This is a genomic window from Cohnella boryungensis (genome assembly GCF_042651945.1).
Classification (GTDB): Bacteria; Bacillota; Bacilli; order Paenibacillales; family Paenibacillaceae; genus Cohnella; species Cohnella boryungensis.
Window position 1 is genome coordinate 1 of the sequence record NZ_JBHSED010000065.1, and the last position, 57,671, is coordinate 57,671.

Below are 57,671 nucleotides of genomic sequence, written 5' to 3' on the forward strand. Positions count from 1 at the left end.
ATCAATTTATTACAGAAGTTGTGCATTCATTAGAGGCATTATTAAAGGAACATGGAATTATTGGATACAGGAAGCAATGGTGCGCTCAGGATTTTCCTATCAGTAGTTATTTGCAATTAAAGTACTATCTCCTGCATAAGAGCAGTTTCCCGGTGGAAATTAATAACCCTGATGAGTGGATTGAAAAAATTGAATCAAAACTAAATGAAGAATTGGAATTAATTAATAAAATCATATTGTAAATTTATCAAGGAGTCAGTTACGTCATCTAACATGATGTTCACGCATCTGGACTTCGCCCTTCGGTTAAGCGAAATTCCCGCAACGCAAGTTCATAAGAACAGGAGAACAACAATGATCATTTTTCAGAACAATGAAATTTGTCTGAGAAGTCTTGAAGAACAAGATGCTGATTTACTTGTTAAGTGGCTCTCGGATCCCACAGTCCTACAGTATTATGAAGGACGGGATCGAGCGCATGACAAAAAATTAGTTCAAAAGCACTTTTACGAGAATAGAGATGAAACTACACAATGCATTATTCGATATCAATCACATGATATTGGCTATTTGCAGTTTTATTTGATAGATGAAGAAGAGATTGAGAAGTATGGTTACGTCGGTTTCTACGGAAAGATCTTTGGAATGGATCAATTTATCGGGGAGTCATCATTTTGGAACCAGGGAATCGGAACTCAATTAATTAATGAAACAGTTAGATATTTGATCGATAAGAAAGAAGCGAAAAAGATTGTAATGGATCCGCAGGCATGGAATACAAGAGCTCTTAAGGTATATGAGAAGTGTGGGTTTACTAAGAAGAAGTATTTGGAGAAGCACGAATTTCATGAAGGACAATATAGAGACTGTTGGCTAATTGAATATGAAAAGCATTGATGTGGGATATTCGATGAAGGCGGGAACTTCGCTTAACACCATATTCACGCATCGGGCATACGTATTCGGTCTGGCAAGATTCAAAGACGGTATCGATGAGACATTTCAGTTTCAGGGAAGCGGAGCAGCCGGGCACATCAATCTCCCTAAAGTAGAAGTTATCTCAGGGAGATTGACTTCGTGAACAAGAATGTTAGTGAAAGACTCGAATTGCAAAGGAGAAAATATGCAAAATAATATTGTCTCAATATCGTTGTTCATTTTATTGCTAGGGGTCTTTTTTTTAGTTTATTCTTTTGAAATTGGGGGCACATTTTTTATTTTGATGATTATTGGAATTCCAATATTTATTACAGGACTGTTTATTGGGGCTGTACATGATATTTTGATAAGATATATAAGGAAAGCAAATTATTTAAAGTACATATTCTCAAATATATACTATATAGTAGCGGGTGGATTATCTGCATATATCTTGATATTAAGTTTGACTAATTATATTTTAAATTCAGTAAGAGTCATCGGCACAATTACTGTAATTGCAATTATTATATGCAACATCAGATATTTATTAAATAATCTGACTCATATGAAGTTCGAAAGTGTTTAATTGAAAGCAGATCAGGACATCGAGTCCATCACCAACACCATATTCACGAATTGGGGCGCTGCCCCTCGGCCCCAACCGAAGTTGAAGAGGATTTGAAAGGGGCAAACGTATTGTGGGGGAATTTCGGGAATCGTGAATACAAGACCGTTATACGCAACCCCAGAACCCAAAAAGACCGTTAGTTTGGAAGCTGCTCCAATGTCGCTGAGGAGAAAGATTTTAAGTACAATACTGTTAATATCATTCGTAATAATCGGTACTTATTTAATCTTGAACCAATTAATAGTTCTAGATAGAACGAGCCAGACATTAGGGGATTATGACTATGGTTTAACTTCAGCAGATGTAGAAGTACTAGTGGAAGGAACGGGTAAACAAAACAAAATCGAAAAGTGCTAAGCACACTATTCGTTCCTGAGAGAAGCATTTATGGTATGGAGACAAGTTATAAACGGCCCAAGAAGGGCGAGCAAAGAATAATCCATTTCAAATTTAATATCGAGACAAAACAGTATTGGATAATGCCTGAAGAGCTAGTGAAGAAATGATGAATCGAATGAGAACACATGAACGTTATGGGAAATTGACGAATACAAAAGTTGGTGAACTCTTCATGGATGGTGACAGAGAAGTAAAACTAGCAAGACTACTAGAACAGCATAGGCGAAAGAATAAAAATGATTATAGTGTTTTGTTTAATGAATGTATAACGTCTCTAGGCGCAGGGACAATGATTGTTAGTCAGGAGAAGTCAGATCTTATTTATAAAGAATTACAGGAGCATTTTGAATTCACTTTTTATGGCAGGATAAATCCGGAGGGACACATATTTGAAGAACTCATTTTAAGTAACTTAGATCGGAGTATAGCCAAGGATGAGATGTGCTATATCCTATGGAGTCATGGGAATGACCCTGTTATTCAAGTGAATATTTATCAAGTAATTAAGAAAATAGATGATGTATTGGCTGTCTCACCAGATGTATGGCTCTATAAAATAAATGAATATGTAATTGAGATCTTTCACAACGGAGTTATTAGAAAAATCTATAAAAACAAATCGGAGAGCCGTTAGTAACTCAAAGGAGTCCTCAACATCCCATAACACCACATTTACGCATCGGAGCATTCGCCTCTTGGTCCGGACAGGGGCTGGAGATGATTCGACTGGAGTATCTCAGAGAAGGTAGTGGATTCAGCCGGACGTATCCAGCTCTCTAACCGCATTACGGCCGCCCTCGGGGTTGGGCGTCGTGAATACTGGAACGTTATGAGTAATTGGCGAATGACATATTAAGTAGGTGATGCAGTGATGATAGACAAAACGAAAGCACACAGATATATGTACTATTTCTTAAAGAATACGGTGACATTGTTCGAGCTGGAGCAATGGATATATGAGCATGGGGAACTGGAAGATATTCTGGGTAAGACTGAGTATTTGGAGTTTATATCCAGGAACTACAAGTATAGATATGCTCACGAGGATACTGAAAAACAAATAAGACAACTAATTGATATTGGTGTATTTGAACAAGAAAGAATAGTAAATCTATTAATTTCATTGACCGACACTTTGGAAGATCAATTAGATGTTATGGAAACTTTGTATGATGAGTACTGTAATGGATATACGTTTTTGAGATATATAGCTCTCACGTACATTACTACGTCAGATGAATATAAACAAAGCCTAAAGAAGAATATTGTGAAGTTAAAAGACTACAAAGAGCCAATACAACAAGAAGCAAACCGACTTATTAATTTCTTCAAGGGAGATGAATTGAGGATTATTATCGAACATGAGTATATTGATCAAAGGAAAGAAGAAGATAGAATTGAAATTCATAGTATTAATGAAATGTTCAAATCACAAAGAGATTCTTAAATTCTCAAGAAGTCACCGACATCTCATAACACCATATTAACGCATCGGGACTTCGCTCCTCGGTCCTGACTGGAGTCGAAAAGGAATCGACTGGAGCATTTTCAGTTTACAGGGAAGTGGGAGCAGCCGTACACATCGATCTTCTTAAGATAGGAGCTATCGAAGGGAGATTGACGTCGTGAATATAAGATCATTATCAGAAATCTGTTCTTAAGGATGATAAAGAATGGAAATGATAATTATTGTGGTCATAGTAGCTACATATATTACATTGTCTCAAATTAGTTACTTTCAGAACTACAAAAACCACTTAAATAGAATTACAGTTTTTGCTATAGTGATTTGGTTTTTAGCCCTAATAGTATTAGGAATAATCTCAGGTAGGGCTAACACCAATTTTCAAAACTTGAAAGAGGATTACCCTATTTATTTGATTGTTTTTATAACTGCTGTCACAATCCAATTGTTGTTTTCTAGAATTTCAAAAGATAAAAATGAAAATAAAGATAATAAATTGAAATGAACTGAGTCAATGAAAAAAGAAATAAAGGAACGAAATTTAGAAAAGAAGACCAATATAAGAAGAATTATTCAGGAGGACAAAGACTTCTAATGAGATCATATGTAAAGCTTGCAAACAAAATTTGGTCCGTAGCATATTCAAACTATCCCTATAAAGTTTTATGGCACGATGGCTGCCAGGGATATTTTGAAATATGGAAAGAGCTTGAAACCAACAATTTTACATATAATGTGACGAATGTTCATTACAATTTTTATCCATAGAGCAGTTGCAAAAAACATGACTCATATGTGAACCGCTTGGACTATCAGTTTATCCTACAATGAAAGAGATCAAAAAGATCGGATGGGAAAAACACATTATTAAAGAATAATGGTAGTAACTTAGAGAAGATCGCAATTCAAATAACACCATATTCGCGCGGGCCATTCGGCCTTAATCTGCCGGAGTGTTTTCAAAGAACCTAAGTTAGTCAGATACAACCATTCCCCCAAGATAGGAGTTATCTAAGGGTATCTGAGAAAGTCAAAGTCGAGGAGAGGCCGAGATAGATGATTTTTAGAAGAACAAATTCAATTTATATAATATTAGTTCTTTCAATATTCAATTTAGTCTTCGGCTCCCATTACCTTGATCAAGATTTATTCGAATTAATTGTTGGGATATTACTCATGTTTTTTTTCTACTTGGTAACGACATTTATTAAAGTTGAAAATGGATTAATAAAGAGACATTCAATCTTCATAATAAAGAAAACAATAATAATTAAAGAACTTGGTCTTATAGAGGCTGTAAGAATCAGAAAAGCTGGAGTCATTTATATTAGAATAGGGAATTCAGTTCAAGAAGAATACTACATTTTGCATGGCAAGAACAACATAAAAATAAAAATTGATTCAAAGTACAGACGCAGAGGATACACCCTAGGACAATTTCTCATTAAAGAATACAAAATCCCACATAGAGAAACTGAAAAAATTAAATATTCGGGAGTACGTCCGTAAGTATCTCAAATAAAGGGATTCCTTCATCGGACATCATATTCACACATCGGGCCATTTAGCCCTCGGTCCGGAAACATCCAACTCCCTAATTGCGTTGCGGCCGCCTGTTGGAGCTTAAGAGAATTGAACGTCAGGAATACAATAACGATATCTGAAAGAACTGTAAACCGAAAGAAGCGATTCGATGACGAGGAAACAAATAAACTTTCTCCATATTTTTTCAATAAATAAAAGAAAAGAAAGATATATTCTAAAACTAATTAATAGAATGTCAACTGTCGATAATGCTATGAGCTCGGAAGAGTCAATTAGTTTCATGGCACATAGAGAAGCAGAATTATTAAATGATAAAGAAATGATACCTATATTAGCATATTGATCTCATATATGAAATGAACAACGGCAAATTAATCGAAAATGCTATGAATCATCAATGCCCTAACTGGAATGAAGATCTGCTAAAGGAAATTCAAGAACATTTTTTGACTGAAATAAATAACGGAGGAGTTGCTCTCGGAGCATTTCATGGGGATAGACTTGTTGGATTTGGAGTACTCGCCCATAAGTTTAGAGGCAGGGATAAAGATCAGCTGCAGATTGATCTGCTGTATGTAACGAGCGATTACAGGGGAAGAGGAATTGGCACTCAAATCATGAATGAATTAAGTAATGAGGCTCGTCATAAGGGGGCAAAGTTTCTATATATTTCATCAACAGAAACAAGATCTGCGGTTTCCTTTTATAAACAAAATGGAAGTCAACTTGCAGATGAAATAGATGAAGAACTCTTCAATAAAGAACCCAAAGACATCCATATGATAAAAAAACTATAATTCGCTAGCGAATCGATGAAGCAAGGTGTTGTCATATAACTCAATACTCACGCTTCGGGCCATTCGGCTCTGCAGGGAGGTTCGGATGAAGAAATCTATTATTGCAAGCTTATTGTTGTTTTTTCTCATGCCATGCCAACTTACATTTGCTGATTGGGCTTAACGATTCGTTGTCTATTCAGGAGATATTTTTGAAATAACGGATGAACCAGTTGATTCAAAGGAAATTGAGAGTAGGATAGGAGAAGTCACTCGATATTCAGATAGAGAAGGAACCTATTCTGGGAACTTTTCAAATACTTTTCCGAAAGGAACAACCTATTACTCAATACTTAATGGAGATTCGAAAAAAGTAATTGCAATACAGATTAAGGAAAACACATATATAAAGGCAATAAATAAAGGCAAGTATGATAATGATTACTTAGAAAGTCGAAATCGATTGATATTTATATTAGCAGGATGTTTTATTGCGTTAGTAGTATCATTGATATTAATAAAGAATCGAAAGAAAAATCGTGTGTAAGTGAAAACTGCAAGTCTAATACCACACTCACGCATCGGGGCGTTGTCCCAATAAGGAGAAAAAATGAAATCCATAAATCACTTACGAACAACTCCTGCGTGCCGCTATGCTGACAATGATCCGGCTAAAGATGGGAATAAAAATACAGAGTTCTCTGATTGTATAATTGATGATAAATCACTTTACCAATCGCTTAAGAAGTATGATTTAGTTCCATCCCTCGGCTGGGGGAGTGAAGAGTACCAGAGACAACTGATTAGTTATTTTTTACTCACACAAACGCATCCATATCTATACTTCAGATTCCCAATTCTTGTTTATCCATGGTGCGGAGATGAGGAGTGTGGATTTATTTCGGTTTTTATTGAGCGAGAAGATAAGCTTGTTATCTGGAAAGATTTCAGGCTAGAACCTGATAATAAACCAATTAATATCGGACCTTTCTATTTTGAATGGGAAGAATATGAAAGTGCAATCAAAAATACATTTGGAACAGCAGGATTTCAATAACGTTGTGTATGGTATCCCGAAAACGTAGGGATTTCTCGATCCGGCTGAGGGGTTTCGGTGATGTTAAAGCAGCCGGACCCGGACCTATCCATTCTCCTAAGATAAGAGCTATCTAAGGGGAATGAACGCCGTGGACTTATAAACGTTATCTGAAATTGATCGAAAGGCTGAAATCTATGAAATATCACACATCTATGAAATATCACACATATATGCCTGTAATAAGTTTTTTTGGAATATTTTTATTTGCAGTAACTTTAATTATTAATATGTGTGTCAGGTTCCGTATAACATCAGATGCGGGATTAGGTATCCTACTTTCTCTAGCAAATGCACTGTTATTAGTATTTTCATTAGCATGGAGCTTATTTGGGGTATATGAATTTGCAAGACTACTAAGGTTGAGTAAAAAATTGAAATCTAGGTTCTCTTTTTGCGAAATTGATAAAGAAGAATACATGAGTGCAGCAAAAAGAATTAGGTTTTGTTTTTTTATCAACATTAGTTATTTAATAATTACACTAATTCAGTTTGTATACGTAATTTATAATTGGGAAAAACAGATTGAAATATGATCCGAAAGATAATTCGAAGAAGTGGTCAACATCAATTAACTCCATCAGGGAGTTGCTCCTCGGTCCGGACCAAAGTTGAAGAGAAATCGACTGAGTAACTCAGAGTAAAGGGAAGCAGAGTCAGCCGGTCACATCCAACTCCCTAACCGCATCGCGGCCACCCTTCGGGCTTTAAGGAGTTAGACATCTTGAAATAGTAAGAACGTTATGCGAAACCCTTACGATTGAAAAGAAACGTTACGGAAGTGGTTATATGGATGCCAAAATTGTCACTTGCAATAGTGTCGGTGCATATGGACATGCGCTCACAAGGGGCGGAAAATATAAAATCGTTGACCAAGATCACGCTAAGATTAGAATTAAAGGCGATCATGGAAGACTTCTTTGGATAAACAAAGGACATTTCGATCCAGGAGAAAGGCAACAACTAATAATGCAGAGTTGGGGTTTTGACGATAAAGTTGACACAAATAATTTCATTGAAATAACAATTAGTTTTAACGATGGCAGTAAACGATGGTGTAATCTCACGACACCTGAAAAGCTAACTGAGTACTTTAAGAATTCAGTAATAGATCCTCCTGGGATGAGTTCAAGACACTTAATTATCATGAAAACCTTAAAATATGAAGAGGTCGAGAAAACACTAAAATATTTGGATTCCCAAGGGGAACTAGAAGATGCAACCCTACCACTGATTTAAATGTCGTTTTGAAGAAGACGAAGTGGAATCAGCCGGTCACATCCAACTCCCTAACCGCTTGCGGCCGGTTACTTCTTGACCGAAAGTGAGTTGGACGTCGTGAATACTGGATTTATAATATGGAAGAAGCCGAGAATGAAATTACATGCGATAGTATTTTGATTAAATTAACGAATGAACAAGTATTATTTTTCGATCCAACTTTTATTTCTGGAATAAATATTGGGGGTATAGAACAATATGAGTTTTGGAGAATCCAAAAGAGAAGGAGGAGATACACATAGAAATCTAGATTTGTATGGTGGTTCTGGGTAGCTTCAAATTTAATAGGTGATTAAATAAATCAAGAACAGTCTCTGCTACTATTGGATTTCCCTCCGTTCAGCAAGCCCTACGTAAAGCGAGACCTTCGTCTAGCAGTCTGGGCAACATTTTGAAGACGAAGGGAGGAAGATCCTGTACTTGCAGTTCCAATATGACGAGATGCTATATGAGTTTTTCAAGCCGTTGCGAGCGCGAGGGTCTTCGAATTCATTAATAAAGATACATTCGTACTTGAGAGAGCGGAAAAAACGGTCTTGGCATCTTGTAGCCCGACAGAATGTAGTCTATTTCTTTTCTCTTATAATGGCATCCTCAAGCACATAGGCGTAGAACGAGATTGCTTTAGAGGTAAGCACTCCTCCGGACCCGTAACTTCGATCCACAAATCCAAGATTGGCAAAAACCTCGTATTCTACATTCTTTTTGATGTTTACTGACTTAAAGAAATCCATGTGCGGTCTGTACCTCGGTGCAGGGTCATAAAATATTTTGCTTTGATCCGTAAAGCTGGTGGCTTTGAACGTAAAATAGATTCGGATATAGGTTTCTCCATCAATGAACATAATCGAAGGTTCTGCCTTGACAATTCCGCCGGTCACCTTCACCTTGTTTTTTTTCGCTGATGTAATATAAGCCCCAAGATTGTCATTTAATTGGTTGTTTATGTATTCCAGATTTTGCGGGTTCACGGTTTCCTTGATGTTGCCCATCCAGGAATTATCCAGTTTGTTGTAATCTACATTAATGATTTGGGAAATGTACTTTTCCGCATCATCCACCCAATTTACTAAGTGGTCCGTATTATAAACGATTATGCTTTTGTCTGCATAGGAACGCAAGTTCGTAAACTTGGCCGGGTTAATATTGGTATTGTAAGGTTTAAAATCATGATTTAAGTTATACATCTCATTGGGCCATTGTTCGAGTATATATGGGAATTGCCTGTGATTTTTCGGCAGATTAGTGGTCCGGATGGCTCTACCCCAAGAGTCCTTCCGGGCTGATTTTACCTTCTCCGCATTTTTCAATGCTTTCCGGTCTACCGGGAGCTTCTCTCCCTGCTTTGCACGCAAAATACGGTCGATGGCCAGAGCCGCTTGAGCCTGTGTTATTTTTACAGCGGGCTCCAGTTGACCGTCTTCCGTACCGCCGAGGAGACCTAATCTTACGGCATCATACATGTCGTCATTAAGCTTCTCGCCGCTCTGGAGCGCGCGAACGGCAATATGGGCAAGCTCATGCTTACGAAGAGGCTCTTCCCAACCGCGATAGGGAAAAGCCTTCGGCTCAAACCATCCTTGTTCTTCTGCTGCCTGGACGTATGGAAAGCTGTCGGTTCCTTGTTCTACCTGCAAGCCCAGAGCCTCTGTGAGCATTTGAAAGAAAAGATCGCGCGTCACAGGGTCATCCGGGTTAAGCAATCTATTGTCTTTGAAAGGCAGCGATGTAACGGATGCTTCTTCTGCCTCTCGGGAGATTGATGTAACGTTCGCGACATTCGTCGCATGCTCGGCATAAGTCGCTTGTCCGAGTGCGGAAATCATCAGCATTGATGCCATTGCAAGGGAAAGCTTTTTCTTGAATCCTGTTTGCTCCATATCTTCTTCTCTCCATATCCCCGGCTTCTTTCCAAGATGATAGTTAAATAGTACCATATATCTGTAGATTATTACATAAAACGCTAGTGATCTTATCATGAACCGTTGCATAGGAGCGGTTCCATGGTTTCTTGTAGAATAGATTGGGTTTTAGTGGAAGGGGAAATAGATTTCGGATGAAGGAGAGGGGCGTCAATATGTATCGTTCATATGGGGAGCTTTGTACGGAGGTTTATGATCTCAGTAAGCCGCTGGGCTTCTCTTTTGGTGATGTGGAGTTTTACCTGAAGCGTCTTTCAAGCCTTAAGGGGAAGGTTCTTGAGGTCGGATGCGGGTCGGGTAGAGTATTAATTCCCTTATATCAAGCGGGAATTAATATCGATGGATTGGATAACTCGGAAGCGATGCTTGAATCGTGTAGAAGAAGATGCGATGCATTAGAGCTTAATATCGATCTTTATCTTGATGAGATGAATAGCTTTTCTATTCCCTGCAAGTATGAAGCGATTATTATTCCGGGCGGTTCCTTTCAGTTAGTGGAAGGACGCAATCAAGCCATCTCAGCTTTGAAGCATCTTTATTCTTATTTGATACCTGGCGGCACACTGATGATTGACTTATTCGTTCCGACGGATTTGAATGCAAATGATTGTACGACCAAAACATGGAAAACTCCGAGCAATGAAGTGATTGTTCTGGAGGACAAGCGAATTGAACTTAATCTACTAGAGCAGAAAACAGTATCCTTATTGAAATATGAGAAGTGGAAAGATGGAGTATCCATACAAACAGAGCTACAAAGACTCTCAATAAGCTGGTATAGGGATTACGAATTTGAATTAATTCTTGAAGAGTTAGGTTATGAGGTGATCAGGAAGTCGGCTGATTACAAGTTAAATAAAGTACCTGATAGAGCAGGGCAAATGATTACCTATGAAGCCAATAGAGGCGGCGTATAGCCGATGAATTCGGATATCGTCTAACCCGTAGTTGGGGGGCTGTGAAGATGATTACTTATCAAACAATGTCTCCGGATCAAGTAAGTAAGCTGCAAGAAATTGATCGATCGGAGCATATTGATCTCATCTATGAGATGAACAACGGCGAATTAATCGAAAGAGGTATGAATCATCAATGTCCAAACTGGAATGAAGAGCTGTTAAGGGAAATTCAAGAACGCTTTTTGTTTGAAATCGATCACGGAGGAACGGCACTTGGAGCATTCGATGGAGATAGACTTGTTGGATTCGGAGTGCTCGCCCATAAGTTTAGAGGCAGGGATAAAGATCAGCTTCAGATCGATCTGATGTATGTAACGAGCGATTACAGGAGACGAGGAATTGGCACTCAAATCATGAAGACACTAAGTAATGAGGCCTTCAAGCGGGGGGCAAGGTTCCTGTACATTTCATCGACAGAAACCAGATCTGCTGTTTCTTTCTATACACACAATGGAAGTCGTATTGCAGAAGAAATCGATAAAGAGCTATTCGACAAAGAACCCAAAGACATCCATATGATAAAAAAACTATAATTTTCTAGTCGATGAAGTAAGGTGCGTCATATCACGCCATATTTACGCATCGGGGCGCTGCACCCTCGGTCCGCCAGAAGAATTTCGAAGAAGTGCGCAAGCGCAGCCGATATGATCGAACTTATAGACGGATCGATCTTTGGAATCCTTATGCCTCTTGGCGTCGTGAATACAAGAATATTATCTGAAAGATGCTGATTTTATAACTTCAAATTTAATAGGTGATTCAATGTATCAAGTACAGTCTATTTGTCTATTTTTATTTATGTTTATCCTGTTGCTAGGAATAGGACTAGCTTTGAATTTCAATAAAAATAGAAAGGCATTTTTTATTATTTGTAGTTCTACAGTGTTAATTAGTTTTATATTAGCATTAGTTGTAACCCTAAATATCAAAGTGACCAAAAAAGATATTATTAAAAAAACAATAAATGCAAGGCATGGAACAATAATCTCAATAATACAAGCAGATGAAAAACAACAAACACCATTTGGTGAAGAAATAAAAGAATATAATACGGTATATCAAATTCAATATCGAATTGAAGGAAAGTATTATACTGCTTGGTTTCGTTCGGTTGATTTAGCTACAAATATGGAAGAGAGCCTTAATGGAAAAGGTCAGTTTTATAAAGAAAAATGGATATTTAATGAATAAAAGATAACCTGCAGGAGGATCAATGAAGCAAACGATTCTAGATTATCTAAATGATAATTTTCCAGATTTATGGAGCGATATTAATATAAGATTTGAACTAGGAGAACCACATCCTAATGGATCAGACGAACGGATAGAGCAAGTAAACAAAAGAGCTACAACTATTTTTGAAGAAGTACTCCTAAAAGCAAATGATTCTATATTTCTTTACATTAAGGACTGGAATCCTAAAGAAGACATCATGTTTGGTAATACAACTCCAGACTATATCTATAAATTACTGGAAGGTAAGCCGTTTGAAGAAGAGATATTGTATGACCTTGATGAGGACGAAGATGATGAAGGAAATAAGATACAAGTAAGACGAGAATATCTTGTTAGAATACTCTCGGGATATGTAACAACTTTTCCATACAAAAAGATACTTGAAGGAATTTCTCATTATGAACAAGGCAGAGAACCATCTATAGGCCAAAGTATTTATTTCATTAATAAAGAAAAGCAAATCATATTCCATATGTATGATGATCGAGGGTGCATAATTTACGCTAAATCAAAGGAATATTTAAGAAAGCCATATACTGAATATAATGACTGGATAGTAGACTACTGGAGAGAATATTTTGATAGATTATTTGAGGATGTGTGATCCAATGTATAACACTATATTCACACATCAGGACGCAGCACCTCGGTCCGGAACTGAACTTAAGAAGATTCGACCTGAGAAATTCCAGATTGCCGGGGAGCGGAATCAGCCGGAAACATCCAACTCCCTAACCGCGTTGCGGCGAGGGAGTTAGACGTCGTAAAGACGAAATTTCTGAGAGAAATACATATTACAATCAAACACAGATATTTCGACTCTTTCTTCATCTGAGAAGGAGTTTTTTTCTGAATACAGAATTCGTAAATCGTAGGAGATTAAGATTTATGAATTAAATAATAACATTTTCCTAGAGGATGCGTACCCCCCGGGACGGAGCATTTGGTAATAAACGCGTGGAAAAATTCTTATTAGAGAAGGTGCGATTTGGAAGGGTTTTTACATTTTTTTTATTTCTAGTTATCGCAGGATTAGGCGCCATTCATTATAGGCTAAAGGCAAAGAATGATGAAAGAATTATAAATCGATTGGATTTAATCATTAAAGAACTAAGTATTCTCAATAGCAAGGAAAGTGATAAAAAACATTAGCCGGTGTATATCAATAAGCCTGGAACTTCGTCATATTCACGCATCGGGAGGCGTTGCTCCCCGGTCAGGACCGGATCTGAAAGATGATTCGTCTTGAACAGATTGTAGGGAAGAGAATCAGGGACACACCTCTCCCCCTAAGATAAGAGCTATCAAAGGGGGAGAGGTGTTATGAATACAAGATCGTTACGGAAAAACATGCAGACTGCATATTAAAGGAGAAGAACGATGGACATCAAAGAAATTCAAATAATTGTTTCAATTCTATCTGCAATCACCACACTGATTCTATCCATTTTTGGATATTTGATTAATAAGTGGAATAAAAAGAAGACGCAACTGGATGTAATAAAAGAATATTACAAAGAAGGCGACAGCAAAGAGTTAGTTCAAAGTAGAAAGAATCTACTGAATTTAATCGACAAAAGAGATGCAATTCTAAATAATGGCTTTGATGAAGATGCGGCTTTCGTGTGCAATTTTTTTAATAAATGGGGCATGATGGTTAGGTATGGGAATTTACCATTTTACATATTTAAAGGGGCATCAGGGCAAGGTGCCATAAAAATATATAACGTTCTTACGGGATTTATTGAAAAAAGAAGAAACAATAATTCTTTGTATGCAAATGATTTTGAGTATCTTTATAAAAAAATAATCAAATTTGATCAAAAAAGCACTAGGAGAAAATGGTATTTCCTATGGCTGAAAAAATAAGATTTTAATATCATAATAGAGCTGGTAGCCTTACTAAGGAGGCATCTTCATCCGCAATTACCATATTCACGCATCGAGGATTAGCCGGAAACATCCAACTGGCTAACCGCGTCGCGGTGGACCTTTCGGACATAAAGGGAATTGGACGTCGTGAATATAATAACGTTATCTGAAGGTACAGGAAAAACAATAGCTAATCTGGGAGGCCATTATGGACTTTGCTTGTCCTTGTTGCGGTTATAAGACATTAACGGAAGCACCTCCAGGCACATATGACATTTGCGAAATATGTTTCTGGGAAGATGACGGAGTTCAATATCGTGACCCCGATTATTACGGTGGAGCAAATACAGTTTCATTAAGAGAAGCACAAACAAATTTTAATAAGTTAGGTGCATGCGATGAAAGATGTATTAAGTTCGTAAGAAAGCCAACGGGCTCTGACATATACGAAGGCCCAAAAGATATATCAAAAATTCAACGATTCCCTATAAATGAATTAATAAATATATTCTTAGCTACGGGAACCCCTATAGAGACTGTGTTAGATATTTATAAGGGAGTAGTTCACATAAAAGATTCTAATTTTATTTTTAATTCTCATCAATTAGATGACTATATAAGTAGTGATGAATCCATAGAATTTTCCATGTTAATTAACCGAGATAATCCAAACATTAACTTCGGAAATGCTGATGTATATAAGTTGTCGAAGAAAGAAGTTGAAAATAGAATTCGGGAAATAAAATTAAAATTCAAAAAAGCAGTATTACATAAGCATCATTCTTAGTTTTTCAAAGAGGTCTGTACTTACAGGGCGTTACCTCTCGGTCCGGGCAGGAGTTGAAGGAGGATACGACTGGAGTGAACTCAGATACAGGGGGAGCAGATTTCGGCCGGATACAACGACTTCCTAAGATAGGAGCTATCTAAGAATGATCGATATCGTGATTTTGGTTTTATGAGGTATTACATTACATGAATTAAAGGCTAAGGAGAGTTGTAATGGAAAATAATAAGTATCCAGAGAATTACTTTGAACATTACATTGTTAGTTTTCCAGGTATAGGTCATGCACCAAATGAAGCTGGATTTGAAAAACTAGCAAAGTTATACATTGATATTGAAGGAATTGATGAATTTTTCAATCTAATAAAAGAGATACAGATAGTAAAGGAAAATAACGATTGGTCATACTTTGAAAGTATAGCTGAAGATTTTGATATAGAAGGACTAGATGCTGGTAAATTGAAAGAATTGGCCAATATCGCTATAAATGTATTTAACAATATCTCCGAAAGCCAGAATTTTTCGAAAGAGACCCTGTGAATCAAATAGCAGATAATCGCCACAGCAGGGCGAAGGCGCTGATTGTTTAACCGGCGGCTTCGGCGTAGAATAAGGCATAGCAAGGAGGCGAATGCAATGAACGAGGAGACGGCAAGACCGGTCGGAAAATCCAGATCGGTCATGACGGAGCTGGTATTTCCGACCGATACGAATCACCATGGCACGATGTTCGGGGGAACGTTGATGAAGGCCATCGACAAGATTTCCGCCATCTCCGCCATGCGGCATTGTAACAAGCCCGTCGTTACGGCGTCTACGGACAGCCTCGACTTCTTGTCGCCGATTCGGATGGGAGAAGCCGTCGAGCTGGAGGCGTTCGTTACATGGACGCATCGCAGCTCCATGGAGGTATACGTCATTGTTCGGGCGGAAAATCTGTTTACCGGAGAGAGGCGGATTACGTGCACGGCGTTCTCCACCTTCGTCGCGGTAGACGAGGAGGGCAAGCCGGTTCGGGTGCCGCCCGTCGTGCCCGGCAACGATGCCGAGCGCAAGCTGCACGACAGTGCGCCGGAGCGTCATCAATTGCGCTTGAAACGGCGCAGCCAGCGATACGCATCGACAGAATAACGAGTCGAATGTTACAATTAGCAACAAAAGAATGGCTTCGAGGTGTGTTGGAATTGCGTAACTATTTGGATTTATTACAGGATGTCAAGGATCATGGCGTGGCAAAGGGAGATCGTACGGGCACCGGAACGCTGTCCGTATTCGGCAGGCAGCTGCGGTTCGACTTGTCGGAGGGCTTTCCGCTCGTTACGACCAAGAGAATTCACCTGAAATCGGTCATTCATGAGCTGTTATGGTTTCTAAGAGGGGATACGAATATCCGCTATCTGAAAGAAAACGGAGTCAGCATCTGGGACGAGTGGGCAGACGAGAACGGCGATCTCGGTCCCGTATACGGCTCTCAGTGGCGTGCTTGGGAGACGGCCGACGGCCGGACGATCGATCAGATCCAGCAGGTTATCGACGGGCTCAGAAGCAATCCCGACTCGCGCAGACACCTGGTCAGCGCCTGGAATGTGGCGGTCATCGAGGAGATGAAGCTGCCGCCGTGCCATTTTGTATTTCAATTTTACGTGGCCGACGGCAAGCTTTCCTGCATGTTGACGATGCGCTCCGTCGATACTTTCCTGGGTTTGCCGTTTAATATTGCTTCCTACGCCTTGCTCACGCATATGGTCGCTCAGCAATGCGATCTGGAGCCAGGGGAGTTTATCTGGTCGGGTGGAGACGTGCATATCTACTCCAATCATCTGGAGCAGGTCGAGCTGCAGCTCTCGCGCGAACCGCTGCCGCTGCCGACCCTGAACATTTTGCGTAAGCCCGCTTCCATTTTCGACTATAAATTCGAGGATTTCGAGTTTGTCGGATACGAGCATCATCCCGGCATCAAGGCTCCCGTTGCGATTTAACCCGATTCTGACATAAGGAATGATGTGCAATGACCGTTACGTTGATTGCCGCCGTAGCCTCCAACGGGGTTATTGGCAAGAACAACGACTTGCCCTGGAAATTGCCGGCCGACATGAAATATTTTAAACAACATACGCTTGGCAAGCCCGTCCTAATGGGACGCAAAACGTTCGAATCGCTTGGGCGGCCGCTGAAGGACAGAGTGAATGTCGTGCTGTCGCGTTCGCTGGCGAAGGCTCCGGAGGGCTGCGAGCTTGTCCGGTCCGTTCCGGAGGCGTTGGAGCGCTACGGGACCGGCGAGCTGATGGTCATCGGGGGCTCGGACGTCTACGCGCAGCTGCTGGACTTCGCCGATTGCCTGCGGCTGACGGAGATCGGACCGGCGTTCGAAGGTGATGCTTATTTTCCAGAAATCAACCGTGAGAGCTGGCATCTTGTTTCCCGCGATGAAGGTCTATTGGACGAGAAGAACACAATTCCTCATGCCTATTGCGTCTATAGAAGGCAGATCGTCGAATAGTACAAACAATATTACGGTTAATCCATTCTGAGATCGGGATACTTTTGTTAGGATGATCTATCATCGACAACATTTGTTGCAAAGGCATGATGGATGAAGATACCGACAGATGGAGGAAAAAAAGATGTCGACACCTACGGGATTCATGGAATATAAACGCGAACTGCCGGGCGATCGCGATCCGATGGAACGTATCAAGGATTGGAATGAATTCCACCGCACGTTCTCCGAGGAACAGCTGCGCACGCAAGGCTCGCGCTGTATGGATTGCGGCACGCCCTATTGTCATACCGGAATCGAGCTGTCGGGCGGACCTTCGGGCTGTCCCGTCAACAATCTCATCCCCGAATGGAATAGCCTTGTCTATCGCGGGCTTTGGAGAGAGGCTTACGAGCGTCTGGCCAAGACGAACAACTTCCCGGAATTTACCGGACGGGTCTGCCCGGCGCCGTGCGAAGGCTCCTGTACGGTCGGACTGATCGGCGATCCGGTCACGATCAAAACGATCGAGCAGGCGATCATCGACCGGGCGTTCGAGGAGGGCTGGGTCGTGGCTCAGCCGCCGAAGTCGCGTACGGGCAAAAAGGTCGCTGTAGTCGGATCGGGCCCCGCCGGACTGGCGGCCGCCGCACAGCTGAACAAGGCAGGCCACAGCGTAACCGTATATGAGCGGGCGGATCGTGCAGGCGGCTTGCTCACCTACGGCATTCCGACGATGAAGCTGGAGAAAGATATCGTGCAGCGCCGCGTGGAGCTTCTAGAGGAAGAGGGAGTCAAGTTCGTTCTCAACACGGAGATCGGCAAGGATATCGCTTCTCAGGAGCTTTACGAGCAATTCGATGCCGTCGTGCTATGCGGCGGAGCGACGAAGGCTCGGCCGATCGGCAATATGGAAGGTCACGAGCTGAAGGGCATTCATCAAGCTATGGATTTCTTGAACAGCTCGATTAGAAGCTATCTGGATTATGACATGAAGGATGGCACTTACATTTCGGGCAAAGACCGCAACGTAATCGTGATCGGCGGCGGAGATACCGGAACCGACTGCGTTGCGACCGCGCTTCGCCACGGCTGCGCGAGCGTCACGCAATTCGGCACCCATGCGAAAGCGCCCCTTGAGCGCGATGCGATCAACAATCCTTGGCCGGAATACCCGAACGTCTATACGCTCGATTATGCCCACGAGGAAGCGAAGGCTCTGTACGGCGAGGATCCGCGCGCCTTCTCCGTATTGACGAAGAAATTCGTCGGAGACGAAAATGGGAATGTCACAGAGCTGCACACGGTGCAAATTCGTCGTTACGTGGACGAGCAGGGACGCAAGATTTACGAGGAAATTCCCGGTACGGAGAAAATTTGGCCCGCCGATCTCGTTCTTGTCGCCGTCGGCTTCGAAGGTCCTGAAAGCACCGTGATCGACCAACTGGGACTGGAGACTGATCGCCGTTCCAACGTCAAGGCGCGTTATGGCCAATACAAGACCAACGTGGACAAAGTATTCGCGGCGGGCGATATGAGACGCGGCCAAAGCCTCATTGTCTGGGCGATTAACGAAGGACGCGAAGCCGCTCGCGAAGTCGACAAATATTTGATGGGAAGCTCGTTGCTCCCTTAATCGATTTGCTTTATTGTAAAGAGGTCGTTTCCGAAGTCGTCGGGGCGACCTCTTTGGCGCGAAACGGAGGAATATTCTAATGATTCGATATGGAGACGAACAGTGGGCGGAGCTGGAATTCAAGAGCTTCCGCTATGAGGCGCAGCGGAGAGACGGGCAGTGGATCGATGTCGCGCTGGTGCCGGTAATGGCGGATCGCACGCCGCTTCCGGCGGATTTGGTTGATTTTTCGATTGTGGCGGTCTGTACGCATCAAGGCCATCCGATTCAATTGATCACGCAGGATGAAGGAGTCGATTGCGAATATCAGCTGACGGAATTCGAGAAAGAGCAGATTAACGCCTTCGTGCGTTCGGAGGAAGTCCGGCTAGCGGTTCGGACTGCGGCGGACCGGGTCGAACAATAACGCGGAGCAGAGAAACCTCGCGAATGCCGTCGGCGGCTGGGGCCGGGGACAGGCTTCCCCCAAATCTTTCCTGTATGTTACACTGGTAAGGCATGCATACGGAGAGAGGGAGGCAGACTATGGAAAGCGCGGCATTGCTATCGCCGACGGACGTTATTACGATCCGCAGATACGTGCACACGAAATATGCGCCGCTACCGGACGGCCGCAGGGCCGAGATTGTGGCGGATGCCATTCGTCGCGCGCTCCAGCAGAAGCTGCCTAACGTCCCGGAGCAGATGCAGAAGGAACTCGTCGACCGTCTGATTGCCCGTTGTCTTCTTGGAGAAAATCGGGATGTGAGAACGGACGACGTGCTGGATATGTTCGTTGAAATCGATCTTGACCCTTCGATGCCGGAAGAGCAGCTGATGAAGGCGATGCTGCAATGGGCGAACGAGAAGTCGCCGGGGCGGTGGAGCCGGGAGCAGCTTGCGACTCGTCTGGAGCGCGGAAGGGGAGAGCTCCGGACGCTTTCCGAAGCGGCGGATACCGTCGATGCCGGAGCGTCTCCAGCGGGGCCCTGGAGTGCTGGCGTACTCCGGCGGCTGCGCAGTCTGGCGAAGCCGCTGCCCGTTCTAGCGTTGCTGGCGGCCCTCCTGACGAGCGTTCTCGCGGGGGTATGGGCATTCAGCCGCTCCGGTAGCCAGGACGAACTGAAGGACTTTCAACCGATGGTTATCGCGCCAATGCCGGAGCCTGTGCCGGATGTCGGGATGCCCGCATGGCTACAATATACGGAGATCGACGTTTCCGCTCTGAAGGCCTATCTGAACAGCCGTAATTCGATGCTCGCGGATGAGCCTTATTTCGGCGCTATTCTGCAGACGGCGAAGCAATACGATATCCATCCGTTGTTTCTGTTCGCGATTACCGGACAGGAGCAGGGGTTTGTGCCGAAATCGCGAAAAGAGGCCAAACGCATCGCGAACAATCCGTTTAACGTCGGTCATAGCTGGATGGAATACAATACCGATATTCACGATTCGGTCGGAATTGCTTCGCGGCTGCTGGTGAAGCTTGCGGCCAGTCGGCCGGAAGGCCACGATCCGTTCCGGTGGTTTAATAAAACCTATGCCGAGGATCCGAAATGGTCGGAGGGCGTACGCAAAATATTCGAAAAGCTGACGCTGCTGCCCGGACTTCCCGAATAGACAACAAGGACTCCCCGAAATTCCGGGGAGTCCTCTTCATAAGAAACCGCTGTTTCGTCATGAGCGAAACAGCGGTTTCTTGTTATCCGTATGTGCGGCTCAGCCCGACTCCTTCATCAGGCTCTCCTTCAGATAGTTGTGGATCGCCGGCGGAACATCGGGCAGCTCTGTCAGCGTGAGCAGGGCCCCGCTCGGCTGAGCGTCGATTGGAATGACGTTGTACGTCCATTCCGTCTCCCGCTTCAGATAGACGGCGTTAATGCCGCAGTGAAGAGCGGGAAGCACATCGGTTCGGATGGAATTGCCGATCATCCAGGTGTTGGCGCGGTCGAAGCGGCCTTCGAACAAAATATTTTCCAGCGCATCGGTGTTCTTATGCTGCCGAACGTAAATCCGATCGTCGAAATAACGCTCAAGGTTCATGCTCTCGATTTTGCGGCGTTGAATGATCGGATCGCCGCCCGTATAGAGGTGCAGCTCGTGGCCTTGCCGGACAAGCGACTCCAGCGTCTCGTCCATAAGGGGATAGGGCTCGACCTCAAGGTCGTAGACGCTCAGTCCTAGCTTCCATAGGTCGTCTACTTCCAGCTGCGACAAGGTGCGTCCGGTATATTCCTGAAAAAAGCGATAGGTGTCGACGAAGGATTGCGGGAAGTGCTCGCTCTTGAAGCCCAATACCTGGACGCCGGCAATGTCGATCTCGGTCTGCTTGGCGGTAATCGTCTCGCGTTCGATTCCGGTCGGCCCGAACCACTCCAGCATCTGATCGGCGAAGCGGTCCAAAATATGATGAAAGTACTTATTGCAATAAATCAAAGTATCGTCAAGATCGAACAGAATCGTTTGGCTCATTCGTAGCTGACTCCTTACTCTAATGCTTAGTTCGGCCTCCATCAGCCTATCCTGTGTTTATGTTCTTTATCGGAGGCGGTGTCGGTTCTATATTCATTATGGCGATTGAAAACGGGTTTGTAAATGACGGCAAATACCAAAACTACAAATAGGCCCCTCGGGGACCGAAGGGCGGAGGTGAGAACAAATGGCCAAGAACGGGGAGCTTCATCCTGCGCATTCCAGAACGCCTCAACAGCGCAAAGAGCGCGAGGAGGAAATCCAGCTGCGGAAAATGCGGCGATATCCGCCGAGCCTTAACGGCATAAATAAAAATCTGCCCTGAGTGCGCCCGTCTCACGCGTATTTCATAATCTTCTCTGCGAGGTCGCGCTTGATCAGCCGAATGCGCTGGCGGACATAGAAGTCGTAGCTGCCCCCGGTTAACTCGCGGGGGCTCATGGTGTTGCCGGAGTCGTTATCGACAATGATCAGCTGGCCGTTGTCGTAAAACTTGAAGGTTAAGTCCCGAGACGGTCTGGAGCCTCTCTGAGGCTCCAGGTAACGGAGATGCTCGCAATTCACCATCCATTATCCCACCTTAGAAATGTGATTTTGAGAACACATGTTCTTGTGTTTAGTATAGCAAACATTTGTTCGTATGGCAAGGGATGGCATAATGGCTTACACTAGGTTTATATTGGATTGAAGGGATAGGACAGCCATGATCGTAGTTTCAGGTTTAACTCGGAAAATTCCCGACGGGAAAACGATATTGGATCACGTAAACGTACGGCTTGAGCCCGGCACCTTCATTGCGGTCGTGGGCTCAAGCGGAAGCGGCAAATCGGCATTGTTGAAGGCGCTTGCGCTCAGGGAAGTCTGGACGGAAGGCGAGTACCGGGTAGACGGCAAGGATTTGATGGAAGCCGGCTTTCTTGCGAAGATGCGCTATCGCAGGCAGATTGCGTACCTGGAGCAGAAGCCGATATTGTACGAACGCAAATCGGCATTGAAAAACGTGCTGATCGGCGCATCCGAACAGACGCCTCTGTGGCGTCGCGTTACGGGTATGGTTCGCAGCGACGATCATATGGGCGCTATGGACATGCTGGAAAGCGTCGGGCTGATGGAACGGGCCCAGCAGGTCGTCGAGAAGATGAGCGGCGGCGAGCGCCAACGGATCGCGATCGCGCGCTCCCTTGTCCACGGTGCGCGTCTTGTGCTGGCGGACGAGCCCGTATCCGGTCTGGATCCGCATACGGCCGAGGAGATGATGGCCACCTTGAAGAAGCTGTGCCATGAGAAAGGCACGACGATCGTCGCAGCGCTGCATAGGGTAGAGCTCGCGGAGAAGTTTGCCGATGAGATATGGGGCATGCAAGAAGGACGCTTGATCATAAACATTCGAGGCAGGCGGCTGACGGCGTCGGAGAAGCTCCGATTGACCTAGCTGCCGCGCTTCAAATCCTTCATGGCCTTGACGGCCGAGTCCGAACGGCTTGCGTATTCGTTCGTTCCTTCAAGGAGCAACGGAGCGCAGGCCGTTTTTTTTCTACGGCTGACCAATTAACGCGCTTCTTTGGACGTGTCCTTCTCAACCTGTTTTTCAATATCTCGGATGCCGCGTAACGATTTTGATTGGTCACCGAAGCCCGTAGCAACGTAAGATAATGCTCGTATAACCTCATGGAATTTCGCTCAGACGTTGCCGCGCCGCGCTCATTCAATTCCTTTGTAAGCTCCCCGACGAGCGCCAGTACGTCAAAACCATATTATGTTACTATAGCGATCGGAGTCTGAACAGAATAGCGTTTTCCAGAATGGCGCAACGACTCTCCCGGATAGACAGGCATTCTTAGGGAGAGTAGAATGGAGACGTTGCGTGAATCCGCTTATATTTCCAATTCATGAAGGGGAAGGGGCTGCGGACACCTCGTTCAACGCAAGGAGGCCGATGGGATGATATTCAAATATTGGCGCAGAGTTCGACTTTTGCACAAATTAATCGTGATCGTCATCCTTTTTCTGATCTTTCCGGTTCTGGTCTTCGGCTATTATTTGTTTTCCACGAGTTTGCCCCTTGCTCAAAAGGAAAGCCGAGAGATGCTGGAAAAGGTCGCATACCAGCTGAACGAGAATATCGAATACCGGGTGATCGGCTACCAGAACATTCTGATGCAGATCGCGCTTGATCCTAGAATCACGACAGCCCTGATCCAGCCGTATCAGTCTCTCCAGGAAGAAATCGTGGCGATCCAGCAGATCAACTCGGTCGTCAACCGGATCGGGGCGTATTTTCCGATGAGGAGAATCCAATTCTACAAAAACAATTCCAACCTGCATGAGGACGGCGGAACGATCCTAAATCTGGATAAGGCGGAGTCGGAGATCTGGTATCCGGAGATGGAGAAAGGCGATCGGCAGTTTTACTGGCACTTCCAGAAGCGGGGGGAGAGCGGCCAGCCTACTCTGCATTTGAGCATATGGCTTGTGGATTATTTGACCAACGAAAAATTCGGCATTATTCATATGGAAGTGACGAACCGGGCGCTGTTCGATCAGTTGTCCAATCCGTTGGAGTTCAAAAAAGGCTGGATTGCGGTCGCCGATGCGCAGGGGAACCTCTTGACCGATTTTATGGATCGGCAGGCGGGCGATACGATTGGGCAAGTCCAGGAATGGAATCGGGTCTATAAAGAGCCGCGAGGCTGGTATCCGACGAAGGTCAACGGAAAGCAGAGCATGGTCGTATACGAAACGAACCGACTCGGGTGGAAGATTATGACGGTCGTCAGCCAGGAGGAGCTGTGGCAGAAGCTGCGATCGATTCAAAATGCGGCGCTGGCCGTCAGCATCGTGTTCGTGTTATTGACGTTCTCCGTGCTTACCAGCTTCGGCCTTAAAGTGTCCAACCGTCTTAATTCGCTGATCCGAAGAATGAAAAGGGTGCGGGACGGCGACATGGGACTTACCGTCAAAGTCTACGGCAACGATGAATTGGCCGACGTCGAAGAAGAGTTTAACAACATGTCCAGCCGATTGGAGAGGTCGCTTCAGGACATCTCCGAGGCCAGGAGCGCGGCCGAGATCGAGAAGCTGAAGCTGCTGCAGGCGCAGATTAATCCTCACTTTCTGTACAACACGCTGGCGCTTGTTAAAAGCATGGCCATGGACGTCGGCTCTTCCGAAATTAGCGGTACGGTAGATGCCTTGGCCAAGTTCTATCGCCTGGCGCTTAACCGGGGAATCGATCTTCTGCCGTTGCGGGACGAGCTGGAGCACGTTCGCGCCTACTTGGATATTCACGAGTCGAGATTTCCGGGCAGATTAACGACTCATTTCGATGTCGAGGAGGAGGCCCTGTCCTGCGAAATCGTCAAAATTACGCTGCAGCCCCTCGTCGAGAACGCATGCTTGCACGCGTTCGTTCATACCGGAGGCCGGGGCAAGCTGACCATCGAGGCCAGATTGCGCGATCAAATGCTTTACATTACAATCACGGATAACGGTTGCGGGATGACGCCGGAAAAATTGCAGGAGCTGCTGATGAACGCCAACGAAGCGGAGCAGCGCGCGGGCTTCGGGATCTACAACGTGAGCGAACGGTTGAAGAGGCGCTATGGCAAATCGTTCGAGCTCGGCATCCGCAGCGCCCCCGGCGCAGGCACTTCGATTCAATTGCGAATTCCTCAGCAGGGCATCCTTAAAGCTTCGCCGGGCGATTCCCATGGAGGTAGCGGACATGGACTTTAAAGTGTTTGTAGTAGACGACGAGGAGCGCCAACGGAACGCGATCATCAGACATATCGATTGGGAACGGTATCACATGCGCGTCACCGGACAAGCGGAGGATGCGGGTTCCGCGATCGAGCTGGCCAGGCAGGACGTTCCCGACCTGCTCGTCACGGATATACGAATGCACGGAGTCAGCGGGCTCGAGCTGTCCGCCAGAATGAGAGAGCTGAACCCCCGGCTGCGCGTCATCGTAGTTACCGGCTACGAAGAGTTCGAGTACGCCAAGTCGGCGCTCGACATCGGCGTCGATGCGTTCCTGGTCAAACCGATCAGGTTTGAAGAATTGTCGGCGATTCTGGAGCGGATCTGCCAATCGGAGCAGCAAGAATTGTCGAAGATGAGAGAGGATATGCGGATCAAGGAGCAGCTCGACGCCTTCAAGCCGATCGCGCGCGAACAGTTGCTTCAAGAAGCGATGCACGGGCTGATTATCGGGGAAGAGGCGATCAGGACACGGGCCGATGCGCTCGGGATGTTCGCGCGGAAGGGCCTGCGGCGAGTGTTCGTCATCGTGATCGACCCGGATACGGACGCGTCCGGCTCGAGAGAGGAGCAGGTTTCCCAAGTCGGACAAACGTTCGGGGAGACGGCTTCGCTCCAGTGCGGTCCCTTGCTGGAGGAGCGGATGACGACGCAGCGCGGCAATATTGTACTCCTTCTGCAGCAGCAGGAGGGGTCCGATTTCGAGCGCGAGACGGATCTCCTTCTGGACCGCCTCGGCCGCGAGGCCGTCCGGATCGAGGGCTGTAAAATCAGCCTGGGAGCCGGCCCGGTCGTCGATGCGTTGAGCCAATTGAGCAAGAGCTTCCTGCTGGCGCAAAGAGCGGTGAATCGGAGGCTTCTCGGCAACGACGAGCGAACCTTCAACTGGCGGGATCTTCAAGAGACAGGGCCGAGCCCCGACAAGAGCGCGGAAGAGCTGATCGGAGATTTCCTCGAAGTGTTCGCAGCGGGAGACAGCCAGAGCAGCCTGAGCTTGCTGGGGGAGATCGTGCGCAGAATTGCCGGCAACCCTCAGATCGACGAGACCCAGCTCAGAAGCTTGTGCCTCCAACTGATCAGCGGAGCCAACCGCATCGCGGCGGAGATCGGCGACGTCGGTCGCCGGATCGGTCCGGAGAAGAAGCTGTGGGAGCAGATTCTGGCCTGCAAGGAAGAGCCGGAGCTTCTGCAGGAGACGGTGCGCATCATCACCGGCTTGTGCGATTTCATTGCGGACAAGAAAAAAAGCCCGTCTCAGATCGTCGTCCAGAATGCGCTGGATTATATGCATAAGCATTATTCGGAGAACCTGTCCCTGCGCTCGGTAGCCGAATCGGTCTTCCTGAGTCCCAATTACTTGGGGGCGCTGTTCCGGTCCGAGCTGGGCGTGTCCTTCACCGATCAGCTCATTCAAATCCGGGTGAACCAAGCCAAGGAATTGCTGCGCCAGCCGCAGCTGAAGCTGTATGAGGTGGCGGAGAACGTCGGCTACCAGAACGTCGGCTATTTTACGAATCTGTTCAAGCGTATAACGGGATGGAGTCCCAAGGAGTACAGAACGTACCTGGGAATCTCTCAGCAAGATTAATCTATCGGAGCGGCGGGCGCAGCAGGCCCGCCGCTTCTTTTCTTTTTGGACAGTCGGATCGAATAAAGCGTCATAGCGCAATTTATCGTGCATTGCGATTATTGTAAGCGCTTCTATCGTTGCCTATAATGAAATTCACGCGCGGAACAAACACAGTATGATGACCGGTCGACAGGGCTTATTCAGCTGAAGAAAGGGGAATCTCCGCCAAGTGACTTCACTCTATGCTATCGCAAGGAAAGGCGTGCTGCCGCTCTACGCCTTTGTTTTGCCGGGTATTGCGCTTATCGTGCTATTCAACTACATTCCGATGCTTGGGCTGCAGATCGCTTTCAAGGACTACAGCTTTCGCGACGGGATCTGGGGAAGCTCCTGGATAGGCTGGCAAAACTTCGAAGAGTTCGCGGCCAGCACGGATTTCTGGAGAGCGACGGGAAATACCCTCTTGTTAACGCTGCTCCGGCTGCTCTTCGTATTCCCGACGACGATCCTGGTTGCGTTGCTCATCAATGAAGTCAGAGCGATGCGGTTCAAGCGCTTCGTTCAGTCGTTCAGTTATTTGCCGCATTTTATTTCATGGATCGTCGTTATCGGCTTTCTCGACGCGTTCCTGTCGATTGACGGCGGCGGGGCCAACTCGCTGCTAAGAACCTTCGGCATCGAACCGATCGCCTTTATGGGATCGGAAGGGTGGTTTCGTCCGATCTTCGTTCTAAGCAGCATGTGGAAGGAAATCGGATGGGGGACGATTTTATATTTGGCGGCGATCGCCGGCATTAATCCGGTGCTTTATGAAGCCGCTGTCATGGACGGAGCCGGCCGCTTCGCCCAGATGCGCTATATTACGCTTCCGAGCCTGGTTCCCATCATTTCGATTGTTCTCATTCTAACGGTTCCGAGTTTGTTGAGCGTAGGGATCGATCAGATTTATGCGATGATCAATCCGGCCAATATCGGCGTAGCCGAAGTCATCGACACCTATGTGCTGAGAATGGGGATCGGGCAAGCCCAATATTCCCAAACGACGGCCATCGGGCTTGTGATGAGCGTGATCGCAACCATTCTGCTTTTGCTCAGCAACGCGATATCCAAACGTATCGGGGGCGAAGGGATATGGTAGGAAAGCGGGTGAGTGAATGGGACGGCTAACGCTGGCGGATCGTACTTTTAACGGATTGAACGGATTGTTACTAAGCTTCTTCGCCTTTCTGTGCGCCTACCCGTTGTGGTACATTCTGATTCTTTCGTTGAACGAAGGAAGAGACGCGAGCCTGGGCGGGATTTACTGGCTGCCGAGAGCGTTTACGCTAGATAACTTTCGGGTCATCCTGTCCGACGATACGATTATTAACGCATTATGGATCACAGTTGCGCGTACGGCAATCGGGACGATCGGCTCGCTGCTGGTCACGTCGATGGTCGCCTACGCCTTGTCCAGGAAGGAATTGCCCGGACGGAAGCCCCTGCTTCTTTTGTTCTTGTTCATTATGCTTTTCAACGGCGGCTTGATCCCTTTTTATCTGCAGCTCATGAATTTGGGCTTGATCAACAGCTTTTGGGTTTACGTCGTTCCGGGGATGTTCAGTATTTGGAATATGTTCGTCATGAAGACATCCTTTCAGAACAACATTCCCGAAAGCGTGGTAGAATCGGCTAAACTGGACGGGGCAGGCTATACTCGCATTTATTTTCATATCGTGCTTCCGTTCTCCGTACCCTTATTCGCGGCTCTCGGTTTATTTACCGCCGTCGGGCAGTGGAACGATTGGTTTACGGGAGCCTTCTTCGTGAACGATCTGTCCCTGCAACCGCTTCCTACTTATTTGCAGCGGATTATGAGCACCATTGAAGCGAGCAATATGATCAGCGCCAGCCAATTGGCCAATGCGAATTCAACCAGCATGTACAATCCGGACGCGATCACCTCCAAGTCTGTCCGTATGGCTACGACCGTCATTACGATATTGCCGATCCTATTCGTCTACCCTTTCGTACAGCGATATTTCGTCAAGGGCGTGCTGATCGGCTCGGTCAAGGAGTAGCGCAGGCAGGCTCGTGTAACCACAGGAGTGCCGGAAAAAGGGACTCCGAAGCGTTCCGCATTTTATCCAACGATCACATAAGGGGGAAATTCAGTATGGGAATCAAATGGAAGAAGAGCGCGATAACGATATTGTCATTGGTTTTGACGGCATCACTGGTAGCGGCCTGCAGCGGAAAAGACGGTGCATCTCCTGCAGCAAGCGAGGGCGGGAAGGAGAACGCGGAGGCTCGGCAGACGAAATATTCGTTGTACGCGCCGGCTTTAACGACGCCTGTCAATCTGGATGGGAAGATCACACAGGAGGTCATGAAGAGATCGGGGATTACTTGGGACAAAGTGGAGATCGGCAATGGGGGGGACCTGACTCAGCAAATCAACCTGAAGCTGGTGGCCAGAGATTTTCCGGATGCGATTATTCTACCCTCCGACAGCCTGATTTGGTCGAGACTGATTGACGAAGACAAGCTGCTTCCATTGGACGAATACTTCAAGAATGAAGCCGAATATCCGAATCTGGCCAAGATCGACGACCGGATTATCGATAACTGGCGAGCGGCGGACGGTCATATTTACTTCGTGCCGTCGGCGTACGAGCAGGTGGTGGACGAGCCTTCCGCTTGGCAGGGCAATGCCCAAGGGCTGTGGGTTCAGAATACGCTGCTGGAGAAAGTCGGCATGACCTTTGAAGACTTGCAGACGCTCGAAGGCTTTGAGAGCTATCTGAACGCGATCAAAGGGATGAAAGACGAACAAGGACGTGACGTCATTCCGTTGTCGCTCGGCGGCGAGAATTTTGCGGGCCTTGAGGTGGTCATGTCGATGTTCGGCATCGGCAGCTCCGGCAACGGCTGGAATGAGCAGGACGATGGCACGGTCATTCAGGATTACAAGCTTCCCGGATTCAAACAGGCGTTCCAATGGCTGAATCGCATGAGCTTGAACGGCCTTCTGGATAAGGAAACGGCCTTCCAGAAGAAGGATCTGTTCCTGGAGAAAGTGAATAATGTGCGGTTTGGCGCCATGCTCTCCGGAGGATGGGACAATCCGAACCTGACGCTGCTTAGAAACAACAAGATTCCGGAAGCGATCTCGTACAAGGAGCTTGAAGCCCAGGGCTTCCCGGCCGGATGGTTATTCCCGACGAAGCTTCCGGCCCTGCTCGGGGTCAAACCGGCTCAATATGCCAACTTTAACCCGTTCGGCAACAACGGAGCGGGAATCAGCGCGAACGCGAAGGATCCGGATCGGCTGATGAAAGGGATCGATTGGATGCATACGGGGGAAGCCTTCATCCTGATGGAGTATGGAATGGAAGAGATGGGCGCTTATCGGATGGAGAACGGCGCCGTCGTCGTCAACGAAGAAGTGTTCAGAGGCCCTCAATTCTGGGGAGGGGACGCAGGCGGCATGGCCAACGTCACGGAGCACGGATTCTGGTGGTGGAAAAATCTTGCAAGCGTCGGCAACACGCACATCAAGACGATGGAATCGCCATGGCCCGCATATAATGCGATGCTCTACCAGGCAGAGGAACTGAACCACGAGCAAGGAACGTTCGGTCTGATCCCGAAGGCCAGCCGGATTAAGCCGATTATCGGAGGCAAGGTAGAGAAGTATACGCCGGTGCAAGCCGATATCCGTTTGCAGTACTATGCGAAGATGCTTGTGGCCAAAAACGAGCAGGACTTCGAAACGGCGTACAGCCAGTTCATGAACGAGATGAAGGTTCGCGGCCACGACGATGAGAGCAACGAGGAGTTCAACGAGCAATTCAAGGCCTACAGCGATACGCCGGCGGGCAAGATCGAGATTTCGGTCAAACGCACTTTGCCTCGCAATGTATACAACGATAAGCCGATGATCGTCGGGGAATAACAGAAGTGGAGCGTGAAATCTTGAATTCAACGTCAACGGTCGCACCGAATCATGTCAATATCATTAATTTTATTCGCGGCGTAGAACCGAGAGAGCCGATCGACCTGCTCGAGCCGGTGAAGGAGCAGCTGGCGCTGGTTCAGAAGCATGGCTTGCGGGCGACGTGGTTGCTGCAATACGACGCGTTGATTCAACCGGCCTTTACCGATCTGCTTCATCGGGAAGCGAATGCTTCCCAGGAGATCGGCGTATGGTTTGAAGTCGTTCAGCCTTTGGCGGAGAAGGCCGGCATTCCGTGGAGAGGCCGATTCGCCTGGGATTGGCACGCCCATATCGCCTTCTCCGTCGGCTACGCGCCGCAGGAGAGAGAACGGATGGCGGATGTGCTGATGGAGGACTTCCGGCAAGCGTTCGGTCATTATCCGCAATCGGTCGGCTCCTGGTTCCTGGACGCGCATTTGCTCGGCTATTTGTGGGACAACTATCGGATTGTCGCTTCCTGCAACTGCAAGGATCAATGGGGAACGGACGGCTATACGCTTTGGGGAGGCTACTATAATCAAGCCTACTACCCCAGTCGGAGGAACGGGTTCATGCCCGCGCAGACGGCGGAAGGGCAAATCCCGGTTCCCGTGTTCCGCATGCTGGGCAGCGATCCGATCTACCAATACGACGCCAAGCTCGGCGGAAACGGACAGAGCGTCATTACGCTGGAGCCGGTCTATTCGGGCGAAGAAGGCGGAGGCGGCATCCCGGAGTGGGTCAGATGGTTTTTCGACGTCAATTTCCGCTCCGAGCAAGTGTCCTTCGGCTACGCGCAGGTCGGACAAGAAAACTCGTTCGGTTGGGCGCTAATGAAGGATGGCTTAATCGATCAGGTGGAACTGCTCGCCGCCAAGCAGGCGGAGGGGGCGCTGACCGTCCAGACGTTGGCGGAGTCGGGCAGATGGTTCAGGCGGCAGTATCCGGTAACTCCGGCCGCTTCCATCTGCGCACTCTCGGATTGGCGGAACGAAGGGCGTCAATCCGTATGGTACAACAACCGGTTTTACCGAATGAATCTGCTGAATAACGGCGGCGAGCTCTCGATTCGAGACATTCATCTATTCGACGAGAACTATGAAGAGAGGTACTTGCAGGACGTATGTCCGGACCGGAACAGCCATTACGATACGCTGCCCGTCGTGGACAGCGCCCGTTGGAGCGACGAGCGCGTATCCGCGGGCATTCGTCCGGTCGCGTTCGATAAGGAAGGAAGAGAGCTGCCGATCGCGGTGAGAGCTATCGACACGGACGAATCGACGGACGGCGAGCTCGCCCTTCGCATCCATCTGGAAGACGAGCGTACGCTTCATATTCGCTGCTCGGAGCAGGGCGTGGGCTTTGCCGCCGACTGGCCGGACTGGGGACTCCGTCTCCTCTGGGGCGATACTCCCGAGCTGCCGGAGGTGAAGCTGGAGCAGGCAGGCATCGCGTACGCGTTCAACGGCCATCCGTACCGGATCGGAACGGAGGGGGCGTGGCCGCCGATTCTCTTGACCGGAGGGGCGCGAGGCGCCGGCAACGGGATCGAGCTTCGCGCTGCGGGCAGTGAACTGAAGTTGAGATTGAGCTGATAATAAGCGGGACACGAGACACCGGAACGTGCGAACGAGCCGGCTGTCTCGTTGTTCGCTTTGGTCATCCATGTCCGTCGCACGGACTGAAGGGAGTGTTAACGTGAGCTTGTTCGAAGGCATGAAACGAGAGTTCTCCGATCCTTCTCCGGAATACAGGCCGCAGCCGTTCTGGTTCCTGAATCACGATTACAAAAAGGATGAGCTGGCGTGGCAGCTCGAGGAGATGAAACGGCAGGGCGTCGGCGGAGTCGTGCTCCATTCGAGGCATGGCAAGAGCGCGGAGTATATGTCGCGAGAATACTTGGATATGCTGGCCTTCTGCGCGGAGGAGTGCAAGAAGCGGGACATGGTCGTATGGCTGTACGATGAAGACAATTGGCCGAGCGGCACCTTCGGCGGTAAGCTGACGAGGCGGCATCCGGAGTATCGGATGCGCTATCTGCGTCTGGAGGAGAGGCGGCACGAGGGCGCAGAGAAGGTACGGCTCGATTTTCGGGACGAGGAAAATAACGAGCTGATCGCGATTCTCGCTTACCGCGTGCTGCGGGAGGAAGGCGAGCGGGTCGTTCTGGCGAAGGAGCCCTATGAGATCACGCACTTGCGGTCGCAGGACTGGACGCCGCCTCAGTCCGGAAAGTATGTGATCTTGGCTTGCTGGGAGTGCGAGATTGCCGAGAAGGTCACCTTCGGAGCGGGATACTATCTGGATACGATGAATCCCGAGGCGGTGCATGCCTTCGTTAACGTCGGTTACGAGCCGTTTCTTGAACTGCGGGAGCATTTCGGCCGCACGATCCAGGGCGTCTTCACCGACGAGCCGGGCTTGATGATTCATGACGGCTTCTTCGGCACGGAAGCCATCCGGACTTCCGTCCGAACGTTGAACGATAACCTGCCGGGATACGTTCTGGGCTGGACGCGGAATATGCTCTCCAGGTTCGAAGCGGAAGAAGGCTATTCGCTTCGTCCGTTGTTAGGCGCTCTTCTCTACGAGCTTGACGAGGTCAGCCATACCGTGCGGGAGCATTACTACGGCGCATTGACGCGATGGTACGTCGACGCTTATCACGGCACGCTGAGCCGATGGTGCGAGACGCGGGGGCTGGCCTACATCGGCCATACGTTGGAGGAGCCGCTTTGGGGACAGGCGCGCTCTCAAGGGAACCAGACGAGGGTGCTGCAGCAATTCCACTATCCGGGCGTGGATTACTTAACGAAGGGGATAGGGACGAAAGAAAATCCTTACCGCATCCTGTCCGTGAAATGCGCTTCTTCCGTAGCTCGTCTGGAGGGCAAGCGGCGAGTGGTGTGCGAGGCGTTCGGAGCGAGCGACCACGGGTATTCGATGCGGGATAGACGGATGGACGCCAATTTTATGGCATTCCTGGGCGTCAATTTATTCATTCCCCATGCCTTCTATTATTCGTTCGAGGGGTACCGCAAAACCGATTTTCCGCAAACCGAGTTCTATCATGCTCCGCATTGGGATCATTATCGAAGCTTCGCCGACTATACCGGCCGACTGTGCATGCTCGGCAGCCTGGGCAAATCCGTATCGAAAATTCTGCTGTTGTCGCCGATCCACACCGTGTACCAGGAGATGTTCCGGGACGGAAAGGCCTTCAAGAGCCTGCGTGCGGACGAATTGTTCTCTTATCTCTCGGACAGGCTGATTCGCAACCGGCTGGATTTCGAGTATGCCGACGAATGTCAGATCGAAGAAGGGACGGCCTCGGAGGCGGGGCTGACTTTCCCGAACTGCGAGGGCGAATTTCCGATTGTGATGCTACCGGCCATGAAGGTCATGGGGCTGGATACGGCACGGAAGCTGAACGCCTTTGTCCGATCGGGAGGGCTGCTGATCGCGCTGGAGGAGCTTCCCGTTCACAGTACGTTCGTCGCGAACGATCCCGAGCTGGCGCAGGAGATCGATTCCTTGTTTCCGAGCACCGTCGGCGAGGGAGGCTGGCATGCGTACGGAGACGGTCGAACGCTCTTTATGACATCCGAGCAGCTTCGCGGCGACGATACCGCGGGACTGTGCGAGGAGCTGCGCCGTCGACTCGAGGACGAGGATCCGGCCAAGCCGTGGATCGTCCCCCCGTCAAGCGCGGAGCAGGTCGTCATTACGGGCAAGCGGATGGCAGACCGGCTGTTTACGTGGATTTTGAATTGGTCGGACCTCCCCGGTCGGCTTCAATATCGTTCGCCATCTGGTGAAGGGCTGCAGGAATGGGAGCTGGAAACGGGGCGGATTCGCTCGCTGAACGAGCAAGAGCTGCTGCAATTCGAGCTGGCTCCGGGGCAATTGCGAATCGTGGCTCAGACATTCGAGGAAGCGCCGCAAGAGCCGGCTTCCGGATACCGGCAGAGCAGCTTGCGAACAATCGACCTTTCCCCGGAGTGGAGCTTCGAGCCGGAGGACGGCAACGCGCTGATTTTGGATCGCTGGGAGGTGACGATGAACGACCGTCAGGCCAGAATGCCGGTCCGAATGCCCGGTCAGGTCAACACCTTCCGAAAGACGATTCAAGTCCGGGACGAATGGATCGAAGCGCAGACGGGGATCGAACGCGGGCAGGCAAAGCCCCGCGAACGGAAGCGCGGCGTCTATTTGGTGCTTGACGACCTGAAGCAGGAGATCCAATCGCATATCGGATTTCTGTCGCGCCGCCGCAGCGTGGAGATATTCGTGAACGGGGAGAGGCTTCCCGCGCTTGAGCCGGCGCAATGGCAGGATCGTTTCTATCGTTGGGCGGAGATTTCCGCTCTTCTCCGAGGCGGGGACAATACGATTGAAATTTTGATCTTCTCTCTGCTTGAACCGATGCCCAACTTTGCCTTTCCCGCTTTCCTGACGGGCGACTTCTCGGTGACGGACGATGAAGCGCTGACGGTCCCGGCCGCTCGTCTTTCGGGCTACTGGACGGATAGAGGATATCCTTATCTGTCGGGGAAGGGCGTGTATAGCCAAACCTTCGAATGGCAGCCGGAGCCTGCTGCGGGAGGAAGCGGCGGCCGGGAGATCTCCGTTGAACTGGAGGTTGAGGAGGTTCGGGAGACGGCGCGGTTAAGGGTGAACGGCAAGGATGCCGGCGTCCGATTATGGCCTCCGTACCGTTGGGACGTAACGCCATGGATCGTTCCCGGCAGGAACCGAATCGAGCTTCAGGTCGCCAACACCTTGGATAATATATATAGCAAGAACGTGATTCCCTCGGGGATCGGGGGGCAGGCCCGGCTGACGGTAAGTTCAACGTCTCTTGGGGCTTCACGGTAAAAGCAATAAGGGAGCTGGCGGCTCATCCCGGGCCGTCTTCCTCCGCCCTTCGGCGGAGGGAGAGCCTTCTATGCGTGACAACGGCGATAAGAACCAGACAGCAGACGATGGTGACGATCGGGAACAATAGGGTGATCGGGGAGTAATGCTCCAACGCCCATATTGACGCCAGATTCCGCACCGTAACAGCAGGCTTTCTTCGAACGGTTTGACGAACAAAGGGATTATGCTGTCCATGGACGGCATTCAGCCTGAAAAGGGAAACGAGACGCTTTACGTCGTCCGTGAGGTATTCAGCGGACTTGTTTTGGGCTGCCAAAAATCTGAAAAGCGGATCTTCCAGCGAACTCCAGTCGCTTCTTGGGCCAGTGAAGGAATTGGGCTTTCCTGTCATTGGCTTAGTGAGCGACGGCCAGCATTCTATTCGACTAGCCATGGAAACGACGTGGCCGGATGCCCCTTACCAGTTGGCTAAAAAAGGGCTTATTCTCCTAAAAAGGAACGTTTCTTTCGTCAGACCAAGACCAAACACCGTCGAATGACAGGCCGCCGCAGCTGGAACGATTACATTCTACGAAGTGGTTTGATCAAGAAAGAAAACGATGGAACGGCCGGCTGTTGGAAGGAGTCAAACGACGGAGTTTTCGTAGAAACCCGACATTGTATCTGAAAAACATCGAAAATAGAGTAAGTGCGTTAATTGGTCAGCCGTAGTTTTTTTACCTGGTTAAATGCGTTCATTATGCGACGCGGTGGCAATCTTGGGGACGATTTCCCGAAGGGAGGGCAAAGGCAGGCGGTATGAACATATAGTAAGAACAGGGAGGCGATGGAGGGTGAATACGGCTCAGCGATTGGGATACGGCAAGGAACAGAAGCTGCTGATCGTCAATGCCGACGATTTCGGGCTTTGTCGCAGCGTGAACGAGACGGTCGTCGAGCTGCTGAAGGAAGGCGCGATTCGTTCAACGACGATCATGATGTGCTCCGCCTGGTCAGACGATGCGATTGCCCGCTTCCGGATCTCCGTACCCCATGCGGGAATCGGCATTCACTGGACGCTGACGAGCGAATGGCCGGCCTTCAAGTGGGGCCCGGTATGCCGGAGCAGGCCGACAAGCACGTTAACCGCAGCCGGAGGATGGTTCCCTGAGACGGTCGCCGAGATCGAGCGAACGGCCGACCCCGAAGAGGTGCGCTGCGAGCTGATTGCGCAGACGGACGCCGCCATCCGTTCCGGTCTGTCGCCGACCCATGCGGATAACCACATGGGAAGCCTGTACGGCTTCTACACCGGCAAAGACCTGCTGCCCATCGTCTTCGACATTTGCGCGAAGTACGGCCTGCCTTTCCGGCTGCCGCGCAGGCTTCTCCCGGTCGGCGGCAGATCGATCCCTTCCGAATTGCTTGAGCGCGCGAAGCTCAGAGTCCGCCAGGCGGACGATCGGGGAATCGTTCTTCCCGATTATGTGCTCGGTCCGGAATACCGAATGAGGGACGGAGATCGGTATGAGGCTGTCAAGAGCGAAGGGATCGGCTTGCTCCGGTCCCTGCTTCCCGGAGTAACGGAGTGGATCGCCCATCCGGCCCGGGCGACGGCGGAGCTGCGGTCTTTCCACGGCCATCCGGACAAACGGGAAATGGAGCTTGCCTTCTGGCGGGACGTTGACGTTCGGACGGTTCTGGCCGAAGAGAGCATCGAGCTGATCGGTTGGAGAGAGCTTCAGCTCCTGCAGGCGAGCTTATCCGCATAGCGTGCAATTTTTGGCAGATGTCCGCAATTCGGGAAGGATTTTCGCTGCAAATCGCGAATTATTTATTGTTTGTATATTGTCAATTTTCTGAATGTTCCTTCACTTCAAGCGAAAGGGGATTGCAGAAAGACATGGTGATGCTGCCTAAAGTCAACGAGCTCGGTTTTTTTGAAATTCGGCTGGAATCCATCGGCGGGCTGGGCGCCAATCTGGCGGGGAAGATGCTGGCGGAGGCCGGGGTTATGGGAGCCGGACTCAACGGTGTTAGCTTCAGCTCCTACGGATCGGAGAAGAAAGGCTCCGCCGTAAAAGCCCACATTCGGTTCTGCGATATGAACACACGCATCCGGGATACTTCGCCTGTGGAACGGCCGCACGTCATCGGGGTTTTTCACGAGAACTTGTCGAAGACGGTAAATGTCATTTCGGGCATGCACGAGGATAGCATTGTGCTTGTCAACTCCCGCAAGTCGCCGGAGCAGCTCAAGAATCAGCTTAAGCTGAAGGCCGGCATCATCGCCGTCGTCGACGCCACGGGCATCTCCATGGAGGAGAATAACCGGGTCAATATGGCCATGCTCGGAGGCTTGTTCCGACTCTGCGATTTCCTCGACGCCGAATTCATGAGAGGGGTCATTCGCAAGTCGCTGGAGAAGAAATACCCGGGTGCCGTTCAGCCCGCGCTGAACACGTTCCAGCGCGGCTACGATGAGGTGAAATTCCAGACGTACGGGCTGGAGGAAGGGGAGACCATGCCCGATTTCGTACGCATGGACACGCCGGTGCTTGGTTACGATACCCAGCCCCTGGGGGGCGTCATCACCAATCCGGGCAACAGCGTTCTGAAGGATCTCAGCATATCCCGCGCGGGGATGCTGCCGCATTTCGCAGACGACAAGTGTATTCATTGCGCCGCCTGCGACAACGTGTGTCCCGACTTCTGCTTCGTATGGGAGGAGCAGGCGGACAAGAAGGGACGCCCGCAGATGTTTCTGCAAGGAATCGATTATCAATATTGCAAGGGCTGCCTCAAGTGCGTGCAGGCCTGCCCGACGGAGGCGCTCTCCTCCGAGCGGGAGGAAGACGGGTACGCGGACGAGCGCCGCGTGAGCCACAAGTTTCATTTGGCCATATGAGACAGAAAACGCAAAGCATTCCCGCAACGAGAAACCGATAGGAAAGGTGGAGTCTGAATATGTCGATCGACATTCGCAAGGAAGCGGTCAAGCACGGGACCGTCGAGCAACGGATCGTCTACGAATCAGGCAACGAGATGGCCGCATACGCCGCACACCAGATTAACTATCACATCATGGGATATTTCCCGATTTCGCCCTCGACGGAGGTAGCGCAGTTTCTCGATCTGATGAAAGCGAACGGGCAGCATGATATCGTGCTCATTCCGGCTGACGGAGAGCACGGATCGGCCGGGGTATGCTACGGAGCGTCGGCAGCGGGAGGACGGGTCTTTAACGCCACCTCCGCCAACGGCTACCTGTACATGCTGGAGCAGATGCCCGTTCAGTCCGGGACGCGTTTTCCGATGGTATTGAACCTTGTGTGCCGCTCCGTATCGGGTCCGCTGGACATTCACGGGGATCACTCGGATCTTTATTACGCTTTGAATACAGGCTGGCCCATCGTGCTTTGCCGCGATCCGCAAGCCGTATACGATATGAACATTATCGCCCTGAAGCTGGCCGAAAACCCGGAGGTGCGATTGCCGGTCATCGTCGCGTCGGACGGCTATTTCACAAGCCATCAGAAGCGGAGGGTTATGACGTTCACCCACCGCGAAGACGTGCAGAGGTTCGTCGGCGAGAAGCCGCCGGAGGGGTTCCATCACATCCTTGACCGCAACAATCCAATTACTGTAGGACCGTATATGAACGAGCCTGACTATATCAACAACTGCTATCAGCAAAGCATGGCCATGTACCGCGCCGAGGCCGCGTTCGAACGCATCCAGGAGGAATACGCCGAACTGACCGGACGCGAGTATCCGGTTCTGGAATTGTATCGGATGGACGACGCCGATGTGGCCGTATTCCTGCTGAATTCCTCGGCGGAGATCATTAAGGACGTAGTCGACCAGCTTCGCTCGCAAGGCGTCAAGGCGGGAGCGATATCCCCGAACCTCATCCGACCTTTTCCGGCGAAGGCGATCGCCGAAGCCCTGCGGAACGTCAAGGCGGTGACTGTGGGCGACCGTGCGGACTCCTACGGCGGCCACGGCGGCAACATGGTGCTGGAAATCCGTGCCGCGCTGCAACAGCATGGCAATTCCTCGACGCTGGTCATCAGCCGGATTTACGGGCTCGGGGGCAAAGATTTCTACGCCGAGGACGGCTTGGCGCTGTTCGAATTCGCGATCGACGCCATGAACAAAGGCTATGTGGAGAAGCCGTTCGATTATCATGGCATTACGGCGGGAGACCCGGCCAAGGCGCCCAAGCGCGTGCTGGAGCCGATGAAATACGAGGAGCTGAAAACCGGGCTCATTACGGTGACGCCGGACGAAGCGACGGGCAAGATCAACGTGCGCATTCCGCCGCTGCGTTCCTTGACGAAGAAGCCGAAGCGGATCGCCCCGGGACACGGAGCATGTCCGGGATGCGGCATTTTCTCGGGGCTGGAGCTGTTTTTCAAGGGAATCGAAGGAGATATCGTGGCCTTATTCCATACAGGCTGCGCAATGGTGGTCACGACGGGATACCCTTATTCGGCGCACAAGGCCACCTATATCCACAATCTATTCCAGAACGGAGCAGCGACGCTGTCGGGAGCTGTAGAAATGTTTCACGAACGGAAGCGTCGGGGAGAACTGGATCAATACGGGCTCCAGGACGATTTCACCTTCGTCATGATTACGGGAGACGGCGGAATGGACATCGGCATGGGCCCTGCCATCGGTGCGGCGCTGCGCAATCATAAGATGATCATTCTGGAATACGATAACGAAGGCTACATGAATACGGGAGCGCAGCTGTCCTATTCGACACCGATGGGGCACAGGACCTCGACGTCCAATGTGGGCAAGTTCCAAGGCGGCAAGGTGTTCCACCACAAGGACACGGCCCAGATTATGGCCGCTACGAATATCCCGTACGTTTTTACCGGAAGCGAGGCCAGCCCTCAGGATCTTGTGCGCAAGGGCGCAAAAGCGCAATGGTACGCGCAGAACGTCGGGCTGGTCTACGGCAAGATTCTCATTACCTGTCCGCTCAACTGGCTGTCGGAGGACAAGGACGGCACGGACATTATCGATCATGCCGTGAACAGCTGTTTCTTCCCGCTATATGAAGTAGAGCGCGGAGTGACGACAATCACCTACAACCCCGAAGAGAAAGGGAAACGCGTCCCCGTGGCCGACTGGCTTAAGATGATGGGCAAGACGAAGCATCTAAACAAGCCCGAGTATGCGGAGACACTGAAGGATTTCGAGGTGGAAATCGAACGTCGCTGGAACCGGCTGAAGGCCAAGCACGAGAATCCTTATCTGTAGGCTGAAGGAGGCGGGAGGCTGTGCCATTCGTGCTCAGGCATTCGGCTACGGGAACGCTGCTTGCGTGCAGACAGACAAACGGATATGAGCTGGATTACTACGGAATCCTTCTATGGGAGGAGGCGCCGCCGCTTCAGGAAACGGCTAAGGCTCTCGCCAGATCCGGTGCGGAAGCGTCGGACATGGTCGGCGAACGGGGTGGATGGGCGATCGTGGAACTGTCCGAGCACGAAGCCAAAATGGCTAATGTCAAGCTGCGCAACGATCCGCGGCGCATCGTCTACTATCGGGACGGACAGCTTGGAGCGGCTTCGGCTCCGGATAGCTGAACGGCGAGGTGCAGAGCTTATCTGCACCTCGCTTTTTAATGCAGTCGGATCGAGATTAAATATTGTCTTCGCAGAGCTTCGTTCCCCTCAGATTCCTCAGCGTTTAGGGAGAAGAGCGCTTGGCTTGTCCTCTTCGAGATTCAGCCACTTCTTGAACAATCGATATGGGAAAAAGGTTCGTTTGTACAACGTGCTTGCGAAGACGACAATGAGCTCAAGCCGGGGAACGATGAACAAGTATTGTCCGCCGTAACCCATCGCAAAATAGACGGCCGGGCGATCGGACTCTTCGTCCTGCGGTAATACCCACCAATGATAACCGTAGGAGCCGATGTGATCGTAAGTGTGGTAGCGGGCGCTTGTGCTGGCAGCAATCCAGTATTCGGAGACGATTCTCCTTCCCTGCCAGAGGCCCCGATTCAGCATAAGCTGCCCCAGCTTGGCAAGATCGGGCGGCACCAGCTCCAGTCCGAACCCTCCGATGACGATGCCGTTGGCATCGGAGCTCCAGCGAAAGCGCTCAATGCCGATTGGCTCGAACAGGTAGCGACGGGCATACTCTGCAGAGGACAGACCGGTCGTTGTCTGCAAAATCGCGCTCAGCAGATGAGAGCTTCCGGAATCGTAGCACATCCGTTTTCCCGGCTTGTGCTTCATGGGACGGGAGAGGACGTAGCGAACCCAGTCCGGACTGTCGGTCATCGGAGTCGGCAGTCCGCCCCAAGCTCCCATCTCCGGCCAATCCCAGCCCGGCGTCATCGTCAGCAGATGCTCCAGCGTGACCTCGCGTTTGCCCGACAAGTCGAGCTTGGGGAAATAGGTTTCGATCGGATCGTGAAGGCCGGGGAGCTCCCCTCGCTCCAGCGCGATTCCGATCAACAGCGACAATACGCTTTTTGTAATCGAATTGAACCTGTGCAGCTTTTCCGAGGAAGAAGGGCCGCGCACATGGCGGAAAAGACTGCTGCCTTCATGCAGAATCTCGCAATAGTCGATTTTCGTTTGTCCGATATCCCTTGCGAGAAGAACGGGATCAAGGCTCTTAGGCTCCATGAGATTGCTCATAATGACTCCTGATTCGGCAAGAATGGAATGTTATATTTAAGGATGTTAACTATAGGCTTCCGGCAGCAGGGAGTCTGCTTTATTGCCTTGGACGGACAGCAGCTCGGTCACCTTCTGCAGACGAAGCACCTCGTTGGGCTTCAGCTCCCGTTGGAAGTACCCGTACAGATAGGCCGCCTCCAGAAAAGCCAGCGCCGGATAGCACACAACCTGCTGGTGCGAATACGGATTGTCCAGCACGATCTGCCATTCCCCGGCGCGCCTGTCGGCGGGAATCGCGGCGAGCACTTCATTCTTGCGGGCGAAGATCAGATCGAATTCATCCCATATCGCACTCCAGGACGGACTGAATCGCGCAGGGTCGGGGAAGAGCTGTCGGGCTCGGGCCAGCTTGCGGCGATACATCGGAACGGCGTCGTCCTCGTAGGTTTTCAATCCCTCGCGAAATCCATCCAGCCAGCCGTAGAAGGCAAAATATCCGCCGTCTTCGATCTCCGCGCTGCACGTTTGCTCCAGTTCCTCCGACTCGGCGAGCATATACTGATGATAAAGCGGATGAGACATCACGGCATCTCCTTATCAGCAATAATTTGGAAAACCACTTGAATTATTATACCCCACTCCGGCGGGCATTCAAAGAACGGCGACAGTCTCAGACGCTTGTGATATAATGAAAAACAATTCGCAAGCTGCGGGTAGCTTTATTGGGAGGGAACTGCAAAGATGAGTCGGCGTTTTGTCATCGAGGCCGTCATGATCGCCATATACGGTCAGCTGCTTCTGCCGAAGCGTCCTGTCGAGTACAGGATTCCGTATACGTCGGTTATGGAGCTTTATGATATGAAGGACAGCCCCGAGCCGGTCATGCCGGAGTCGGAGGACGATTCGTACGTCAAAAAGAAAATCGGAGAAATGATTACTTACTTCGAAGATTCGTTTAATAAAAAGAAGATCGAACGCGCATTGATGGCGCCATGGAGAGAAAGCCCGCCTCTGCCGATCAACGAGAATGTATCGCTTGTCATCGTAAATGCGGCGGAGAACATGCAGTACGGAGAAACGTTCGACCCGATCGAGACGGAAATCATTCTGCTCGCCCTGAAGGTGCAATGCCCGATTCTGACCGATCAGATCGAGTTTCAGGATAAGGTTGTGCAGAACGGCGTTCCCGTTCAACTATTCGACATCGACGACTTCGACTATGCCGTCGAGGAAGATGCGTTGCCTGCCGAAGAATACAAGGAATAAAGGAAAGCTGCCGGGGGAGCTCGGCAGCTTTTGCGTCAAGTCGGAGGGAGGCGGATGCCTTTGCTATATTCATTTGCCCGCTGGATGGCCAAGAAGCTGCGAAAGCAGCAGAAGCTGCAGCAATCGATTCGCTGGCACGAGCGGTGGGGCACGAAGCGAATGTCCCCCGCAGAGCGGGTAGATTATGCGGGAATGCTTCATGAATGCGGGCGGTCCGCGCAGGCGATCGAAGTGTTGACGAACCTGCTGGAGCAGACGGGAAATGCGCATGCTTATGAAAGACGAGCCCATATCTACAACGAGCTGGGGCAGGAAGAGGAAGCGATCGCCGATTTGAACGCGGCAATCGAGCTCGACTCCAGACCGTATCTATACTGGTATACGAGAGCGATCTCTCACAATAATCGCAGCGAATATGAGCAAGCGATCAGCGACTTCAAGGAAGTGCTCAAGCGCCGGGAGGATTCCAAGGCCTCGACCTATTACGAGCTGGGCAACGTCTATATGAAGGTTGGACAATTCGAGGAAGCGGAGGCTTGCTACCGAAGCGCCGCGTCGGAAAGCGCAAAGGCGATTCCGCATTATTATTTCCGTTTGTCGCAAGCGCTGGAACGGCTGCGGCGGCTTGACGAGGCGCTGGACGAATTGTCCACGGGCATTTCCTTGCAGCGGCAGTGGCGAGGCCAAGAAGCTCGAGGCGCGGCGAACTACAAGGAAAGAACGAAATATTCTCCAGCAGCGATCGCCACCTTCATTCAAACGGCGGAGGAGGAGTTCGACTTCCTTCTCTTCAAGTCCAAGCTCCACGAAGCTACGGGGGACATCGACGAAGCGTTGGTTGCGATCGAGTCGGCGCTGGAAGGCTATCCGAACGCCGCCGAGCTGCAGCTTCGCAAGGGCAATCTGCTAAGGCGGGTTCAGCGTCCGGAAGAGGCCGCAAGCGTGCTGACGCAGCTTATGGAGTCCAACCCGCTCTGGCTGCCGGCTTATATGGAGCTAAGCGCGCTTTACCGGTCGGAGGAGCGGCTGGAGGAGACGGTGCAGGTGCTGCAGGAAGCCAAGCTTCGCTTCCCGGAGCATCCGATCATCCGCTTCTGGTTGACGGATGCGTACCGGGATGCCGGGCGCAACGAGGAAGCTCTGAAGGAAAGCGAGCAATTGACAGGGCTTGAGCCCGACGATCCGCTCAATTGGAAGCAGCGGGCCGAAATCCTGATTGACGTCGATCGTTACGGAGAAGCCGACGACGCTTACTCCCAGGCTTTGCAGTTGGAGGAATCCGCCGACTTCTATATGCGGCGCAGCTATTCCCGCTTCATGGAAGACCGCTACGAGGAAGCCCTGATGGACATCCAGGAGGCGATCAAGCTGGATGAGGGCTTGTTGAAGCAGAGCAAGACGGCTTACGCGCTGGGCGAGCTGTACATGGGGATAGGCAACTGGAAGCTTGCAGACAGCGAATACTCCCGGGCTTTGGCGCTGGAGCCGGACAATCCGCAAATCTACGATCGACGGGCGCGCTGCCGGTTCGCGAATGAACGAATGGCGGAGGCGCTGGAGGATTGTAATCGAGGCCTGCAATTGACGGGAACCCATCCCCGATTGATCTGGCTGCGGGGACTGATCCACTATCGGCTGGACGATCTCGAAGGGGCCTTAACGGACTTGTTGAGCTATGTCGGGCTCGTGCCGGACGATTCTCAAGGATATTACAACCTCGGGCTTGTGTATAATCAACTGGACCGTCATGACGATGCCGTCGGCGCGTTCACGAAGGTGATTGCGTTAAATCCCTTTGACGCCCAAGCCTATTTGGAGAGAGCCTCGCTCTGGTATCATCATTTCTTCGATCGGACACGCGCCACGGATGACTTGGCCCAATGGCTGCTCTATACGGAAGCGGAGGGGCATGTTGGAGACCGCTTCGAGCTGCTGGACGAGGTGAGGGGCTTCGACGACGAGATGAGAGAACGGGCGAAGGAGCAGTACCTTAATTCCTATGGAAGTACGCGTTACCTGTCGTAGGCGGCAAGAATGCGCAAGACAAATCAGGACGTACAGTCGAAGGAGTGGCTTATGAAATATAGAACGCTTGGGAAAACGGGATTAAAGGTATCCGTCGTCGGGGTCGGCACATGGCAATTCGGCGGCGAATGGGGCAGAGCATATGCTCAGCAGGAAGCGGATGCCATTCTGAACCGCGCGCAGGAGCTGGGCATCAACCTGATCGATACGGCGGAATGCTATGGCGATCACCTGTCCGAGGAATTGATCGGCAAGGCGATACAAGGGCGGCGGAACGATTGGATCGTGGCCACCAAGTTCGGCCATCACTTTCATCGCAACTTCGATCGCACCGACGTCTACGATCCCCAGGATGTCGTCCGCCAGCTAGAGCTTTCGCTCAAGGCGCTGAAGACGGATTACGTGGATTTGTATCAATTTCACTCGGGACCCGATGCGGCCTTCGACAACGACGAGCTCTGGGAGATATTGAATCGTCAAGTGCAGGCGGGGAAAATCCGTCATTTGGGCATTTCTATCGGCTCCAACGAGAACCTGCATCAGACTTCCCGCGCCTCGGCCGTCAATGCGAAGACGATCCAGGTCGTCTACAATCGGCTGGACCGCAAGCCGGAGCGGGAGGTTTTTCCGTCCTGCGCGGAGCAGAACCTGGGGGTACTGGCGCGGGTGCCGCTGGCCAGCGGCATGCTGAGCGGGAAGTATAAGCCCGGATCGGCCTTCGCTGCGGACGATGTGCGGTCGAGAAGAGACGCCGCGCAGCTGGAGCGCCAGATGGAGGAAGCGGAAGCCATTCGCAGGGACGAGGTGCCGGCCGGCACGGATATGGCGGCGTGGGCTCTGGCTTGGTGCTTGAACAATCCTGTCGTGACCTGCGTCATTCCCGGCTGCAAGGACCCCGAGCAGGTTGCCGCCAATGCGGCTGCGGTTGAGCTGGTGAAGGCGGGACACCCGCAGGACGACTGATCTGATCCGCACGCAACAGGAAGCCTCTCCGACGATGAAGCCGGAGAGGCTTCGCTATAGGCTAACGATTCAGCAAAGGAGCTTACTCACCTATGGATAAGATCGTTCCCGTATATGTTCTGACCGGATTTCTCGGCAGCGGCAAGACGACGCTGCTTAATCGGGTATTGGAGGAGGCCGCGTCCGGGCATCGCAAAATCGCCCTGCTGATGAACGAGGTCGGGGATGCCAACGTCGAGGGAGGTCTGCTGGAGCAGGATGTCCCCATGGCGGAAATGCTTGGCGGGTGCATCTGCTGCACCATCCGCGCCGATCTGGGCATGGAGCTGTCCAAGCTGGCCCGCGAGCATCGGCCCGATGCGATCTGGATTGAAACGACGGGCATCGCCCGACCTCTTGAAATTTTGGATTCCGTCACGGAAGCCTCCATGTACGAGAGACTTGAGCTCAAGGGAGTTATCGCCGTAGCCGATGCCCGCCATCTGCTGGATCGAATCAGAGTGGGCGCAGGCAAGACTTACAAGCTCATGAGAGAGCAGATCTCGGCGGCGGATCTTGTCGTCTTAAACAAGACCGATCTGGTCGGAGCTACGGAGCTGGATGAACTGCAGAGCCTGCTTGAGGTATGGAGTCCTAACGCCGTTAAGGTTTCCACGGTAAGAACACAGGTCGATCTGGAGGAAATTTATCGGTTAAATCATGTCAGTGCGTCGGACCTATCGCGGTCTGACTCCAGAACCTGTTCTTCTGACTGCGAGTTGGATCATGCTCACGAGCATCAGCACGAGCATCAGGAGCATCATGGAAAGGGGGCCTCCCACGATCATGTTCATGCGTTAACCTATTATCTGCCCGGACCGGTGGACAGCCACGCTTTCGAAGCGCTCGTAAGCCGATTGCCGGAGGACGTATACAGAGCGAAGGGCATCGTGACATTCCGGGATACGGCAAGCCGGTTCTTGTTTCAATACGCATACCGGGAAAGCGACTACTTGCGCATTACGCCTCAGAAGACCGTCTATGATGTCGTCGTGTTCATCGGGGAAGGCTTTTCCAAGCAGGCATTGCTCCGGGAATTGGAGCAATTAACCGAAGTCTAGTCGATTAGGCTTATGAGCCGCTTCCCCGCACGATCAATTCGTCCAGGTGCAGGGAGACAAGTCTGACCATGTCCTGCGGGTTCGATTTGTCTGGAGAAGTCAAGGCGTGAAGAACGAGGCCGTCCACAAGGGCATGGAGCCTGCGCGTCTCGGCCTCCTGATCGAGATCCTTCCGCGTCAGATTCTCCCGAACGAGCAATCCGATCATCTTGCGGAACCCGACATAGAGCTCTTCGTGCGTCTGCTGGCTAATCTGACGTATGGCGGGATCGGTCAGCGCTTTGCCCGCATAGGCGAACCAGATCTCGGCTTCGGCGGTGCGCACGTCGTCCAGAGGCAGCAGCTCCGCGATAATCGTCTCGATATGGTTACGAGGACTCCCGGCGTAGCTGAGGTTGGCGATGCGCTCGTGCACGCGCGAGGAGAGAAGCGTCATGGCGTATACGATCAGCTCGGACTGCGTTTCGAAATCATGCCGGAGCGAGCCGACGGAAAGCCCGGCCTCCTCTGCGACATTGCGAACCGATACGCTCTCCAACCCCTGACTGCGAATGATCCGCCAAGCGGCCTCCGCAATCTGATCTTTGCGTTGTTGGTGATCGATGATTTTAGGCATGCTTTCATTATATCACGATTGATTTCTAGTACAACTGTGCTATAATAGCTTTAGTTTTTTAATACAGCTGTGCTTATTCGGGAGTGGAGCGATGATTACCGCATTAATTATCGGCTGCGAGATCGGTTTCTGGGTCTTCGTGGCAGCGGGATTGGCTATGAGGTATGTCGCGCGCAAGAAGCGGCTAGGGGCTATATTGCTGCTTTGCACACCTGTTGTTGACCTCATCCTCCTTGCAGCCACGGCGATGGATCTGCAGAGCGGAGCGAACGCGACTATCATGCATGGAATCGCTGCGGTGTACATTGGAGCCTCCGTCGCGTTCGGGCACCGGATGATCCGCTGGGCCGACGTGCGATTCGCCCATTGGTTCGCGAACGGACCCGCTCCAGAGAAGCTGTACGGCAAGCAGCATGCCCGACACGAGAGGCAGGGATGGCTGCTTCATCTGATCGGCTGGGGTATCGGCTGTGCGATCCTGTACGGAATGATCAAATGGATTGGAGACGACAGCGATACGGAGAAGCTGGAACAGGTCATCCGCACCTGGTCGCTCGTTCTCGGAATTGATTTTCTGATCAGCTTCAGCTATACGCTATTTCCAAGAAAAGCGAAGAGCGCGTCCTTCTAGGATGTCGCTCTTCGCTTTTTGGCGGATTGGAAAGTTGTGGAGGACTGCAAAATAGGTTGCCGGGCCGTATCGGAGCAGGGTATGCTGGGCTAATGGGGTTCCGCCGTTCAGCCGAGCGGGCAGGGAACAAAGGACGAAAGGGAGAAGCGAGGATATGGAATTTATACGTGTGGAGAACGACGAGCAATTGAAGCAGGCTTTCGAGATCCGGTTTGAGGTGTTCGTCAAAGAGCAAGGCGTGCCCGAGCATATCGAAATCGATGAGTACGATGCCTCTCCAACGTCCTGCCGGCATTTCCTCATTCGATCGGAGGGACTACCGATTGCGACAGGAAGAATAACGGATTACGGGGAGGGCGTGGCGAAGATGCAGCGTATTGCCGTGCTCAAGCCTTATCGGGGCACGGGCATCGGTCAATTGCTGATGGAAAGGATGGAAGAGGATGCGCGGAAAGCAGGCTATCGTTACGCATTGCTGGACGCTCAGTGTGCTGCCGAGACTTTCTATCAGAAGCAAGGCTACATGACGGAGTCTAAGGAGCCGTTCCTTGATGCCGGCATTTTGCATGTACGCATGCGCAAAAGCCTGTAGACGGCTGCAGGGCGACGAGGCTGCAAATCAAGGACGCAGGACAAGGAAACGGAATTTGAAACAATCTTGTGAATTCAAGCAACCTTTGTACGTTTATGACGTACATAACTATGATTAAAGCGCGACGAAACGCTTATGACTAGAAATTCAGAAGGAGCACGTTATGAAAAGAAGATTTATGCTTTTACTGCTTTCCGCACTCATGATGCTCACGATTCAGCTTCCTGCACACGCGGCAGAAGGCGGCCAGGAAACTCTTATTCTCACGCAAGACTCCAAAGAAATGCTCCACAATGGCAACTCCGTCCTGGCTTCGCAGCCGCTTACAGCAGTAAAGGGAGTTACTTATGTTGCGGCGAAATCGTTTATGAACGAAATCTATGGCACCGTTGTGTATGATTCCAAGAACAAGCAATACACGCTGAAAAGCGGAGATAATGTCCTGCGCATGCAGGCCGGAAAGTCCTCTTATTCTCTTAACGGCTCCACCAAGAATATGACGGGGGCCCCCTACGTGCTGAAGGGCTCGTTAATGATTCCCGTCCGCCTGGCCGCTCAGAGCTTCGGTATAACGATGAAGGCTCAAGCAAAAGGAAAAACGGTTGAATTGACCTGGTCTACGGCGCCAGTTGCGAAATTCACGGTGTCGGACATAAATCCTTATGCTCAGCAGACGGTGGTCAAATATACCGATCAGGCATACCATCCGAGCGGACTGGCCATCGTCGAGGAACGCTGGGAGAACAAATATGACATCTTCGAACAGCCGGGAACTTACTTCGTAAGCCGCTGGGTCAAGGATGCGAACGGCACTTGGAGCGAGCCTTATACGGTCGTTATCACCGTTAAAGCGCCGAATCAGCCGCCTGTCGCTTCCTTCGCTACAGACAAGGATACGTACAGAATGGGCGAGTTGATCACTTATACAGATCAGAGTACCGACGACGAGGACCGCATTGAGAGCCGCGTCTGGAAGAACAACGCCCGCGGATTTTTCGAGCCCGGCCAGCAGACCGTAACGCTTACCGTCACCGACGCTCACGGAGAGGTGAGCGAGATTTCCAAGACGATAACCATCACGGACGAAACGTTGTATACGCAGGAGGAATTCAATCTGCTGTATACGGACATCGGAGAGAAATTCGAGATTAGCGGTCCGTCCGTTCTGCAATACCCGATGATGAACTATTTCATCAACGACCGCGCCCAGACGCTGATTCGGGCCAATAGCCCCGAGACGATGCTGGAAGAAGGCATCTACTATGAAGATAACGTATCGGGCAACGTCCGGTTTCTACTGCACAATCTGAACGGACGCTCCAATCCGGTCAAAATCTATGTCATCGTCACGAACTCCAATCCCGAGCCGGTTACCGTACGGATGGGGGCGAAGGGTATTGGCGGGCCGAATGCATTCGTATCCACAGTAGGACGCGCGGTCACCGGCAGATTCCTGGAGTCGCTGCTCGCTCCCAAATACTCCTATTTGCAGGTGCCTTCGGGAGAAAGCCGGTTGCTCTTCCCTGAGTACAGCGAGAAAGCCGTTAAACCCGGAGAAGTGTATTCCATGTTCGCGGACGTACAGCTAAGCGGCAATCTGGACTTCAAGGTGGTCGTAGCCGATTCGAACAGAGAAGTCATGAGCTACTTGCCATATGCGCCATTATTGCCAAGCAACGACCGTCATATTCGCGGAACGTTCGAGAACGCCAATCGGATCATGTACGTGAATCAGACGATCGGGGACGTGAAGAGCCGCATGGTTCTTGCCGACAATATCGTCGATACAAGACTGTCGGGCATTGACAAGACAACGGGCATTCCGGTGTTGAATGCGGGCAACTACGGCGTTGTGTACACGATTCAACTGGGCAAGGTTCAGCCGCATACCGCCATTGTCGTCAATCCGAGAGGAGGACACTACGCGGGGGCCTTCACGGTTAACGGAAGAGTCGTGTATACGACCAACAACAGCATTCTGCGCAATCCGAACGAAGTAGGGATGCTGTATAAGACAGGGGACAGCGAGGAACAGGTTACGATTACGTTTACCCCGGCCAACGGCAGCATGCTGCCGATCAATCTGTTATTTATGCCGATGCCGACCCACTAGATGATAAGAAAAGAAGCCGTTTGGCGCTCACAGCAGCGTCTGAACGGCTTTTTTCTGTCCTAATAGAAGTTTATGCGCCAAAATATTGACACTGATAATCATTATCACTTAGACTAAGGGGAGTTGGCGAAAGGAGCTGCACATCCTACGATGCACACATCGGCAAATCCTGGAGGGCTTTCCTTCCATTTTTCTTCAGTCAAGCGATTATCGGAATCTGAATTGGTAGCCGCCCCGCTCGGCAAAGGCATCGTTTACAAAAGAGAGCGCTCGGAAGAGTGGATCGAGATGAGCGAGGGTCTGTCGGAGCAAACGCATATCAACCGGCTTCAGGTGTACGATGAACAACTATACGCATGCTCTAACAAGGGACTCTATCTGATCATGGATGGACAGTGGAAAGCGGCCGATCTGTCGATCGGCTGCTATCAATATAAGGAGTATGGAGCGGTCGGTCTGGCGGCGACGGTGTGCGGTCTGTGGTACACGGAGGGCTCGGAATGGCGGCTGATGATGCGCTCGGACGTTACCGTATATGATTTTTTGTATTTGCCTCAATATGTAGTGTTGGCGACGAATGAAGGCGTATCGATTCTGGATCGAATGACGACAAGCTGGATGAACTTCAAGCTCGATACGTCCATTACAAGCCTGGCCGTGCATCGCGGCACCATTATCGGAGCTACGGAGCACGGCGAACTGTTGTGCGGCAATCGCAAAGGCGGTTTTGATCGATATCGCATAGCCAACAATTTTATTTTCTCCATCGCGTCGAGAGGACGGGAAGTGTTCGCCTGCACGGACAGAGGTTTGTATCGGGTGAGCATGATCGGCAACCGCATTTCCTTGATCGCACTGAAGGTCGGCTGTCAGGTGACCGATGTGGACGTTGACGATAGGCACTATTATATGGCAACTCTATTCGAAGGAATCCAATGTATGGCTCGCTGACGTATTCGAAGCGTTCGTGTCGACGGCGGGAAAGGATACGCTAAAGCTGCAGCCTTCCCCGGGAAGGCTGTTTGCCGTTATCGAGCCTCCGAGAAGCTCGACCAGCGAATGGGTAATTGCCAGACCGAGACCTGCGCCGCCTTGCTTGCGGTTACGGGAGGAATCGACCCGATAGAAGCGCTCGAATATTCTCGGAAGGTGCTCCGGGGAAATTCCCGGTCCGTTGTCCTGAACCGTCAATTCGATGCCGCCGGCCATTGGAAGTACGGAGAGGCGAATGACGCCCCCCAGCGAATCCGTATGCTGAACCGCATTTTGATATAGATTCAACACGATCTGGCGGAACTTGTGAGGATCCAGTTCGACGGTTGTCCCGGCGCGAAGATCGAGCACGATTGTTCGATCGCCGGCCAGCACTCGCAATTGAGGCTCCATCTCCTGAACGAGAGCTGCCGGATCGCTCGGCACGCGAAGAGCCTCCGGGGAGCTGTCGGCTTTCGCAAGCTGCAGCAGGTCCTGCACCAGCTTGTTGATTCGCGTCGACTCCCCGTGCATGCTTTGTAGCGCCTTCTCCAGCTGATGAGAATCCGTTGCCGCTCCGCGCAGCAGCACTTCAAGAAAGCCGTGGATCGACGTAAGCGGAGTCCGCAGCTCGTGCGAAGCGTCCGATACGAAGCGGCGCATGCGTTCCTTGCTTTGCTGCTCCTCTCGAAACGAGGCTTCCAGCCGTTCCAGCATCAGGTTGAAGGAATTGGAGAGTCGATCGATTTCCAACGGCCCCACTGGAGTCGGGAGACGTTCATTGAGCTTACCGGAATCAATTCGCTCGACAGCTGCTACCATTCGATAAAGCGGAGTCAACGTTCTGCGAATGGCGGGCAGGAACAGCAGCAACGCCGCGAACAGCGCGGCGCAGGCCAGCGCAAGATAGAGGAGCAGCTGCCGGTAAAGCTCCGACTTGAGCGGCTTGGCGCTCATGCTGACTTGTACAACTCCGCTCTTGCCGCGCGGGGAGTAGACGGCTTGGAGGACGACAAGCTGCTCTCCGTTGCCGCCCTTGACCACACGCAGCAGAGGCTTGTCGCGCCGCGAGCGCTGATCGGCTTCCTTGTAGACTTCCGAACTCAGGCGGGGCACAGTATTTTCCGAATCGGAGCCGTTCGTGGTCAGCACGGTAAAAGCGCCTTCGTTGTCAATGAAAGCGACGGAAGAGGACGGGAAGAAAATAAATGCGTTGGCCGGCCCGCGGCGCTGTTCCGAATGGAATCTCTCCCACATGTCTCCAGGCACGGATTGAATCTGCCGCTGAATGCTCGTTGCCCGATTCTGGTATATGAATCTCTCCATGAAGACGTATTGAAACAAGCCGATAACGAGAAGCAACCCCGCGAGAATGATCAGCAAGCGGGAAAGCAATTGATATCTCAGGGAACGGGGGAACAGGAAATAGCGGGCCTTGGCCAGCTTCGATAGTCCCCCGTTCATCGGATGTCCACCCGATAGCCTACGCCTCGCATCGTTCTGATAATCCGGCGCTCGCGATCGTTAAGCTTGTCGCGAAGAGAGCGGATGTACACCTCGACGATGTTCTCCTCCCCGCCGAAATCGTATCCCCATACCTGATCGAGAATAGCGCTTTTGCTGAGCACCTGCCGATGGTTCAGAACGAGGTGCTTCAGCAGCTCGAATTCCGTCGGAGACAGATCGAGAATGCGATCCTCATAGCTAAGCTCCTTGTTGCCCGCATCAATCGAGAAGGGGCCAATCGACACTTTCTCCATGAGCTGGGGAAATTGATTGCGAATTCTTGCATGTATGCGCGCCAGCAACTCGCCGAAGCTGAACGGCTTGGACATATAGTCGTCTGCGCCAAGCGTCAGCCCTCTGACCCGATCCTCGACCTCTTCCTTGGCCGTTAGCATAATGACGGCGACAGGGCGCGCGTCCTTCATCGCCCGGCATACTTCAAAGCCGTCCATTCCCGGCATCATGATGTCGAGAATGACGACATGCGGAAGAAAGCTCTCGGCGATGTGCAAGGCTTCCGGTCCGTCTGTTGCCGAAGCTACCTGAAATCCCTCGTTAAGCAGCCCGAGCTCCAGAAATTGAATAATATTCGGTTCGTCATCGACGAGCAGGATTTTGATTCCTTTGCCCAATTGAGCCATTGGCCACCCTCCAGAAATGTGTACATGATCTTCAATTATGCGTGATCTATCTTAACGATGGCTGAGAAAAAACTGAAAGAAAGCTGAAAACGCGTTCAGTTTTTTTTCAGCCTGCGCTCATCCTGATCTAAGGTTCGCTTTCCATAATAAGCAATGAGAAGAGATAAAGCGAAGGTGAACAGGTCGGATGAAGAAAAGGATACTATGGTCGGTAGTCGCGGCAATCGCAATCGCTGCGGGCGTATGGGCAGGACTTCGTTACTGGAATATGAAGGACGTGGAGACAGCGCCCGCTCTGCCGACGACGAAGGTGCGCAAGGGAACGATCGAGGTCAAGGTCAGCGGAACGGGAACGATCCAGCCTTCCGCCCGCGAGACGATCAAGGCCGGCAGCTCGGGGACGGCATTCAAGGTCCATGTCAAGGAAGGGGATATTGTCCGCAAGGGAGATGTTCTGGTTACCTACGAGGAAGAAGACAACGCCAGTCAGGTGAGAAGCAAGGAGATCGATCTGAAGAAAAAAAAGCTGGAGCTTGCGGATTTGCAAACCAAGTTCAAGCAGGCGGGTGACGATGAAGCCCGGGAAGCGATCGCGTTAAGCATCCAGAAGCAGCAGTTGGACATCGAAAGCGCGCAGGCGGATATCGCCGACTTGAAAGCGGACAAGGGAGTCGACCCCATCGTCTCGCCGATCGGAGGCACAGTAACCTCCTTCAAGGTGAACGCGGGCGATGTCTTGAATCCGAATTCGGAGATCGGGGAGATCGTGAATTACGCACAGTTGCAGATGGTTGTCGGCATCGACGAATTGGACATCCCGAAGGTTCGTCTCGATCAATCGGCGGAAATACTCGTGGAGGCGCTCCCGGACGAGAAGTTCACCGGCAAGGTCGTCTCCATTGCAGACGAGGGCAGCTCCAGCAACGGCGTAGCCTCGTTTGACGTCACCGTCGCTTTGACGGAGATCGACAACCTGATGGTGGGCATGTCGGCGGAAGCGAGCATCCTTACTGCCCAGAAAGCCGATGCGCTGTATGTTCCTGTGGAAGCGGTACAGTCTTCGCAAGGCAAGTATTTCGTGCTCACGCCGGTCGGTGCGGCAGCCGGAACACCGGGCTCAGCAGAGGGGAATTCGGCAGGGCCGGGTCGGGAGGCTCCGCAGCAGGAGCCAAATCAGGGGCAAGGGCAGTCTTCCCAGGGAGACCAAGGCGGAGGGAGCGTTCCGGGGCAAATGCCTCAAGGGCGGAATGACAACGCTGAGCGGTTTCAGTCGATGAGCGAAGAGGAAAGAGCGGCGATGCGCGAGCGGTTTATGGCTAATCGCGGATCGGGAGGCACGGCGAGCGCGACCGTCGGGGCGACGTCTACGATGCGTGTCGAGGTGGAGATCGGCATCAATAACGAGGATAGCATCGAAATCGTGTCCGGCCTTCAAGAAGGAGACGTTGTCGTTCTACCGGCGGTGACGGGAAGCTCAAGCTCCAGCCAAAGCATGCAAGGCGGTTTTCCGGGCATAGGCGGAGGCGGCTTCGTGGGCGGAGCAGGCGGCGGCATGCCGGGAGGCGGCTTCGGGGGGAATGGCGGACGGCAATCTTCCGGCGGCGGAGCAGGGGCGGGCGGTGCGCGCTGATGGCCACGAAACCGATGACGGAACCGCTTATCCGAATCCATAGCTTGAGCAAGATCTATCGCATGGGAGGGGAAACGCTGCACGCGCTAGACAAGGTGTCGCTTACGGTCGAGCAGGGGGATTTTCTGGCGATCGTCGGGCCGTCCGGGTCCGGCAAGTCGACGCTGATGAACGTGATCGGCTGCCTAGATACGCCGAGCTCCGGCGAATACTGGCTGGATGGCGAAGAGGTGAGCCGACTGCGCGAAAACAAGCTGGCGGAAATTCGCAACCGCAAGATCGGCTTTATTTTCCAAGGCTTCAACCTGTTATCCCGGCTGACCGCAATCGAGAACGTGGAGCTGCCGCTGATCTACAGGGGCATTCCGGCGAAGCGGCGAAGGCAGCAGGCCATCGAAGCGCTGGGCAAGGTCGGATTGGAGGAAAGAATTCATCATCGTCCCGTCGAGCTGTCCGGCGGTCAGCAGCAGCGGGTCGCGATTGCGAGGGCGTTGGCGGGCAATCCGCCGATTCTGCTGGCGGATGAGCCCACAGGAGCGTTGGATACGAAGACTGGCGTCGAAGTGATGGGCTTCATTCGCGAGCTGAACGCCCTGGGTCATACGATTGTGCTGATCACGCATGATCTGGCCGTATCCCGGCAAGCGAAAAGGATCGTGCGGATTAAGGACGGCATGCTGGAGGAAGAGGGAGGAGAACCGGGATGAGCTTCCTGCAGGCATTCAAAATGGCGATGAAGAGCATTCTGTCCAACAAGCTCCGTTCGCTTCTGACGATGCTCGGTATCATTATCGGGGTAACGGCGGTCATTGCGCTTGTCGCTCTCGGGCAAGGCGCGACGAAATCGGTCACCGAGCAGGTTCAGAGCCTGGGCACCAACCTGCTGACGGTGAGCATTCTGGGTCGCGGCTCCACGAACACCTTAAAAGCGGAGGAAGCGGCGGCCATCGTCGATCAGGTCGAGGGCATTGAATACCTTGCGCCTGTCAACACCCAAAGCTCGACCGTCAAGTTCGGCACCGCAAGCGAAAGCGTCGGCGTTGTCGGCACGAACGCGGACTATGCGCCGGTCCGGGATTATGAAGTAGCCTCTGGACGATTTATTGCCCAGATCGATCTGGATATGTACCAGAAGGTCGCGGTAGTCGGCTCGGCAACCGCAACGAGCCTATTCGGCTTCTCAGATCCGGTCGGGGAATACGTGCTGATCCAAGGAACCCGTTACAAGGTCGTCGGAGTGCTGGCCGAGAAGGGGAGCTCCACGACGGGCTCGAATGACGAAGTGGTCATTATCCCGGAGACCTCCTTCGAACGATTGTTCAAAACAAAGGGCGTAAGAACGATCTATGTTCAGGCTCAATCGA

Annotated in this window: 52 protein-coding genes and 2 pseudogenes (1 of these 54 running past the window's edge); 46 read left to right on the forward strand and 8 right to left on the reverse strand. The window is 50.9% G+C overall.

Going from position 1 to position 57,671, the window contains the following annotated elements:
• From ACFO1S_RS23715 to ACFO1S_RS23755, 9 genes and pseudogenes are all read left to right on the forward strand, one after another.
• Positions 1 to 242, forward strand: a pseudogene (locus ACFO1S_RS23715) (hypothetical protein); the annotation flags it as partial.
• Between the two features lie 112 nt (positions 243 to 354).
• The gene (locus tag ACFO1S_RS23720; protein WP_204602573.1) at positions 355 to 897 is read left to right on the forward strand and encodes a GNAT family N-acetyltransferase; all 543 of its coding nucleotides are present in this window, start codon (positions 355 to 357) and stop codon (positions 895 to 897) included.
• 1,154 nt (positions 898 to 2,051) lie between these two features.
• Positions 2,052 to 2,582: a CDI toxin immunity protein gene (locus ACFO1S_RS23725; RefSeq protein WP_204602571.1), complete on the forward strand. Its 531-nt coding sequence runs from the start codon at positions 2,052 to 2,054 to the stop codon at positions 2,580 to 2,582.
• Between the two features lie 237 nt (positions 2,583 to 2,819).
• Complete coding sequence (locus tag ACFO1S_RS23730; RefSeq protein WP_204602570.1) at positions 2,820 to 3,395, forward strand: hypothetical protein; 576 nt, start codon at positions 2,820 to 2,822, stop codon at positions 3,393 to 3,395.
• Between the two features lie 226 nt (positions 3,396 to 3,621).
• Positions 3,622 to 3,918 (forward strand): hypothetical protein, encoded by a 297-nt coding sequence (locus ACFO1S_RS23735; RefSeq protein ID WP_204602569.1) that lies wholly within the window; start codon positions 3,622 to 3,624, stop codon positions 3,916 to 3,918.
• Positions 3,919 to 4,469: 551 nt separating this feature from the next.
• Entirely contained in the window at positions 4,470 to 4,922 is a 453-nt protein-coding gene (locus ACFO1S_RS23740; protein ID WP_204602568.1) for a hypothetical protein, read from the forward strand.
• Positions 4,923 to 5,314: 392 nt separating this feature from the next.
• A complete protein-coding gene (locus ACFO1S_RS23745) occupies positions 5,315 to 5,755 on the forward strand; it encodes a GNAT family N-acetyltransferase (protein ID WP_204602567.1) in 441 nt (146 codons plus the stop codon).
• Positions 5,756 to 6,344: 589 nt separating this feature from the next.
• Entirely contained in the window at positions 6,345 to 6,791 is a 447-nt protein-coding gene (locus ACFO1S_RS23750) for an oxidoreductase (RefSeq protein WP_204602566.1), read from the forward strand.
• An 828-nt stretch (positions 6,792 to 7,619) separates the two neighbouring features.
• Positions 7,620 to 8,069 (forward strand): hypothetical protein, encoded by a 450-nt coding sequence (locus ACFO1S_RS23755; RefSeq protein WP_204602565.1) that lies wholly within the window; start codon positions 7,620 to 7,622, stop codon positions 8,067 to 8,069.
• A 608-nt stretch (positions 8,070 to 8,677) separates the two neighbouring features.
• Here ACFO1S_RS23755 and ACFO1S_RS23760 read toward each other — a convergent pair.
• Positions 8,678 to 9,991 (reverse strand): S-layer homology domain-containing protein, encoded by a 1,314-nt coding sequence (locus tag ACFO1S_RS23760; RefSeq protein WP_204602564.1) that lies wholly within the window; start codon positions 9,989 to 9,991, stop codon positions 8,678 to 8,680.
• Positions 9,992 to 10,188: 197 nt separating this feature from the next.
• Between ACFO1S_RS23760 and ACFO1S_RS23765 the strand changes: the two genes are divergently transcribed.
• The 13 genes and pseudogenes from ACFO1S_RS23765 to ACFO1S_RS23825 all read left to right on the forward strand — a co-directional run bounded on the left by ACFO1S_RS23765 (position 10,189) and on the right by ACFO1S_RS23825 (position 20,600).
• Positions 10,189 to 10,950 carry a class I SAM-dependent methyltransferase gene (locus ACFO1S_RS23765; protein ID WP_204602563.1) on the forward strand — a complete coding sequence of 254 codons (762 nt, stop codon included), beginning with the start codon at positions 10,189 to 10,191 and terminating at the stop codon, positions 10,948 to 10,950.
• 47 nt (positions 10,951 to 10,997) lie between these two features.
• A complete protein-coding gene (locus tag ACFO1S_RS23770) occupies positions 10,998 to 11,525 on the forward strand; it encodes a GNAT family N-acetyltransferase (protein ID WP_204602562.1) in 528 nt (175 codons plus the stop codon).
• Positions 11,526 to 11,754: 229 nt separating this feature from the next.
• The gene (locus tag ACFO1S_RS23775; RefSeq protein ID WP_204602561.1) at positions 11,755 to 12,183 is read left to right on the forward strand and encodes a hypothetical protein; all 429 of its coding nucleotides are present in this window, start codon (positions 11,755 to 11,757) and stop codon (positions 12,181 to 12,183) included.
• A gap of 22 nt (positions 12,184 to 12,205) precedes the next feature.
• The gene (locus ACFO1S_RS23780; RefSeq protein WP_204602560.1) at positions 12,206 to 12,832 is read left to right on the forward strand and encodes a DUF3885 domain-containing protein; all 627 of its coding nucleotides are present in this window, start codon (positions 12,206 to 12,208) and stop codon (positions 12,830 to 12,832) included.
• Positions 12,833 to 13,608: 776 nt separating this feature from the next.
• Positions 13,609 to 14,097, forward strand: a complete 489-nt coding sequence (locus ACFO1S_RS23785) for a DUF4760 domain-containing protein (RefSeq protein WP_204602559.1) — start codon at positions 13,609 to 13,611, stop codon at positions 14,095 to 14,097.
• Positions 14,098 to 14,308: 211 nt separating this feature from the next.
• Positions 14,309 to 14,545: pseudogene (locus tag ACFO1S_RS23790) on the forward strand (CPCC family cysteine-rich protein); the annotation flags it as partial.
• 557 nt (positions 14,546 to 15,102) lie between these two features.
• Positions 15,103 to 15,426: a hypothetical protein gene (locus ACFO1S_RS23795; protein ID WP_204602557.1), complete on the forward strand. Its 324-nt coding sequence runs from the start codon at positions 15,103 to 15,105 to the stop codon at positions 15,424 to 15,426.
• Between the two features lie 96 nt (positions 15,427 to 15,522).
• Positions 15,523 to 16,017: an acyl-CoA thioesterase gene (locus ACFO1S_RS23800; RefSeq protein WP_204602556.1), complete on the forward strand. Its 495-nt coding sequence runs from the start codon at positions 15,523 to 15,525 to the stop codon at positions 16,015 to 16,017.
• A 53-nt stretch (positions 16,018 to 16,070) separates the two neighbouring features.
• Positions 16,071 to 16,865: a thymidylate synthase gene (thyA, locus tag ACFO1S_RS23805; RefSeq protein WP_378127706.1), complete on the forward strand. Its 795-nt coding sequence runs from the start codon at positions 16,071 to 16,073 to the stop codon at positions 16,863 to 16,865.
• Between the two features lie 29 nt (positions 16,866 to 16,894).
• Complete coding sequence (locus ACFO1S_RS23810; protein ID WP_204602554.1) at positions 16,895 to 17,386, forward strand: dihydrofolate reductase; 492 nt, start codon at positions 16,895 to 16,897, stop codon at positions 17,384 to 17,386.
• 124 nt (positions 17,387 to 17,510) lie between these two features.
• Positions 17,511 to 19,001, forward strand: coding sequence for a glutamate synthase subunit beta (locus ACFO1S_RS23815; RefSeq protein ID WP_204602553.1), 1,491 nt, complete (start codon positions 17,511 to 17,513; stop codon positions 18,999 to 19,001).
• 79 nt (positions 19,002 to 19,080) lie between these two features.
• Positions 19,081 to 19,407 (forward strand): hypothetical protein, encoded by a 327-nt coding sequence (locus ACFO1S_RS23820; RefSeq protein ID WP_204602552.1) that lies wholly within the window; start codon positions 19,081 to 19,083, stop codon positions 19,405 to 19,407.
• Between the two features lie 119 nt (positions 19,408 to 19,526).
• The gene (locus tag ACFO1S_RS23825) at positions 19,527 to 20,600 is read left to right on the forward strand and encodes a glucosaminidase domain-containing protein (protein WP_204602551.1); all 1,074 of its coding nucleotides are present in this window, start codon (positions 19,527 to 19,529) and stop codon (positions 20,598 to 20,600) included.
• Between the two features lie 99 nt (positions 20,601 to 20,699).
• On the opposite strand, the gene ACFO1S_RS23830 is transcribed toward ACFO1S_RS23825, so the two are convergent.
• Entirely contained in the window at positions 20,700 to 21,452 is a 753-nt protein-coding gene (locus ACFO1S_RS23830) for an HAD family hydrolase (RefSeq protein WP_204602550.1), read from the reverse strand.
• A 187-nt stretch (positions 21,453 to 21,639) separates the two neighbouring features.
• Here ACFO1S_RS23830 and ACFO1S_RS23835 point away from each other — a divergent pair, with 187 nt between their 5' ends.
• Positions 21,640 to 21,777: a hypothetical protein gene (locus ACFO1S_RS23835; protein WP_204602549.1), complete on the forward strand. Its 138-nt coding sequence runs from the start codon at positions 21,640 to 21,642 to the stop codon at positions 21,775 to 21,777.
• Between the two features lie 11 nt (positions 21,778 to 21,788).
• Here the strand turns inward: ACFO1S_RS23835 and ACFO1S_RS23840 are convergent, their stop codons facing one another.
• On the reverse strand, positions 21,789 to 22,019 hold the full coding sequence (locus tag ACFO1S_RS23840) for a hypothetical protein (RefSeq protein WP_204602548.1): 231 nt from the start codon (positions 22,017 to 22,019) through the stop codon (positions 21,789 to 21,791).
• A gap of 136 nt (positions 22,020 to 22,155) precedes the next feature.
• Between ACFO1S_RS23840 and ACFO1S_RS23845 the strand changes: the two genes are divergently transcribed.
• From ACFO1S_RS23845 to ACFO1S_RS23900, 12 genes are all read left to right on the forward strand, one after another.
• On the forward strand, positions 22,156 to 22,884 hold the full coding sequence (locus ACFO1S_RS23845) for a phosphonate ABC transporter ATP-binding protein (protein WP_204602547.1): 729 nt from the start codon (positions 22,156 to 22,158) through the stop codon (positions 22,882 to 22,884).
• Between the two features lie 509 nt (positions 22,885 to 23,393).
• Positions 23,394 to 25,187, forward strand: coding sequence for a sensor histidine kinase (locus tag ACFO1S_RS23850; RefSeq protein WP_204602546.1), 1,794 nt, complete (start codon positions 23,394 to 23,396; stop codon positions 25,185 to 25,187).
• Positions 25,177 to 26,799: a response regulator gene (locus ACFO1S_RS23855; RefSeq protein ID WP_204602545.1), complete on the forward strand. Its 1,623-nt coding sequence runs from the start codon at positions 25,177 to 25,179 to the stop codon at positions 26,797 to 26,799. The genes ACFO1S_RS23850 and ACFO1S_RS23855 overlap by 11 nt, the downstream gene beginning before the upstream one ends.
• Before the next feature lie 211 nt (positions 26,800 to 27,010).
• Positions 27,011 to 27,919, forward strand: coding sequence for an ABC transporter permease (locus tag ACFO1S_RS23860; protein ID WP_204602544.1), 909 nt, complete (start codon positions 27,011 to 27,013; stop codon positions 27,917 to 27,919).
• Between the two features lie 16 nt (positions 27,920 to 27,935).
• A complete protein-coding gene (locus ACFO1S_RS23865) occupies positions 27,936 to 28,841 on the forward strand; it encodes a carbohydrate ABC transporter permease (RefSeq protein WP_204602543.1) in 906 nt (301 codons plus the stop codon).
• Between the two features lie 95 nt (positions 28,842 to 28,936).
• Positions 28,937 to 30,718 (forward strand): type 2 periplasmic-binding domain-containing protein, encoded by a 1,782-nt coding sequence (locus ACFO1S_RS23870; RefSeq protein WP_204602542.1) that lies wholly within the window; start codon positions 28,937 to 28,939, stop codon positions 30,716 to 30,718.
• 20 nt (positions 30,719 to 30,738) lie between these two features.
• The gene (locus tag ACFO1S_RS23875) at positions 30,739 to 32,334 is read left to right on the forward strand and encodes a hypothetical protein (protein ID WP_204602541.1); all 1,596 of its coding nucleotides are present in this window, start codon (positions 30,739 to 30,741) and stop codon (positions 32,332 to 32,334) included.
• A 103-nt stretch (positions 32,335 to 32,437) separates the two neighbouring features.
• Complete coding sequence (locus tag ACFO1S_RS23880; protein WP_378127707.1) at positions 32,438 to 35,617, forward strand: glycosyl hydrolase; 3,180 nt, start codon at positions 32,438 to 32,440, stop codon at positions 35,615 to 35,617.
• An 836-nt stretch (positions 35,618 to 36,453) separates the two neighbouring features.
• Positions 36,454 to 37,371 (forward strand): polysaccharide deacetylase family protein, encoded by a 918-nt coding sequence (locus tag ACFO1S_RS23885; RefSeq protein ID WP_204602538.1) that lies wholly within the window; start codon positions 36,454 to 36,456, stop codon positions 37,369 to 37,371.
• A 131-nt stretch (positions 37,372 to 37,502) separates the two neighbouring features.
• Positions 37,503 to 38,507 (forward strand): 2-oxoacid:acceptor oxidoreductase family protein, encoded by a 1,005-nt coding sequence (locus ACFO1S_RS23890; RefSeq protein WP_204602537.1) that lies wholly within the window; start codon positions 37,503 to 37,505, stop codon positions 38,505 to 38,507.
• 59 nt (positions 38,508 to 38,566) lie between these two features.
• Positions 38,567 to 40,876, forward strand: a complete 2,310-nt coding sequence (locus ACFO1S_RS23895) for a thiamine pyrophosphate-dependent enzyme (RefSeq protein WP_204602536.1) — start codon at positions 38,567 to 38,569, stop codon at positions 40,874 to 40,876.
• Positions 40,877 to 40,896: 20 nt separating this feature from the next.
• Entirely contained in the window at positions 40,897 to 41,205 is a 309-nt protein-coding gene (locus ACFO1S_RS23900; RefSeq protein WP_204602535.1) for a hypothetical protein, read from the forward strand.
• Positions 41,206 to 41,301: 96 nt separating this feature from the next.
• Here the strand turns inward: ACFO1S_RS23900 and ACFO1S_RS23905 are convergent, their stop codons facing one another.
• Together ACFO1S_RS23905 and ACFO1S_RS23910 are read right to left on the reverse strand one after the other, a co-directional pair.
• Positions 41,302 to 42,270, reverse strand: a complete 969-nt coding sequence (locus tag ACFO1S_RS23905) for a serine hydrolase domain-containing protein (RefSeq protein ID WP_204602534.1) — start codon at positions 42,268 to 42,270, stop codon at positions 41,302 to 41,304.
• A gap of 45 nt (positions 42,271 to 42,315) precedes the next feature.
• The gene (locus tag ACFO1S_RS23910) at positions 42,316 to 42,834 is read right to left on the reverse strand and encodes a hypothetical protein (protein ID WP_204602533.1); all 519 of its coding nucleotides are present in this window, start codon (positions 42,832 to 42,834) and stop codon (positions 42,316 to 42,318) included.
• 159 nt (positions 42,835 to 42,993) lie between these two features.
• Between ACFO1S_RS23910 and ACFO1S_RS23915 the strand changes: the two genes are divergently transcribed.
• From ACFO1S_RS23915 to ACFO1S_RS23930, 4 genes are all read left to right on the forward strand, one after another.
• A complete protein-coding gene (locus ACFO1S_RS23915; RefSeq protein WP_204602532.1) occupies positions 42,994 to 43,518 on the forward strand; it encodes an ADP-heptose synthase in 525 nt (174 codons plus the stop codon).
• A gap of 60 nt (positions 43,519 to 43,578) precedes the next feature.
• A complete protein-coding gene (locus ACFO1S_RS23920) occupies positions 43,579 to 45,543 on the forward strand; it encodes a tetratricopeptide repeat protein (protein WP_204602531.1) in 1,965 nt (654 codons plus the stop codon).
• A gap of 51 nt (positions 45,544 to 45,594) precedes the next feature.
• Complete coding sequence (locus tag ACFO1S_RS23925; RefSeq protein WP_204602530.1) at positions 45,595 to 46,506, forward strand: aldo/keto reductase; 912 nt, start codon at positions 45,595 to 45,597, stop codon at positions 46,504 to 46,506.
• A 92-nt stretch (positions 46,507 to 46,598) separates the two neighbouring features.
• Positions 46,599 to 47,606 (forward strand): CobW family GTP-binding protein, encoded by a 1,008-nt coding sequence (locus ACFO1S_RS23930; protein WP_204602529.1) that lies wholly within the window; start codon positions 46,599 to 46,601, stop codon positions 47,604 to 47,606.
• 10 nt (positions 47,607 to 47,616) lie between these two features.
• Here ACFO1S_RS23930 and ACFO1S_RS23935 read toward each other — a convergent pair whose 3' ends face one another.
• Positions 47,617 to 48,222: a TetR/AcrR family transcriptional regulator gene (locus ACFO1S_RS23935; RefSeq protein WP_204602528.1), complete on the reverse strand. Its 606-nt coding sequence runs from the start codon at positions 48,220 to 48,222 to the stop codon at positions 47,617 to 47,619.
• A gap of 91 nt (positions 48,223 to 48,313) precedes the next feature.
• Between ACFO1S_RS23935 and ACFO1S_RS23940 the strand changes: the two genes are divergently transcribed.
• From ACFO1S_RS23940 to ACFO1S_RS23955, 4 genes are all read left to right on the forward strand, one after another.
• Positions 48,314 to 48,853 (forward strand): hypothetical protein, encoded by a 540-nt coding sequence (locus ACFO1S_RS23940; protein ID WP_204602527.1) that lies wholly within the window; start codon positions 48,314 to 48,316, stop codon positions 48,851 to 48,853.
• 154 nt (positions 48,854 to 49,007) lie between these two features.
• Complete coding sequence (locus tag ACFO1S_RS23945; protein ID WP_204602526.1) at positions 49,008 to 49,445, forward strand: GNAT family N-acetyltransferase; 438 nt, start codon at positions 49,008 to 49,010, stop codon at positions 49,443 to 49,445.
• Positions 49,446 to 49,608: 163 nt separating this feature from the next.
• A complete protein-coding gene (locus ACFO1S_RS23950; protein ID WP_204602525.1) occupies positions 49,609 to 51,558 on the forward strand; it encodes a stalk domain-containing protein in 1,950 nt (649 codons plus the stop codon).
• A 150-nt stretch (positions 51,559 to 51,708) separates the two neighbouring features.
• Positions 51,709 to 52,509 (forward strand): hypothetical protein, encoded by an 801-nt coding sequence (locus ACFO1S_RS23955; RefSeq protein ID WP_204602524.1) that lies wholly within the window; start codon positions 51,709 to 51,711, stop codon positions 52,507 to 52,509.
• On the opposite strand, the gene ACFO1S_RS23960 is transcribed toward ACFO1S_RS23955, so the two are convergent.
• Both ACFO1S_RS23960 and ACFO1S_RS23965 read right to left on the reverse strand, forming a co-directional pair.
• On the reverse strand, positions 52,477 to 53,994 hold the full coding sequence (locus ACFO1S_RS23960; RefSeq protein ID WP_204602523.1) for a sensor histidine kinase: 1,518 nt from the start codon (positions 53,992 to 53,994) through the stop codon (positions 52,477 to 52,479). The two genes, ACFO1S_RS23955 and ACFO1S_RS23960, sit on opposite strands and share 33 nt — an antisense overlap.
• The gene (locus tag ACFO1S_RS23965; protein WP_204602522.1) at positions 53,991 to 54,677 is read right to left on the reverse strand and encodes a response regulator transcription factor; all 687 of its coding nucleotides are present in this window, start codon (positions 54,675 to 54,677) and stop codon (positions 53,991 to 53,993) included. The genes ACFO1S_RS23960 and ACFO1S_RS23965 overlap by 4 nt, the downstream gene beginning before the upstream one ends.
• A gap of 187 nt (positions 54,678 to 54,864) precedes the next feature.
• Here ACFO1S_RS23965 and ACFO1S_RS23970 point away from each other — a divergent pair, with 187 nt between their 5' ends.
• The 3 genes in view from ACFO1S_RS23970 to ACFO1S_RS23980 are tightly spaced (each overlapping or abutting the next) and all read left to right on the forward strand, a layout consistent with a single transcriptional unit that may run on beyond the window.
• Positions 54,865 to 56,307, forward strand: a complete 1,443-nt coding sequence (locus ACFO1S_RS23970) for an efflux RND transporter periplasmic adaptor subunit (protein ID WP_204602521.1) — start codon at positions 54,865 to 54,867, stop codon at positions 56,305 to 56,307.
• Positions 56,307 to 57,014 (forward strand): ABC transporter ATP-binding protein, encoded by a 708-nt coding sequence (locus ACFO1S_RS23975; protein WP_204602520.1) that lies wholly within the window; start codon positions 56,307 to 56,309, stop codon positions 57,012 to 57,014. The genes ACFO1S_RS23970 and ACFO1S_RS23975 overlap by 1 nt, the downstream gene beginning before the upstream one ends.
• Positions 57,011 to 57,671: the 5' portion of an ABC transporter permease gene (locus tag ACFO1S_RS23980; RefSeq protein ID WP_204602519.1), read on the forward strand. It continues 515 nt past the right edge of the window; the window shows 661 of its 1,176 coding nt (coding positions 1-661); the start codon lies at positions 57,011 to 57,013; its stop codon lies beyond the right edge, outside the window. The genes ACFO1S_RS23975 and ACFO1S_RS23980 overlap by 4 nt, the downstream gene beginning before the upstream one ends.

Bases quoted from the DNA above. Each gene is read 5' to 3' on its own strand.
- ACFO1S_RS23720 (WP_204602573.1), top strand. From the start codon at position 355: ATGATCATTTTTCAGAACAATGAAATTTGTCTGAGAAGTCTTGAAGAA.
- ACFO1S_RS23725 (WP_204602571.1), top strand. From the start codon at position 2,052: ATGATGAATCGAATGAGAACACATGAACGTTATGGGAAATTGACGAAT.
- ACFO1S_RS23730 (WP_204602570.1), top strand. From the start codon at position 2,820: ATGATAGACAAAACGAAAGCACACAGATATATGTACTATTTCTTAAAG.
- ACFO1S_RS23735 (WP_204602569.1), top strand. From the start codon at position 3,622: ATGGAAATGATAATTATTGTGGTCATAGTAGCTACATATATTACATTG.
- ACFO1S_RS23740 (WP_204602568.1), top strand. From the start codon at position 4,470: ATGATTTTTAGAAGAACAAATTCAATTTATATAATATTAGTTCTTTCA.
- ACFO1S_RS23745 (WP_204602567.1), top strand. From the start codon at position 5,315: ATGAACAACGGCAAATTAATCGAAAATGCTATGAATCATCAATGCCCT.
- ACFO1S_RS23750 (WP_204602566.1), top strand. From the start codon at position 6,345: ATGAAATCCATAAATCACTTACGAACAACTCCTGCGTGCCGCTATGCT.
- ACFO1S_RS23755 (WP_204602565.1), top strand. From the start codon at position 7,620: ATGGATGCCAAAATTGTCACTTGCAATAGTGTCGGTGCATATGGACAT.
- ACFO1S_RS23760 (WP_204602564.1), bottom strand. From the start codon at position 9,991: ATGGAGCAAACAGGATTCAAGAAAAAGCTTTCCCTTGCAATGGCATCA.
- ACFO1S_RS23765 (WP_204602563.1), top strand. From the start codon at position 10,189: ATGTATCGTTCATATGGGGAGCTTTGTACGGAGGTTTATGATCTCAGT.
- ACFO1S_RS23770 (WP_204602562.1), top strand. From the start codon at position 10,998: ATGATTACTTATCAAACAATGTCTCCGGATCAAGTAAGTAAGCTGCAA.
- ACFO1S_RS23775 (WP_204602561.1), top strand. From the start codon at position 11,755: ATGTATCAAGTACAGTCTATTTGTCTATTTTTATTTATGTTTATCCTG.
- ACFO1S_RS23780 (WP_204602560.1), top strand. From the start codon at position 12,206: ATGAAGCAAACGATTCTAGATTATCTAAATGATAATTTTCCAGATTTA.
- ACFO1S_RS23785 (WP_204602559.1), top strand. From the start codon at position 13,609: ATGGACATCAAAGAAATTCAAATAATTGTTTCAATTCTATCTGCAATC.
- ACFO1S_RS23795 (WP_204602557.1), top strand. From the start codon at position 15,103: ATGGAAAATAATAAGTATCCAGAGAATTACTTTGAACATTACATTGTT.
- ACFO1S_RS23800 (WP_204602556.1), top strand. From the start codon at position 15,523: ATGAACGAGGAGACGGCAAGACCGGTCGGAAAATCCAGATCGGTCATG.
- ACFO1S_RS23810 (WP_204602554.1), top strand. From the start codon at position 16,895: ATGACCGTTACGTTGATTGCCGCCGTAGCCTCCAACGGGGTTATTGGC.
- ACFO1S_RS23815 (WP_204602553.1), top strand. From the start codon at position 17,511: ATGTCGACACCTACGGGATTCATGGAATATAAACGCGAACTGCCGGGC.
- ACFO1S_RS23820 (WP_204602552.1), top strand. From the start codon at position 19,081: ATGATTCGATATGGAGACGAACAGTGGGCGGAGCTGGAATTCAAGAGC.
- ACFO1S_RS23825 (WP_204602551.1), top strand. From the start codon at position 19,527: ATGGAAAGCGCGGCATTGCTATCGCCGACGGACGTTATTACGATCCGC.
- ACFO1S_RS23830 (WP_204602550.1), bottom strand. From the start codon at position 21,452: ATGAGCCAAACGATTCTGTTCGATCTTGACGATACTTTGATTTATTGC.
- ACFO1S_RS23835 (WP_204602549.1), top strand. From the start codon at position 21,640: ATGGCCAAGAACGGGGAGCTTCATCCTGCGCATTCCAGAACGCCTCAA.
- ACFO1S_RS23840 (WP_204602548.1), bottom strand. From the start codon at position 22,019: ATGGTGAATTGCGAGCATCTCCGTTACCTGGAGCCTCAGAGAGGCTCC.
- ACFO1S_RS23845 (WP_204602547.1), top strand. From the start codon at position 22,156: ATGATCGTAGTTTCAGGTTTAACTCGGAAAATTCCCGACGGGAAAACG.
- ACFO1S_RS23850 (WP_204602546.1), top strand. From the start codon at position 23,394: ATGATATTCAAATATTGGCGCAGAGTTCGACTTTTGCACAAATTAATC.
- ACFO1S_RS23855 (WP_204602545.1), top strand. From the start codon at position 25,177: ATGGACTTTAAAGTGTTTGTAGTAGACGACGAGGAGCGCCAACGGAAC.
- ACFO1S_RS23865 (WP_204602543.1), top strand. From the start codon at position 27,936: ATGGGACGGCTAACGCTGGCGGATCGTACTTTTAACGGATTGAACGGA.
- ACFO1S_RS23870 (WP_204602542.1), top strand. From the start codon at position 28,937: ATGGGAATCAAATGGAAGAAGAGCGCGATAACGATATTGTCATTGGTT.
- ACFO1S_RS23890 (WP_204602537.1), top strand. From the start codon at position 37,503: ATGGTGATGCTGCCTAAAGTCAACGAGCTCGGTTTTTTTGAAATTCGG.
- ACFO1S_RS23895 (WP_204602536.1), top strand. From the start codon at position 38,567: ATGTCGATCGACATTCGCAAGGAAGCGGTCAAGCACGGGACCGTCGAG.
- ACFO1S_RS23905 (WP_204602534.1), bottom strand. From the start codon at position 42,270: ATGAGCAATCTCATGGAGCCTAAGAGCCTTGATCCCGTTCTTCTCGCA.
- ACFO1S_RS23910 (WP_204602533.1), bottom strand. From the start codon at position 42,834: ATGTCTCATCCGCTTTATCATCAGTATATGCTCGCCGAGTCGGAGGAA.
- ACFO1S_RS23915 (WP_204602532.1), top strand. From the start codon at position 42,994: ATGAGTCGGCGTTTTGTCATCGAGGCCGTCATGATCGCCATATACGGT.
- ACFO1S_RS23925 (WP_204602530.1), top strand. From the start codon at position 45,595: ATGAAATATAGAACGCTTGGGAAAACGGGATTAAAGGTATCCGTCGTC.
- ACFO1S_RS23930 (WP_204602529.1), top strand. From the start codon at position 46,599: ATGGATAAGATCGTTCCCGTATATGTTCTGACCGGATTTCTCGGCAGC.
- ACFO1S_RS23935 (WP_204602528.1), bottom strand. From the start codon at position 48,222: ATGCCTAAAATCATCGATCACCAACAACGCAAAGATCAGATTGCGGAG.
- ACFO1S_RS23940 (WP_204602527.1), top strand. From the start codon at position 48,314: ATGATTACCGCATTAATTATCGGCTGCGAGATCGGTTTCTGGGTCTTC.
- ACFO1S_RS23945 (WP_204602526.1), top strand. From the start codon at position 49,008: ATGGAATTTATACGTGTGGAGAACGACGAGCAATTGAAGCAGGCTTTC.
- ACFO1S_RS23950 (WP_204602525.1), top strand. From the start codon at position 49,609: ATGAAAAGAAGATTTATGCTTTTACTGCTTTCCGCACTCATGATGCTC.
- ACFO1S_RS23955 (WP_204602524.1), top strand. From the start codon at position 51,709: ATGCACACATCGGCAAATCCTGGAGGGCTTTCCTTCCATTTTTCTTCA.
- ACFO1S_RS23960 (WP_204602523.1), bottom strand. From the start codon at position 53,994: ATGAACGGGGGACTATCGAAGCTGGCCAAGGCCCGCTATTTCCTGTTC.
- ACFO1S_RS23965 (WP_204602522.1), bottom strand. From the start codon at position 54,677: ATGGCTCAATTGGGCAAAGGAATCAAAATCCTGCTCGTCGATGACGAA.
- ACFO1S_RS23970 (WP_204602521.1), top strand. From the start codon at position 54,865: ATGAAGAAAAGGATACTATGGTCGGTAGTCGCGGCAATCGCAATCGCT.
- ACFO1S_RS23975 (WP_204602520.1), top strand. From the start codon at position 56,307: ATGGCCACGAAACCGATGACGGAACCGCTTATCCGAATCCATAGCTTG.